The 55,709-nt window shown below is 50.0% G+C and carries 41 protein-coding genes and 1 tRNA gene; 17 read left to right on the forward strand and 25 right to left on the reverse strand.

Annotation, left to right across the window (positions count from 1 at the left end; genetic code table 11):
• The first annotated feature begins 263 nt into the window (after window positions 1–263).
• Complete coding sequence (locus tag DEF47_RS20175) at window positions 264–998, forward strand: SIR2 family NAD-dependent protein deacylase (protein ID WP_012191612.1); 735 nt, start codon at window positions 264–266, stop codon at window positions 996–998.
• On the opposite strand, the gene DEF47_RS20180 is transcribed toward DEF47_RS20175, so the two are convergent.
• From DEF47_RS20180 to DEF47_RS20190, 3 genes are read right to left on the reverse strand one after another with little or no spacing between them, the layout of a single operon-like run.
• The gene (locus DEF47_RS20180) at window positions 984–1,508 is read right to left on the reverse strand and encodes a hypothetical protein (RefSeq protein ID WP_012191611.1); all 525 of its coding nucleotides are present in this window, start codon (window positions 1,506–1,508) and stop codon (window positions 984–986) included. The two genes, DEF47_RS20175 and DEF47_RS20180, sit on opposite strands and share 15 nt — an antisense overlap.
• Window positions 1,509–2,141 carry a hypothetical protein gene (locus DEF47_RS20185; RefSeq protein ID WP_012191610.1) on the reverse strand — a complete coding sequence of 211 codons (633 nt, stop codon included), beginning with the start codon at window positions 2,139–2,141 and terminating at the stop codon, window positions 1,509–1,511. It abuts the gene before it with no gap.
• 9 nt (window positions 2,142–2,150) lie between these two features.
• Window positions 2,151–2,531 (reverse strand): VOC family protein, encoded by a 381-nt coding sequence (locus DEF47_RS20190; protein WP_012191609.1) that lies wholly within the window; start codon window positions 2,529–2,531, stop codon window positions 2,151–2,153.
• 339 nt (window positions 2,532–2,870) lie between these two features.
• Here DEF47_RS20190 and DEF47_RS20195 point away from each other — a divergent pair, with 339 nt between their 5' ends.
• From DEF47_RS20195 to DEF47_RS20235, 9 genes are all read left to right on the forward strand, one after another.
• On the forward strand, window positions 2,871–4,259 hold the full coding sequence (locus tag DEF47_RS20195) for a hypothetical protein (RefSeq protein ID WP_012191608.1): 1,389 nt from the start codon (window positions 2,871–2,873) through the stop codon (window positions 4,257–4,259).
• A gap of 130 nt (window positions 4,260–4,389) precedes the next feature.
• A complete protein-coding gene (locus tag DEF47_RS20200; RefSeq protein ID WP_012191607.1) occupies window positions 4,390–5,589 on the forward strand; it encodes a glycosyltransferase family 4 protein in 1,200 nt (399 codons plus the stop codon).
• Window positions 5,590–5,594: 5 nt separating this feature from the next.
• Window positions 5,595–7,073, forward strand: a complete 1,479-nt coding sequence (locus tag DEF47_RS20205) for a tetratricopeptide repeat protein (protein ID WP_012191606.1) — start codon at window positions 5,595–5,597, stop codon at window positions 7,071–7,073.
• A gap of 33 nt (window positions 7,074–7,106) precedes the next feature.
• The gene (gene aroC, locus DEF47_RS20210) at window positions 7,107–8,177 is read left to right on the forward strand and encodes a chorismate synthase (protein WP_012191605.1); all 1,071 of its coding nucleotides are present in this window, start codon (window positions 7,107–7,109) and stop codon (window positions 8,175–8,177) included.
• Between the two features lie 6 nt (window positions 8,178–8,183).
• Window positions 8,184–9,200: a hypothetical protein gene (locus DEF47_RS20215; RefSeq protein ID WP_012191604.1), complete on the forward strand. Its 1,017-nt coding sequence runs from the start codon at window positions 8,184–8,186 to the stop codon at window positions 9,198–9,200.
• A gap of 31 nt (window positions 9,201–9,231) precedes the next feature.
• Window positions 9,232–10,224 carry a prephenate dehydrogenase gene (locus DEF47_RS20220; RefSeq protein WP_012191603.1) on the forward strand — a complete coding sequence of 331 codons (993 nt, stop codon included), beginning with the start codon at window positions 9,232–9,234 and terminating at the stop codon, window positions 10,222–10,224.
• Between the two features lie 81 nt (window positions 10,225–10,305).
• Window positions 10,306–10,380: transfer RNA gene (locus DEF47_RS20225), tRNA-Trp, on the forward strand.
• 146 nt (window positions 10,381–10,526) lie between these two features.
• Window positions 10,527–13,313: a DNA mismatch repair protein MutS gene (gene mutS / locus DEF47_RS20230; RefSeq protein ID WP_012191602.1), complete on the forward strand. Its 2,787-nt coding sequence runs from the start codon at window positions 10,527–10,529 to the stop codon at window positions 13,311–13,313.
• A gap of 294 nt (window positions 13,314–13,607) precedes the next feature.
• A complete protein-coding gene (locus DEF47_RS20235; RefSeq protein ID WP_012191601.1) occupies window positions 13,608–17,504 on the forward strand; it encodes a tetratricopeptide repeat protein in 3,897 nt (1,298 codons plus the stop codon).
• Between the two features lie 180 nt (window positions 17,505–17,684).
• Here the strand turns inward: DEF47_RS20235 and pckA are convergent, their stop codons facing one another.
• From pckA to atpB, 11 genes are all read right to left on the reverse strand, one after another.
• The gene (gene pckA, locus DEF47_RS20240) at window positions 17,685–19,265 is read right to left on the reverse strand and encodes a phosphoenolpyruvate carboxykinase (ATP) (protein WP_012191600.1); all 1,581 of its coding nucleotides are present in this window, start codon (window positions 19,263–19,265) and stop codon (window positions 17,685–17,687) included.
• 105 nt (window positions 19,266–19,370) lie between these two features.
• A complete protein-coding gene (locus DEF47_RS20245) occupies window positions 19,371–20,243 on the reverse strand; it encodes an HD domain-containing protein (RefSeq protein ID WP_012191599.1) in 873 nt (290 codons plus the stop codon).
• 310 nt (window positions 20,244–20,553) lie between these two features.
• Window positions 20,554–21,555 carry a rod shape-determining protein gene (locus DEF47_RS20250; protein WP_012191598.1) on the reverse strand — a complete coding sequence of 334 codons (1,002 nt, stop codon included), beginning with the start codon at window positions 21,553–21,555 and terminating at the stop codon, window positions 20,554–20,556.
• Window positions 21,556–21,652: 97 nt separating this feature from the next.
• Complete coding sequence (locus DEF47_RS20255; RefSeq protein ID WP_012191597.1) at window positions 21,653–22,063, reverse strand: F0F1 ATP synthase subunit epsilon; 411 nt, start codon at window positions 22,061–22,063, stop codon at window positions 21,653–21,655.
• Window positions 22,064–22,157: 94 nt separating this feature from the next.
• Window positions 22,158–23,573, reverse strand: coding sequence for a F0F1 ATP synthase subunit beta (gene atpD, locus DEF47_RS20260; RefSeq protein WP_012191596.1), 1,416 nt, complete (start codon window positions 23,571–23,573; stop codon window positions 22,158–22,160).
• 44 nt (window positions 23,574–23,617) lie between these two features.
• A complete protein-coding gene (locus tag DEF47_RS20265; protein ID WP_012191595.1) occupies window positions 23,618–24,505 on the reverse strand; it encodes a F0F1 ATP synthase subunit gamma in 888 nt (295 codons plus the stop codon).
• Between the two features lie 80 nt (window positions 24,506–24,585).
• Entirely contained in the window at window positions 24,586–26,139 is a 1,554-nt protein-coding gene (gene atpA, locus DEF47_RS20270; protein WP_012191594.1) for a F0F1 ATP synthase subunit alpha, read from the reverse strand.
• Between the two features lie 59 nt (window positions 26,140–26,198).
• Window positions 26,199–26,555, reverse strand: coding sequence for an ATP synthase F1 subunit delta (atpH, locus tag DEF47_RS20275; RefSeq protein WP_012191593.1), 357 nt, complete (start codon window positions 26,553–26,555; stop codon window positions 26,199–26,201).
• Window positions 26,555–27,049, reverse strand: coding sequence for a F0F1 ATP synthase subunit B (locus DEF47_RS20280; protein ID WP_012191592.1), 495 nt, complete (start codon window positions 27,047–27,049; stop codon window positions 26,555–26,557). Before DEF47_RS20280 ends, atpH begins: the two co-directional genes overlap by 1 nt.
• A 79-nt stretch (window positions 27,050–27,128) precedes the next feature.
• Window positions 27,129–27,362, reverse strand: a complete 234-nt coding sequence (atpE, locus tag DEF47_RS20285; RefSeq protein WP_012191591.1) for an ATP synthase F0 subunit C — start codon at window positions 27,360–27,362, stop codon at window positions 27,129–27,131.
• A 72-nt stretch (window positions 27,363–27,434) separates the two neighbouring features.
• On the reverse strand, window positions 27,435–28,691 hold the full coding sequence (gene atpB / locus DEF47_RS20290) for a F0F1 ATP synthase subunit A (protein WP_287045320.1): 1,257 nt from the start codon (window positions 28,689–28,691) through the stop codon (window positions 27,435–27,437).
• 652 nt (window positions 28,692–29,343) lie between these two features.
• Between atpB and DEF47_RS20295 the strand changes: the two genes are divergently transcribed.
• Complete coding sequence (locus DEF47_RS20295) at window positions 29,344–31,134, forward strand: carbohydrate-binding module family 20 domain-containing protein (protein WP_012191589.1); 1,791 nt, start codon at window positions 29,344–29,346, stop codon at window positions 31,132–31,134.
• A 127-nt stretch (window positions 31,135–31,261) separates the two neighbouring features.
• On the opposite strand, the gene DEF47_RS20300 is transcribed toward DEF47_RS20295, so the two are convergent.
• The 7 genes from DEF47_RS20300 to DEF47_RS20330 all read right to left on the reverse strand — a co-directional run bounded on the left by DEF47_RS20300 (window position 31,262) and on the right by DEF47_RS20330 (window position 40,089).
• Window positions 31,262–32,107, reverse strand: a complete 846-nt coding sequence (locus tag DEF47_RS20300; protein ID WP_012191588.1) for a DNA-methyltransferase — start codon at window positions 32,105–32,107, stop codon at window positions 31,262–31,264.
• The gene (locus DEF47_RS20305; RefSeq protein WP_012191587.1) at window positions 32,100–32,306 is read right to left on the reverse strand and encodes a helix-turn-helix domain-containing protein; all 207 of its coding nucleotides are present in this window, start codon (window positions 32,304–32,306) and stop codon (window positions 32,100–32,102) included. The genes DEF47_RS20300 and DEF47_RS20305 overlap by 8 nt, the downstream gene beginning before the upstream one ends.
• Window positions 32,306–32,842, reverse strand: a complete 537-nt coding sequence (locus tag DEF47_RS20310; RefSeq protein WP_012191586.1) for a Uma2 family endonuclease — start codon at window positions 32,840–32,842, stop codon at window positions 32,306–32,308. Before DEF47_RS20310 ends, DEF47_RS20305 begins: the two co-directional genes overlap by 1 nt.
• An 11-nt stretch (window positions 32,843–32,853) precedes the next feature.
• Entirely contained in the window at window positions 32,854–35,511 is a 2,658-nt protein-coding gene (locus DEF47_RS20315) for an ATP-binding protein (protein ID WP_012191585.1), read from the reverse strand.
• A gap of 126 nt (window positions 35,512–35,637) precedes the next feature.
• Window positions 35,638–36,852, reverse strand: coding sequence for an AI-2E family transporter (locus DEF47_RS20320; protein ID WP_012191584.1), 1,215 nt, complete (start codon window positions 36,850–36,852; stop codon window positions 35,638–35,640).
• A 9-nt stretch (window positions 36,853–36,861) separates the two neighbouring features.
• The gene (locus DEF47_RS20325) at window positions 36,862–38,790 is read right to left on the reverse strand and encodes a VanW family protein (protein WP_012191583.1); all 1,929 of its coding nucleotides are present in this window, start codon (window positions 38,788–38,790) and stop codon (window positions 36,862–36,864) included.
• Window positions 38,791–38,976: 186 nt separating this feature from the next.
• Window positions 38,977–40,089 carry an STAS domain-containing protein gene (locus DEF47_RS20330; protein ID WP_012191582.1) on the reverse strand — a complete coding sequence of 371 codons (1,113 nt, stop codon included), beginning with the start codon at window positions 40,087–40,089 and terminating at the stop codon, window positions 38,977–38,979.
• Between the two features lie 116 nt (window positions 40,090–40,205).
• Between DEF47_RS20330 and DEF47_RS20335 the strand changes: the two genes are divergently transcribed.
• Complete coding sequence (locus DEF47_RS20335) at window positions 40,206–41,963, forward strand: alkaline phosphatase D family protein (protein WP_012191581.1); 1,758 nt, start codon at window positions 40,206–40,208, stop codon at window positions 41,961–41,963.
• A 212-nt stretch (window positions 41,964–42,175) separates the two neighbouring features.
• On the opposite strand, the gene DEF47_RS20340 is transcribed toward DEF47_RS20335, so the two are convergent.
• Window positions 42,176–45,580, reverse strand: coding sequence for a DUF11 domain-containing protein (locus tag DEF47_RS20340; protein WP_012191580.1), 3,405 nt, complete (start codon window positions 45,578–45,580; stop codon window positions 42,176–42,178).
• 415 nt (window positions 45,581–45,995) lie between these two features.
• Between DEF47_RS20340 and DEF47_RS20345 the strand changes: the two genes are divergently transcribed.
• Entirely contained in the window at window positions 45,996–46,754 is a 759-nt protein-coding gene (locus DEF47_RS20345) for a response regulator transcription factor (protein WP_012191579.1), read from the forward strand.
• An 8-nt stretch (window positions 46,755–46,762) separates the two neighbouring features.
• Window positions 46,763–50,122 (forward strand): sensor histidine kinase, encoded by a 3,360-nt coding sequence (locus tag DEF47_RS20350; protein ID WP_041304797.1) that lies wholly within the window; start codon window positions 46,763–46,765, stop codon window positions 50,120–50,122.
• 5 nt (window positions 50,123–50,127) lie between these two features.
• Here DEF47_RS20350 and folK read toward each other — a convergent pair whose 3' ends face one another.
• From folK to DEF47_RS20365, 3 genes are all read right to left on the reverse strand, one after another.
• Entirely contained in the window at window positions 50,128–50,610 is a 483-nt protein-coding gene (gene folK / locus DEF47_RS20355; RefSeq protein ID WP_012191577.1) for a 2-amino-4-hydroxy-6-hydroxymethyldihydropteridine diphosphokinase, read from the reverse strand.
• On the reverse strand, window positions 50,607–51,734 hold the full coding sequence (locus tag DEF47_RS20360) for a patatin-like phospholipase family protein (RefSeq protein ID WP_012191576.1): 1,128 nt from the start codon (window positions 51,732–51,734) through the stop codon (window positions 50,607–50,609). Before DEF47_RS20360 ends, folK begins: the two co-directional genes overlap by 4 nt.
• Before the next feature lie 91 nt (window positions 51,735–51,825).
• Window positions 51,826–53,028: a leucine-rich repeat domain-containing protein gene (locus DEF47_RS20365; RefSeq protein ID WP_012191575.1), complete on the reverse strand. Its 1,203-nt coding sequence runs from the start codon at window positions 53,026–53,028 to the stop codon at window positions 51,826–51,828.
• Between the two features lie 273 nt (window positions 53,029–53,301).
• On the opposite strand from DEF47_RS20365, the gene DEF47_RS20370 reads away from it, so the two are divergent.
• Genes DEF47_RS20370 through DEF47_RS20380 form a run of 3 tightly spaced genes read left to right on the forward strand, consistent with a single transcriptional unit; the run spans window position 53,302 to window position 55,564 of the window.
• Entirely contained in the window at window positions 53,302–53,754 is a 453-nt protein-coding gene (locus DEF47_RS20370) for an AAA family ATPase (protein WP_012191574.1), read from the forward strand.
• The gene (locus DEF47_RS20375; RefSeq protein WP_012191573.1) at window positions 53,751–54,509 is read left to right on the forward strand and encodes a tRNA(His) guanylyltransferase Thg1 family protein; all 759 of its coding nucleotides are present in this window, start codon (window positions 53,751–53,753) and stop codon (window positions 54,507–54,509) included. The genes DEF47_RS20370 and DEF47_RS20375 overlap by 4 nt, the downstream gene beginning before the upstream one ends.
• A gap of 14 nt (window positions 54,510–54,523) precedes the next feature.
• Window positions 54,524–55,564: an oxidoreductase gene (locus tag DEF47_RS20380; RefSeq protein WP_012191572.1), complete on the forward strand. Its 1,041-nt coding sequence runs from the start codon at window positions 54,524–54,526 to the stop codon at window positions 55,562–55,564.
• Window positions 55,565–55,709: the final 145 nt, after the last annotated feature.

Genomic DNA, 55,709 nt, shown 5'->3' on the forward strand with positions numbered 1-55,709 from the left:
ATACTCGGCATACGACCTCGGTTGGTTAACGGATAGGGTTGCACCATCCAGTATACCACCCGAGGTCGTTCTGTGGACCCTCATGCGGCACACCTGTCCGCCCTTAAACCGCAGTGGGAGAGGGGTTGGGGTGAGGGCATGCAAAATCCCACTCACTAGTTGATCGGTACAGAACGCGGTACAATAGAGTTGAAGGTGTCGTGATGATATCTGGATGTTAACCCGCACCATGCTGGTGCTAACTTCACTGCGGAAGAATAATCATGGTGTTATCACTTGATCTACGGCGCTATCGCAATATCGTCGTATTGACGGGGGCGGGAATTTCGGTCGCTTCAGGGGTGCGACCGTTTCGCGGCCCGAATGGAGTCTGGAACGAGTGGGATATTGAACGCTGCGCCACCCGCACAGCACTGGAGCAATCTCCCCAGTTGGTTTGGCAAGCTTTTGGGCCACTACGCAGCCAGCTACAAACGACTCAGCCCAACGCCGCCCATCGAGCTTTGGCTCGCTTTGAACAATCGTTGGGTAAGCATCAACGTTTTACCCTCATCACCCAAAATATTGATGGCTTGCACCAACTCGCTGGCAGCCGCAATTTGGTCGAGTTTCATGGTAGCCTGCGCCAAAGCCGCTGTAGTGACGAGCAATGTGACCAGCCAAGTTTTGTTGATCAGCGGGCGCACACCCAAACGCTGCCGCTCTGCCCAACCTGTGGCAAGCCTTTACGCCCAGATATTGTGCTGTTTGAAGAGGCGATTCCAGTTTGGGCCGAAACCCAAGCCAAACGCAGCCTGCGCGAATGCGATTTCTTTTTGGCGGTGGGCACGTCGGGTACGGTGTTTCCTGCGGCAGCCTTTGCGCGTACTGCTCAAATGTTGGGTGCACGCACAATGTTGGTCAATTTGGAGCCACATGCTGCCGACGATTCAGCCTTTGAAGAACAGCAGATCGGGCGAGCTGAAGAGCTATTGCCCACGCTGCTAGGAGTTGCTTAGCTGAATTGTGACTGGCAATTGTTCGACCGACGAGGTACAGTAACCTTTGCTGCTACAGAGCATAAACGTCAGCAAAATTTGCTGATTTGGCTGTTGCAAATCAAGTTCAACTGGCATGCGTAAGGTTACTGGCCCCGCTGGGTAAATCAACAATTTGGCAGTTTCAATTGTTGGATCGGGCGCGGCAATCGCATCGGCCACAATTGGCCCAATTGAGCGTATTTGACCAGCCTGACTTAGCTCAAGCAGGGTTGGCCGACCCAAGCCATCCACCCCATTGCGCGGCAAATCTTTGGAATACAAGTGCAAATGTGGTTCTTTGGGTTGATAGGTTGCGGCCAAAATCATTTGGTTGGTGCTATCACGTTCCAGGCGCAGCTCGACCTGGGCATGCTGGCTATCGACCGTTTGCAACACCTCGATCACCTGATATGGTGCTTGCGGAGTAATAATCTCCGCACCACAACTGGCTAATATCAAGATCAACACCAACCAAATTGATTTTTGCATTTAGACAATCTCCGCTTTGAGCGTTTTAATCGCATCCCAGACATGCCAAACAACGCTATGCTCAGGGTATTGGCGGCGGTTAGCGGCGCTTATCGGCTGGCCGAGGCGGGTCATTTTACCTTGGCGATCAACTGGGCGGCGGCCAACTACGGGCGCTGCTTCCGAGCGTGGTGCAGGAAAATAGCTCTGGCCAATTGGCACTGGCGTATGAAACTGCCAGTTGCCCAGCGCACCATAATCAACATTCAATATGTACAAACTATAATAATCGTTTTCGAGGCCTTCGCGTTGGCATTTAGCGCAACCACCGGAAAGTTCTGCATATTCAGCGGGCGATAGGTTGGCTCGGCGAGCTTGATTACGGCAATTCTCACAGAGCCAAATTCGCGTTTTAGGCGTTGGGCCTTCGAGAATACCCAAACTAACCGAGGGCGATTCGCTGAGATACAGCGTTTGAATCGCCCGTTCTTTGAGCAAATAGAGGGATTGCGCCCGATCAAAGGCGCTGAGGTCTTCACGGCTAGGCGTGCGTTCGGATTTGGGGTCAGTTTCGTAAAACGTAGCCCATTCATCAAGCAATTTCAACCAACGACACAAACCGACAATCGGCGGTTCTTCAATGACAGTACTCAACGAGCCTCCTCAATCGAGCGGCGCAAACAAATCAATCAAATTTCCATCGGGATCAAGCACCACGGCATAACGCTGACCCCAAAAGGCATCCCATGGCTCTTTTGAACCACGATAACCTGCTGCTAAAATCTTAGCATAGAGTTGGTCAACTGCCGCAGGGCTAGCACATTTGAAGGCGAGACCCATACGATGGCCGCGTGGTTCCTGCCAATCGCTCTGCAATTGCTTCATCAAGGTTTGGCTATCCCAAGCGAGGCGCATGCCATTGGGCAAGGTTGTTTCAACATGATCTTCGCCGCCAGGATCGCTGGGTAAATCCAAATCGAACAACCGATAAAAATCCAAGGCCTTGGCCATATCGGCAACCACAATCCCAATCATATCAAACATGAGCGTCCTCCGTTGAATTGCAAACATTTGTGCTATTATACACCCTAATCTCCTGCTACTCCAAACGATGCTTTCGATTAATTGATCGTTAGTACTTTGGCTGTGAGCTAATAGCCTAGTTGGCATTTCAAATTGGTGCTAAATCAGCTATAGCATTTATCAATTAATTAAATAATCAACTAAAATAACTCCCAATGGTCATAGCATTATTCCAGTACCACCAGATTAGATATTGTATTGAGAGAATAAAGTACTAGCAAATTAATTGTATATCATTCTTGATCAGCGCATAATTCCTTCGGATTATTAATTTCTGTTCTTTTTTGAAGGATTATGCCCATGCTTCGAGTGAAGATTTTACTACTTGCAATTATTTTTCTGCCAATTCAATCAATCAATCAGGTAAACGCCCAAAAAATAGCTGAAATTTCACGAAATACCACAAATGAGCAACTTGATAGTGATAGCGATAGTTTGACCAATAGCTGGGAAACCAACCATCAACTTAATCCCTATAGCGCACTTGGCGACGATGGCGCGGCGGGCGACCCTGATCACGATGGCTTGAGTAATGCCAATGAGCAAATTCACGCGACCAATCCGCGTAACCCTGATAGCGATGCTGATGGGCTGAATGATGGCTGGGAAGTGCGCTATTGGCTGAATCCAACCAGCGCAATCGGCGATCATGGAGCCACTGGCGATGCTGATCGCGATGGCTTGACCAATCAAGAGGAATTATTTAGTAATACTTACCCGAACAATCCTGATACAGATGGCGATGGGTTACGTGATGGCTGGGAAGTTGATCATCAATTTTCGCCGATTAATACCACTGGTTATCACGGCAGCGCAGGCGATGTTGATACTGATAATCTGAATAATTTTCAAGAGCAAGCAGCAGATACTAACCCCCGTCACCCCGATAGCGATGGCGATGGCTTGCCCGATGGCTTGGAAATTGAGCATGGTTCGAATCCCTTAGATTGTGATTTGGATGCTGACGCAGATGGTTTGGAGAATCAGCCAGAACTGGCTTTGGCAACCAATCCATTTAATTCTGATAGTGATGGTGATGGTTTGCCCGATGGCTGGGAAGTGGCGCAGCAGCTCAATCCCTTGAGTGTTGCTGGCATTCATGGAGCCAATGGCGATGGCGATGCAGATGGTTTGGGCCAATTGCAAGAATATCTGCATCAAACCAACCCACATCAGGCCGATAGTGATGACGATGGCTTACTCGATGGTTGGGAAGTGCAGCATCATTTGAACCCGCTCAGTAGTTTGGCCGCTGATGGAGCCAACGCCGACCCCGATAGCGATTCGCTGAGTAACCTTGCCGAACAAGGCTTTGCCACCAACCCACGCAACGCCGATAGTGATAATGATCAATTGCCCGATGCTTGGGAATTGCAACAGCAACTTGATCCGTTGCTGGCAAGTGGCGAAGTTGGCACACATGGCGATCCTGATGCTGATCGATTAACCAATCTAGCTGAATATCGCAATAGCACCCGACCGTTGCTGGCGGATAGCGACGGCGATGGCTTAGACGATGGTTGGGAAGTGCAGTATACGCTTGATCCACTTGATGGATTTGGGGTAAACGGAGCCAATGGCGACCCTGATAGCGATGGCATGAATAATTTGATTGAATTGCAACGCCAAACCCACCCGTTGCAGGCCACGTACCTCGTTATGCTGCCACTCGCTCAACATTCCTACTAACCCGCTTGATGCTGAGGCACACTATGGCTGTAGGCCTAGCGAAATTGCTAGGTTTATCGCCATTTAAACTTGGTATAATGGCCCAACAACGTTGTTTGAGACCTAACTCAATCATAGGAGTAGAGCATCCATGCGCGTCTTGATGTTGGCTTGGGAATATCCACCGCATATTGTTGGCGGGATGGGCAAGCATATTGCTGAGTTGGTTCCAGTGCTTGATGCGGCTGGAATCGAAGTGCATGTGCTTACGCCATGGTTGCGTGGCGGCCCCCAACATGAGCGTTTTGGCATGCACAGCCATATTTGGCGGGTTCAGCCACCAGCCATGCCCGATTATGGCTTTGTTTCGTTTACCCAAGAAACCAACCGCTATCTTGAGCGCTTCGCCCACGATTTGGGCAAAACCCATGGCCCATTTGATCTGATTCATGGCCATGATTGGCTGACCAGCTATTGTAGCGTCGCTTTGAAATATGCTTGGCATACTCCCTTGATTACAACGATTCATGCAACTGAACGCGGGCGTGGACGTGGCTCGCTGGGCGGCGATCATGCCAAAACGATTAATGGCTTGGAATGGTGGTTGGCCCACGAAAGTTGGCGGGTAATTGTGTGCAGCGATTTTATGGCCGACCAGTTGCATCAATTTTTTGGCACGCCCTTTGATAAACTCGATGTGATTGCCAACGGCGTGAATGTGCCAACGATTGAATGGCCGAGCCAAGAGCGCCAGCAATTTCGCCAAAAATATGCCGCTGATAACGAAAAAGTAGTGTTTAGCATTGCCCGCATGGTCTACGAAAAAGGCATTCAAGTGTTGGTTGAGGCAATTCCACATGTCTTGGCGCAACGCCGCGATATCAAATTTGTGATTGCGGGCATGGGGCCGTTAGCCGAACAATTGCGCAACCGCAGCCGTGAGCTTGGCATCGATGCACATGTTTATTGGACGGGCTTCGTGACCGATCAAGATCGCAATTATCTCTACAATGTTGCTGATGTGGCAGTATTTCCCAGCATCTACGAGCCATTTGGGATTGTAGCCTTGGAAGCGATGGCGGCACATTGCCCGGTCATTGTTTCGGATACTGGTGGTTTGCGTGAGGTGGTGCAAATTCACGAAACAGGCTTAACGGTTTACCCTGATAACCCTGAATCGTTGGCTTGGGGCATTTTGCATACGCTGTCCCACCCCGAATGGACCCAGCAACGAGTTGAAAATGCCTTCAAAACGGTGGTTGAGATTTATAATTGGCCATTAATTGCCTGCCAGACCCAAGCCGTCTATCAACGGGTTTGCGACGAGCGTGCAACTAGTATGTGGGGATGAATTGTATGAGCACTGAGGCATTTCAGGCTGGGGTTGCGGCGCTGAAAAGTGGCAATAAAGCCTTGGCCCGCGAACATCTGATGAAGGTTGTTGAGCAAGACGAAACCAACGAACAAGCCTGGCTCTATCTGGCGGGGGCATTGGAAGATCCGGCTGAGATGCGAATTAGTTTAGAAAATGCGCTGCACATTAATCCGCAAAGTAAGCGAGCGCAACAGGGCTTAGAATGGCTGCGCAAGCAACATCCAGCGATTTTTGTTGAGCCAACACCAGCCTTGCCAGCAGCCACAGCACCTGCTTATACTGGGGCAACTGTGGCTTTGGCTGATTTGCCATTAGCTGACAACCCACTACCAGACCAACCGATCACGCCAACGCCTTTTCCGGCGACCCAGCCGCTGGGTCAAGCCTCGTTACCAGCGACCCAGCCGCTTGGGAACGGACCGTTGCCTGCAACCCAGCCATTGGCTCCCCCAGCCGTAGGCGAAGTGCCCGATGTGTTGCCCTGCCCGCGCTGTGGTGCACCAACCCGCTATGTCGAGCAGCGTTGTCGCAAATGTGGGATGAACTTGACGATCAAAACCGAGCGCCAAACCCAATCTAAAATACCAATCCTGATTCCTGGCTTATTAAGCCTTCTACCAGCATTATTATGGATATTTCTTGCTGGAAACATTTTTGTAAGAGCATTTGAGGAATATAGCGATTTTCAAGCCCAAGTTAGGGTGATTGCACCAATGAATAAAATTGTATCCGAGGAAGAAAAAAAGATTCAAGATGAAAAAATTGCTGAGTTAGAAGAAGTATTGTTCGATTTTATTACGCCACCACTTAATATAGCTGTTAGCCTGTTATTAATTGGTATTTTTGGCATAATTATGGCAATCGCTTTAATGCGTCGTAAAAAATATGGTTTTTGGGGCACGTTAATATACAATGGTATCTTCTTATTTATATTTATTGCCCTTATAGTGACCCTGAAGAGATTAGAGCTTTTGGATGAAGAATCCTCGCAACAAACCTTGCTCGATATATTACCATGGGCCATGGAAAATCCAATCTTAGCAACCTATCTCATTTTTCTATTGGCTTGGGCCTATATTAATATTAATTTGCTCTTTATTGCAGTAGGTTTGTATACGTTGATTGTGCTTATGCTTGGTTTTGCGTGGCGCACGATCTCGCAGAAGGCTGTGCGTTTTGTGCCCCAATTCGAGGAGTTGGCCGAAGCCGATGGCCATTTCAATCGTGGAGTTGTCTATCAAAAGCGTGGGATGTGGTATCTTTCTATGCTAGAGTGGGAACGAGCAGTTAAGCTTAACCCACGCGATTCGACCTATCGCCATGCCCTAGGCTTGATTTATGAGCAGCTGAAGCGGCCTGCTGATGCCTTGCAGCAATTTGAGCAAGCCCTCACTGAAGATCCCAATAATCTGCGGATTAGCCAAGATCGTGATCGTTTGGTGCAAACATTGCAAGCCTAGTCTGAGCCATGGCTTTCAATAAGCGAGGCATGCATGCCTGGAAATAGTTTTGGTCGGTTGTTCCGAATTTCAACATGGGGCGAATCCCATGGAGTTGGCTTGGGCGTGGTGATCGATGGTTGCCCCGCAGGTTTGGAGCTTGATTTGGCTGCCATCCAAGCCCAATTGGATCGCCGTCGGGTTGGACAAAGCCGCATGACTTCGGCTCGGCGGGAGCCTGATGAAGTTGAGATTTTATCGGGCATGTTTGAGGGTCGCACGACTGGTACAGCCTTGGCAATGCTGATTCGCAATACCAACGCCCGATCCAGCGATTACGATGCAATCAAACATTTATATCGACCTGGCCATGCTGACCATAGTTACGATGCTAAATATGGCTTCCGTGATTATCGTGGTGGTGGTCGTTCGAGCGCACGCGAAACCGCCGCGCGGGTTGCGGCTGGCGCAGTCGCCCGCCAAATCTTGGCCACAATGGGCATTAGCTTGGTGGCCTATACGCTGAGTTTAGGCCATCTCAAAGCCCAAATCATCGACGAAAACGAAATTGAAAATAACATTATGCGCTGCCCAGACCCCGCTGTGGCCGAGCAGATGATCGCCTATGTCGATCAAGCCCGCCGCGATTTGGATTCGCTGGGTGGCGTGGTTGAGGTGCGGGCACGTGGAGTTCCGGCTGGGCTAGGCGAGCCAGTGTTTGATAAACTTGATGCTTTGATTGGTCATGCCATGTTTAGTATTCCCGCAGTCAAAGCAGTCGAAATTGGCTCAGGCATCGAGGCAGGCAATGCCCGTGGTTCGCAAAATAACGATCCATTTATCCAGCGAGCAGATGGTAGCATTGGCACAAGCAGCAACCATGCTGGCGGGATTTTGGGTGGCATCAGCAGCAGCGAGGAGATTGTGGTGCGCCTGACGGCCAAACCACCAGCTTCAATCGCCCAAGAACAAACCACGGTCGATCAAGCGGGCGAACCTGCCACAATTGTGGTCAAAGGCCGCCACGACCCAACCGTCTTGCCGCGTTTAGTGCCAGTTGCCGAGGCGATGTTGGCCTTGGTGCTGGTCGATTGTGTCTTGCAACAACGTGCCGCCCGATTGTAGGCCTGAATGACAGACGATCCGTTAACCTCAAACCAAGCAGAATTAGCAGAGGCCGAGCCACGTCGGAGTAGCTCGGCCCCACCTCAATTACGTGCGGCGATCAGTCGGGCATTATCACGGCGCAAAGCTGAATTGCAAAGCCAAAGCGTTGCTGAGGAAACGGTAGCTGTTGAAATTGCGCCAACTATCGTTGCCGAGCCAGAGCCGCCGATGCCGCTACGGCAAGAGCGTTATCGGGTGGCGGCAAGTCGCGCATTAAGTCGTTTGCGGCCAAGCAGTGAAACTCCACAGATTGCTAATTCAACCAGCAACCGAGGCCGTGATCGCACTCGTACTCGGTTGCGCCCGCCAACCTTGCCTAACCAACCTTTGCCCAAACTGCCAACCGATCAACCGGTGCGGCGCGAATTGCCAGCCGCAGTTGTCGCAGCCTTGCAGCCCGATAGCCTGCCCGCACCAGAAATTCAGCGCCCGCCATTGTGGGTGGCCTTCGTGGCAGGCTTAGGTTGGACAGCGATGTTGCTATGGGTCTTTTTTGGCGGGCTTTCGCCGCAATCGGGCTTTGGAGTGCGTAGTTTGTTTGGCCTGGCAACTGTGGCGTTGGGCTTAACCACGTGGCTGCCAATGCAATGGGCCTTGCGTTTGCCAGCATTAACGTGGCGTGGCACGGTTGGTTGGGCCATCATTTTCTGGATCTTGGCTTTTGTGCCCGCACCAACTACCACGATTGCCGCAGGATTGCCCGATTTGCCGATCTACTTGATCTTTCTGAGTGGGGTATTTTTGGCTAGCAATGCCATGGTTTTGCCAATCGTCTATGTCTGGGGCATTCGGCGTTATCATAATCGGGCGCAGCGCTTTGATGTGCGGCGTTCGCATCGCCAAGCAGCCGAGGCTGGAATTTTTTGCAGTTTGTGTGTGCTTTTGGCAGCAATGAACATTTTCGAGCCAGTTACAGTGTTATTGTTAATCGCCATTTTGGTATTGAGCGAAATGGTGATTTTATCGTTACAGGCCAAATAGTCGGCTTGCATGGACGGATGGGAGTTGTTCTATGGCATATACCGTTGCAATTCTTGGAACTGGGCTGATTGGCGCGTCGCTGGGCTTAGCGTTGGGCACGGCTGATCCTGAGAGCGCTCCCTTGGGGCGGTGTAAGGTGATTGGCTACGATGGCAGTAGTCAACAATTGCGGATTGCTCGTGGTCGTTTGGCGATCGATGCTGAGGCCAAAACGGCTGCTGAAGCGGTCAAAGAGGCCGATATTGTGGTCTTGGCAACTCCGGTGCAAACCCTACCAGCCTTGATGCGCGAAATTGCCCCACATCTACGCTATAAAGCTTTAGTAACTGATGTTTGTAGTACCAAAGCCAGCGTTTTGCAGTGGGCCAGAGAATTATTGCCAACGACGGTGAGTTTTGTTGGTGGTCACCCCATGGCTGGCCGCGAAAAAAATGGCGCTGAGGCAGCTGAATTAGATTTGTTCAAAGGCGCAGTCTATTGTTTATGTCCGGCCTTGAATGCCACTGCCGAGGCCACCGATTTAGCGACAGCCTTTGTCGAAACAATTGGAGCCAAGCCTTACTATATCGACCCTGAAGAACACGATATTTATGTGGCTGGGATTAGCCATTTGCCATTTTTATTAGCCACCGCCCAAACCGAGGTGGTTACCCGTTCGCCCTCGTGGCGTGAGATGCAGATGGTCGCAGCCAGCGGCTTTCGCGATATCACGCGCTTGGCATCGGGCGATCCTGTGATGCATCGCGATATTTGTAGCACCAATCGGACAGCCCTCAAACATTGGGTCAACGAGTCAATTCGGGTTTTGGTCGAGATGCGGACAGCGCTTGAAGATGATCAGATCGACGAATTGCAACGCATGTTTGAACATGCCAAAACCATGCGTGACCAATGGCTGACCTTGCCGCAAAATCAACGCCCAGGCGAAGGTGATCAGCTCAATGATACTGATTTGGGTACAAGTTTAGGTCAACGCTTGTTTGGCAACCCCAGTGCTCTGTTGCGGGGTGGCAAGAAAAAATAGGTCGCAAGCCCTAGATCAAAAACTTGCTCAATTCAGCAAACTATGCTATACTCCGCCAAGTCTGATAAAGACAACCAGCGAAGGGGTGTAGGCTCAATGGTAAACCGCTGGTCTCCAAAACCGGATTTCAGGGTTCGAATCCCTGCGCCCCTGCCAAACGCTCCATCACGGAGCGTTTTTTGTTGCCAGATAGCTAGCCCCAAATCACCTAAATGGCCTATAGCACAGATGTTCAAATTCTGGTTGACATGCTATACTTTGCTGGTTGAACCGAGTTTTTGCAGCATGTTTGAGGGTCTACTATGTCAAAAATGACGATGTGGCAGCAATATCTGTCGATTAAGCAAAAATATGCCGATGTGATTCTGTTTTTCCGGCTAGGCGATTTTTACGAAACTTTCGGCGATGATGCCAAGTTGATTGCCGAGGTGCTTGATATTACCCTGACGGTGCGTGGCCTCAGCAGCGATGAAAATACGCCGATGGCGGGTGTGCCCTATCACGCCGCCGATAATTATATTGAGCAACTGGTCAGTCGGGGCTATCGCGTGGCAATCTGCGAACAAATGGATGAGATGGTGCACAAAACCTTGCAAAAACGTGAGGTTGTGCGGATTGTCACGCCAGGCACTCTGACCGAGCCAACCATGCTCCAAGCTGAACGCAATAGCTACCTTGCGGCAATTTTGGTTGATCGTGGCAATGTTGGTTTGGCGTATGCCGACCTAACCACCGGCGAGTTTTGTGCCACCGAATTGCGCGGCAACGAGGCTTTGAAGCAACTTGAAGGCGAATTAGCGCGTTTGGGTGCGGCTGAACTCTTGGTTTCCGATGCTCCTGAGTTGCGTCCAGCCGGCATGGAAATTGCCAAAAAGCAGTTAGCCCAAGATCTTGCACCAATGCGCAAGGCTGAACGCGAACGCTTGCTACCCCACGAACGCACCGCCAAAAAAGTTGAAGGTAATAACGAAAGCACGTGGGTTCAAGGCAATGTCACCCAATGGCCTAATTGGCATTGGGATGCCCGCACCGCTCGCGATGCCTTGCTCAATCAATTTAAAAGCCAATCGCTTGATGGCTTTGGCTTGGGCAATAAAGCCCTCGCAACCCGCGCCGCAGGAGCATTAATTCAATATTTGCATGAAACGCAGCGCGATAGTGTGGCCCAAGTTCGCAGCTTGCGGGTCTATGATACAACTCGTTTTATGTTTCTCGACCCCCAAACGCGGCGTAATTTGGAGCTAACCGAAGGTGCTGGTGGCCAACGCAAAGGCTCGTTGATTGCGGTGCTCGACCAAACCCGCACGCCGATGGGTGCACGCCTGTTACGCCAATGGATCTCACAACCGCTGATTGAGCTTGGCCCACTGACCGAGCGCCAACAAGCCGTCAGTTGTTTTGTTGAAGAAACCTTGGTCCGCGGCGAGTTACGGGCCTTATTCAAAGGGGTTGGCGATATCGAACGCACAATCAATCGGGTGGTGCAAGGCATTGCCACCCCGCGTGATTTAGTGCGATTGCGCGAAGCGCTGCGCCTAACTCCCGATATTTTGAGCCAAATCGAGCGTACAGGTTTGCGCTCAACCAGCCCAACCGAGGCTGCGCCAAGTGATGATGATCTGTTTGATGACGAGCCAACAAGCAATCAAATCGATGCTTGTGCCGATATTTGCGAATTACTCGAACAGGCGATTGCCGATGATCCGCCCGCCTTGCTTGGCACATGGGATAACGCCCGCAGCGACGAAAATGTGATTCGCAAGGGTCATGCTGCCGAAATTGATGCAATTGTTGAGGCTACTCGCGATGCCGCCCGTTGGATCAACGAACTTGAAGCCAAGGAACAGCAACGCACTGGCATCAAAACGCTCAAAGTCAGCTATAACAAAGTCTTTGGCTATTACATCGAGGTAACCAAGGCCAGCGGCGAAACCCGCATTCCCGATGATTACATTCGCAAACAAACCTTGGTCAATGCCGAGCGCTATATCACGCCAGAACTCAAAGAATATGAATCGCTGATTTTGAATGCCTCAGAAGCCTTGAACGAAAAAGAGCGCCAAGCATTTCGCCTGATTTTGCGCCATTTGGCCAACGCTGGCAATCGTTTGCTCGATTTAGCGCGAGCAATCGCCGAGTTTGATGTCTATAGCACCTTGGCCGAGGTGGCGGTGCGTCAGCGTTTTGTGCGGCCAACCTTGCGCCTCGACGATGTATTTGTGATTCAAGGCGGGCGACATCCTGTGGTTGAGCACAATTTGAACGAGCCATTTACCCCGAATGATGCTCATTTTGATGCTGACCATCAGATTATTGTGCTGACTGGACCAAACATGTCGGGCAAAAGCACCTTTTTGCGCCAAGTGGCTTTGATTGGCTTAATGGCCCAAATCGGCTCGTTTGTGCCCGCTGATTATGCCGAAATTGGCCTACTCGACCGAATTTTCACGCGGATTGGGGCACAAGACGATATTGCTACCGGCCAATCGACCTTTATGGTTGAAATGATCGAGACCGCCAATATTTTACATAATGGGTCACCACGATCGCTGATTATTCTCGATGAAATTGGCCGTGGCACCAGCACCTACGACGGGCTTTCGATTGCCCGCGCTGTGGTCGAATATATTCATAATCAGCCGCGCTTACGAGCCAAAACCCTGTTTGCAACCCACTACCACGAACTGACCGAGCTGGCTAACATCTTGCCACGGGTGCATAATTGGACGTTGGCGGTGGCCGAAGAAGGCGATCATGTAGTGTTTTTGCGCAAAGTGATCGAGGGTGCGGCTGATCGCTCATATGGAATTCATGTGGCTCAAATGGCGGGCTTGCCCCCAGCCGTGATTAAACGTGCTACCGAAGTGCTGAGCGAGCTTGAAGGTAAGGGTGATCGGGAGCAGCGCCGCGAGGCCATGCGTCGCATGAACGCAGCAGGCAGTTCGGCTGTGCCCCAAATGTCGCTATTTGCGAGCAACGAGCCAAATCCAGCGGTTGAGCTATTGCGCGAAATGGATGTAACCCAACTAACCCCAATCGAAGCCCTAACCAAACTTTACGAATTACAACGTTTGGCTAAAGTGGAGTGAGGCTATAGGCGATTGGCTGATCAGTAAATGGCATGCCCTCACCCCCTCTCCCGCACGCGAGGCGGGGGGGAACCATCCCATCATGAAAATTGGAATGCCCCTCGCCCCGCCGTAGTAGGAGAGAGGTCGGGGAGTATCTTGCGAACCACGAAACCAGCCTTAGCGCTCTTCGCGTTCTTCGTGGTTACAACTCTTCGTGCTCTTCGTGGATCAAAACTTGTGCTGCTCGTAGGCTACCATTCACAGTTAGGCCATGATAGGATAAGCCTGTGTTGCTAGCCGAGGAGCCGCCCCATGAGCCAACCAAACATCCTCACCCTCGAATGTACCGCTGCCGCCGCTGATTCGCCCGATCTAGCCCAATGGACGTTGCGACTCAATCAATTGACTGCCAGTGGCCTGTTGCCTGCGCTGCCAACCAAAGAGCAACGCGCCGATTTTCAATGGTATTTTGAGCGCTATTTAGATTGGCCGTTTTTGGAGTTTCGCGAACGCGCCATGCGGGTTGAAGCCGAGTTAGCGACAGTTGGCAAGGCACTCTTTGCCGCAATTTTTGAATCAAGCGCCAACGCTGCCAAAATCTATGCTGAATGGATGCAGGTTGATGCTGGTGTGCCAACCTTGCAAATTTTAAGCCTGATTCCCGCCGTGCTGAGCGTGCCATGGGAGTTGCTGCACGATGATTTTGGCTTTTTGAACCAACGGCGGATCAATCCAGTCGCGATCTATCGCACCGTTTCCAGCGTTCGCTCAAAAATTGTAGCCCAGCAATTTGCCATGCCGTTGCGGGTGCTGGTGGTTGTGGCACGGCCTGATGATCAAAATTTTCTCGATCCGCGCAGCTCAGCCCAAACCATTTTTGGCCAGTTACAGCAATTAGAAAACGATCAAAAACTCAAGCCTGGCATGATCGAGCTGGAGTTTTTGCGCCCGCCAACCTACGATCAATTGGCGCGTCGCCTGCAAGATGCCACAAAACCTGTACATATATTGCATTTCGATGGCCACGGCGGCTTTCCCAAAATCCAGCCAACCAGCACGCTCTATAAATCGGCCAACGTGCCACAAGGGGTTTTATCGTTCGAAAAAGCCGATTATCAGGTTGATACGGTTGAGGCTCGCCGCTTTGCCGAATTGTTGAACGGCGCTGGCGTGCGTTTGGTCTTGTTGGATGCCTGCCAAACCAGCGTGATGGATACCAGCGCCAGCGACGATGCCGAGTATCAACGCCAACAGGCTTTGAGCAGCGTGGCAACCCAGTTGTTGACAGCGGGCGTGCCTGCGGTGGTAGCGATGAGCGCCAGCGTGATTGTGCCGACCACGGCGCTCTTTTTTGGCGAATTGTATGGCCTGATCGCCGAGGGCCAATCTGTGCCCGTGGCGTTGGAGCGAGCACGCCAAGCCTTGCAAAGCCAGCCCGTGCGCCTATACCTCGCCCGTAACGCCGAACAAGAACCTGATCCAATTAGCTTGGCCGATTGGTGGTTGCCGCATTTTTATCAGCAAGCAGCGATCAATCTCACCCCAACCGGCAAGCCAGCGCGATCCAAGCCGACCAAGCTTTCGGGCTTCATCGAAAACCCACATCAACGCCCATTTGTTGGCCGCGCCAAGGAGCTATTGCAGCTTGAACGGGCTTTGCTCAAGGGCAAAATTGCCCTGCTGCATGGCTTTGGTGGCATTGGCAAAACCCGCCTTGCCAGCGAAGCCGCCGCCTGGCTGACCCAAACCAAGCTCTATCAAGGCGCATTGCTGCTCTCGTTTGAACATGGCGGCAACCAAATTGCCCTGCTCAGTGCAATTGCCCGCCATTATGAGTTGCCCGAAACCGATTCGCACGATTTGCAGGCAGCATTAAAGCGCTTCAAGCCACACCTACACAACAAGCCATTGCTAATTATCGCTGATAATTTGGAGAGCATTTTGCCCAACGCGGGTAATGTTGAGCTGAATGTGTTGGAAGCCCAAGAACGCCAAGCCTTGTGGGATTGTGTGCTAGGCTTGCGGCAAGCAGGCGCAGGCATCATTTTGACCTGCCGCGATTATGATTTGCGTGATAGCCGCTTGCAGCAAGGCCAATACACCAGCGTGATTGCCATGCGCGGCTTGGATACCCCCTCGGCTTACAGCTTTGCCACAGCCTTGCTCGATGATTTGGCGATTGATCGGCGGCGTGCGCCAAAATTACAACTAAGCAGCCTGTTGGCGCGGCTCGATCATCACCCCTTGGCCATGGGCTTGACTCTACGCGCCTTGCGCGACCCAGCCTTGAGTATCGAGCAACTGCTGAGCGACTATAGCAGTGCCTTGCTGCAATACACTGATGAAACCAGCCCCAACCAACGCCATAGCTCACTCGAAGCCTCGCTTAACTACTCGCTGCAACGCCTCAGCCCTGAACAGCGCGAGTGGCTGGCTAAGCTCGCACCATTTGAAGGCGGTGCAAGTGAAGATGATCTTTTGGTGATCACCGAGATTCCTGCCGAGCAATGGGCGCAACTCCGTGCCTCCTTAGAGCATGCGGCATTAATTGTGCCTGTAGCAATTCCAGGTTTCGAAGCACCATTTTTGCGTTTTCACCCTACCCTCACACCCTATTTACGCCAGCAGCACCCCGCTAGCACCGAGCTAGAGCAACGCTTTGCCGTGCGTTATTATGGGTTATCAGGCTATTGTTATCAGCAAGATCGCCAAAACCCGCAAGCAGTTCGCGCCTTGGTACGCTATGAACTGCCCAACCTACAACGGGCAATCCAAGGCTTATTGCGCTTCAAGGAGATTCCTGCGGCGGTGAATATGTCTGATAACCTAAATAAGTTTTACAATAATTTTGGCATGCAACGCGAGCGCAATCTGCTTAATCGGCAAATTGCTCCGTATATTTCTTCTAGTGAACAGCTTTCGGAAGCCGAATATTTGTATGAAAGTGAGCTTGGTGAGGTTGAATATAGCCAAGGTCATTATGAGTTAGCACTTAAACGTTTTCAGCAGTTACTAGCACGGATTGAGCAACAATTACCCGATCAACTGCTTAACTTTCAGCATTGCATAACCCTTACCCACATTGGGCGATGTTTGCAGCGAATGGGGCAATCTACTCAATCGCAGCGAACTTATGAACAAGCCTTAGCGGTGATTGAGCAATTGCTCAATCACCGCTTGGATGATCGAGACTACCTCAAACAACAAGCGCTGCTAATAACAGCGCTTGCTGATTGCCACACCGATCAAGGCCAATTTGCCCAAGCCAAAAGCTCCTATGAGCAAGCGCTAGAAATCAAAAAAACCATTGACGATCGGAGGGGTCAAGCGGTAAGTTTAGGCCAACTTGGGCTGTTAGCGCTACGCCAACGTCAGTATGCTGAGGCCACTCAAAAATACAATGCAGCGCTAGCAATCTATCAGCAGTTGAACGAGCCTAGTATCGTAGCTTCTATCTATCATCAACTTGGCAGAGTTGCCGAAAAGCAAAAGAACTGGACTATAGCAGAGAATTACTATCGCCAGAGTCTTACAATCAAAGAAGGTTTACACAATAACATTGGAGTCGCAGAAACATGTAATCAACTAGCACTTTTGGCAAAAAGTGCTGGTAGATCTATTGAGGCAGAGGGCTGGTTTAAACGGGCTTTACAAAATCCTGATTTACCAGTGTTAAATCGCGCCAAATGGCTCAATAATCTTGCCGATCTCCTTGCCGACCAAATTCAAGCGGGGACTTGGTCGCAGAGCCGCTTGGCTGAAGCTCAAAACTATGCAGAACAAGCACTAAATATTCTTAAAGGGGTTGATCCCGCACAAGCTTCTTTATGGTTACCGCTTAATATTCTTGCCAACTTAGCCGATCCAGCAGGCCAAGCAGCAGAGTATTGCCAGCAAGCCCGCATTGCCTATGCCGCCCATGCCGCCAATCGCTGGCATATCGATCAACAATTTGGAGATTTGATCGCGGCGATTGTCACTGCAACTCAAGGCAATCAAGAAGTACGCACAGCAGTCGAGCAAACCTTACCGCAATTAGAAGCAAATGGTTGGAAGATCAGCAAGGCTATTCAGCGCATCTGGGCAGGCGAGCGCGATTGGCATGGGTTGTGTGCCGAGCTTGATAATCAAGATTCATTGTTGATCTTACGGGTGCTTGAGGAGCTTGAAGCCAATTCAGAAGGCAAAAGTCAAAAGGATAAGGGGTAATTTAACCGCGAAGAACGCTAAGGACGCGAATGTTAGGTTTCGTGGTTCGCAAAAAACTACATGCCCTCACCCCCGACCCCTCTCCCACTGCGGCGGGCGAGGGGCGTTCCAATTTTCATGGTGGGCTGGTTCCCCCTCGCCTCGCCTGCGGGAGAGGGGGTTAGGGGGTGAGGGCATGACCTACGCTTGTGGGCCGGCGTTTACCACGGTTTCGCCAGCGCGTTCGGCGTATTGCTCGAAGTTCTTGCGGAAGCGGGCGGCCAAGTCATCGGCAACCCGATCGTATTCGCTGGCATCGGCCCAAGTTTGGCGGGGTTGCAGCACACTGTTATCAACGCCTTCGATTGCCACAGGCACATCGAGATTGAAACGCTCATCGTGCCACATTTCCACAGCATCGAGTTTGCCAGCCAAGGCGGCATGCACCATCGTGCGGGTATCGCGCAAACTCATGCGCTTGCCAACCCCGAACGAACCACCAGTCCAGCCAGTGTTGACCAAAAATACACGGACTTTGTGTTCGCGCATTTTTTGGCCAAGCAAATCGGCATACACAGTTGGGTGCAAAGGCATAAACGGTGCGCCAAAGCAGGTGCTAAACGTTGCTTGTGGCTCTGAGCCAACGCCCGTTTCGGTGCCAGCCAGCTTGGCGGTATAGCCCGACAAGAAGTGATACATCGCTTGTTCAGGGCTGAGTTTGGCGATTGGCGGCAAAACTCCAAAGGCATCAGCGGTCAAGAAGATGATCGTTTCTGGTTGGCCGCCCATACCCGTTTCGCTGACGTTGGGAATGTATTCCAAGGGATAGGCAGCGCGGGTGTTTTCGGTCAACGACGCATCATCATAATTGGGATCGCGGCTATCGCTGAGCACCACGTTTTCGAGCACCGCCCCATAGCGAATTGCGTCGAAAATTTCTGGCTCCGATTCGCGGCGCAAGCGAATACACTTGGCATAGCAGCCGCCTTCAAAGTTGAACACGCCGTTGGCGCTCCAACCATGCTCATCATCGCCAATCAAAATCCGTTCGGGGTCGGCTGAGAGCGTGGTTTTGCCCGTGCCCGAAAGCCCGAAGAACAAGGCTACATCGCCCTTGCTGCCAATGTTGGCTGAACAGTGCATTGGCATCACGCCTTGGCTTGGCAGCACCATGTTCAATACCGTAAAGATCGATTTCTTGATCTCGCCAGCGTATTCAGTACCGACAATCAAAATCAATTTTTCATCGAGATTGATCATGGCGGCAACTTCTGAGCGCGAGCCATCAACCGCTGGATCAAGCTTCAAACTTGGCAAGTTGAGCACCGTCCATTGCGGTTGTTGATCGCTGCTGATCGCATCGCGGAACAATTGCTTAGCGAACAAGTTATGCCAAGCATACTCGGTCACCACGCGAATTGGCAACGCATACGCTGGATCAGCCCCAGCGCTAGCATCTAAAACAAACATCTCACGTTCGGCCATGTGTGCCAACGCCTTGGCCTTGATCGTGGCATAGGTTTCGGGCTTCATAGCTTTATGGAATTTCGTCCAGTGCATTGACGCGGCTGCTGGTGTTTCCACCACAAACTTATCATCTGCAGAACGACCCGTGCGTGCGCCCGTGGTGGCAACGACAGCCCCAGTAGCCGATAAAACGGCTTCGCCCCGTTTGAGAGCAGCTTCCACCAATTGCGGCACCGTTAAGTTGCGATAGGCTTGCTTGACATGTAAATTAGCGCCTACAGTGTCGCCTTCACTTAATACGGCTCGTTCGGTCATGAGATGGCTCCTTTAGATAAAGAGAAATAAAAATAAGCTGCCGTAGCGGCTACAACCAGCACAAGCGCGTTCAACTTGCGCTTGGTGAGCCAGCTAGCGTAGCAGCTACAACACCGATACATCGTTAATCGAGAGGCCAAAGCGGCTACCAAGAAACTCAGCAGCACGGCGGCACATTACCATTCGTGAAAGAAAAATCTCAAAATAATCCATCACCGAGGCCATCTCGGTGTCGATGGTTAATTGCAGTGTAACACGGCGTTGCTCAGTATCAACCCGTAAAAATGATTTGGTCGCGGCGTAATTAACTCGATCATGAATATCAAAGGTGGTGGGATCGCTGTTTTGCACCCGCGAACGATGCACATCAGATTTATCGGCCAAAATCAGTGCCGCTGCCACGGTTGAAACCGCATGGCCGCGTTCTTCCTCGTGATTACCAATCGCGCCCATAATCGTGATGATCTCGTCGATTGGCATATCGAGGCTGCTCAAAATATCTTTGGCCAAAATCGCCCCAGTTTGGCCATGATCATTGCGATTGATGCTATTGCCAATGTCGTGCAACACGCCCGCAATTTCGGCCAGCTCAATCTCGCGAGCCGAAAACTTTAGGCGGCGCAACACATTTGCCCCAATATGGCCAACTAAAGATGCATGGCGACGGCCATGCTCAGTATAGCCAATCAACTTAAGCTGATTATTGGCAGCATCAAGGTAGGCATAGGTATGGGGATGATTGCGCACTTGGGTAATTGTCACACGGCGGGGATCAGCCTTGGCTAATTCGCTGGCTGGAGCCTGGACAGGTTGGCTAGTTAATTCGGCGACCATTGCCTCACGTTGGGCAACCGCAGCCTCAATTTTAGGAGCAACAACATCGCGCATACGGTCTTTCGTATCAAGCGAAAGCGTATCCGCTGTATGGCTTAGCTTCTCGACTTCATCGGCGAGCCGCGCATCATCGCGCATTTCCATAGAGAACCTCGCTGAAGCAACAACAGTAGCTCAGGGCTAATCAGTTCATTACTTCAATGAATGGGCCAGCAATCACTGCCAGCTTGCATAAACGTCAATTGCCAATGTGATCATTCAACGTTGAATAATCATTAGTCCCCCTCATCCCAACCCCTCTCCCACTGCGGCGAGCGAGGGGCGTTTGGCTTGGTGGTTCCCCCTCGCCTCGCATGCGGGCGAAGGGCTTTTGGTTGGTGGTTCCCCCTCGCCTGCTCGGCGGGAGAGGGGGTGAGGGCATGAGACACGCATCCCCAACCCCAACAACCGACCCCTAATTTATATCACTCCCCGACAAACTTTCGCGGAGAATTTCGAGATTTTCTAGGGCAAGACCTGTGCCGATGGCCACGCAGTTGGCGGGCTGGTCGGCAACGTAACAGGGTACACCCGTAACCTCAGTCAACAATTCGTTGATCCGGCGCAGCATCGAGCCACCGCCAGTCATCACCATCCCCTTATCAATAATATCCGATGATAATTCGGGGGGCGTTTCGACCAAGACCGAGCGCACCGCACTGATAATCGCCTCAAGTGGCTCTTGGATAGCATCGGTAATTTCGTTGGAATCGACCTCGATCGTGCGTGGCAAGCCAGCAACTTGGTCGCGACCGCGCACTTGCATGGTCAATGGACGATCGAGCGGCAAGGCTGAACCAATTTCAATTTTAATACTTTCAGCCGTGCGTTCGCCGATCATCATATTATATTTACGTTTGATATAGGCGGCGATGGCTTCATCGAACTTATTGCCACCAACCCGTACCGAATTGCTCACCACAATATCGTTGAGCGAAATCACGGCAACTTCAGTTGTACCACCACCAATATCAATAATCAAGTTGCCAGATGGTTGAGCCACCGGAATATTCGCGCCAATCGCAGCAGCAAGTGGCTCACGAATCAAATAGGCGCGGCGTGCGCCAGCTTTACGAGCGGCATCACGTACAGCCCGCATCTCGACGGTGGTTACCCCAGCCGGAATACAAATCATCACATCGGGCTTGCCAAAGCCACGGGTTTTATCGATAAAGTGCTCCAACATCGCCTTGGTGGTTTCATAATCGGCGATCACCCCGTTGAGCATTGGGCGAATCACCTCAACGCTTTCGGGTTCACGGCCAAGCATCGCCAGGGCATCAGTGCCAACTGCGCGAATCTTATTGGTTTTGCGCGAGAGCGCCACCACTGACGGCTCGGACAAGACAATTCCTTTGCCCTTGATGTAGACAAGCACATTTGCCGTGCCTAGGTCAATCCCAATTTTTCGTGCCATACCTTAATTATTCCAAACGCATAAAGAACACCAACCGATCATCACAGGTTTAAAGGCCATGGATAATAGCTGATGTTCTTTACACTCATGCTACCTACTATTGACGGTTGCGGCGCAATTTCGCAACTTGCAAACGAACTGTGGCGCGGCGCAAGGCAATCTCGGCCCGAGCAAGATCCTCGGTGCTTTGACGATCGCGCATAGCTTGTTCGGCTTGCAAGCGAGCTTGTTCGGCGCGGGTTTCATCGATTTCATCAGCGCGTTCAGCGGTATCGGCCAAAATCGTCACGCGATTTGGCAAGACTTCCATGAAGCCACCGCTGATAGCGTAGGGCATGCTAACACCATTTTTCACATAGTGCAATTCGCCTGGTTGCAACACCGTCAGCAATGGCTCGTGGCGAGGCAAAATCCCCACCCGACCCTCGACTGAAGGCGCACTGACCATATCGACTTCTTCGGAAAGAACCACGCGCTCAGCGGTGACGATTTCCAATTGGATTGGCATACACATCCTCACAGCGATTATAGACAATGCGCCGGAATGGGGCGGGGACTAATGCCCGTTCCAGCCGGCGCAGGGTCAGATAATCATTGATCGATTATTGCTTTGACGCATCGTAAGCGGCTACCACATCGTCGATGCCACCCTTCATAAAGAAGAAGCTTTCGGGAATGTGGTCGAACTCGCCTGCTAAGACGCGGGCAAAGCTCTTGACGGTATCGCCAACCGCGACATACTTGCCTGGAATGTTGGTAAACACTTCAGCCACGCCGAATGGTTGTGAGAAGAAGCGTTCGAGCTTGCGGGCGCGTGAAACTGTCAATTTGTCGTCGTCTGACAATTCTTCGACACCCAAAATTGCAATAATATCTTGCAAGTCTTTGTAGCGTTGCAACATCCGTTGAACTTCGGTCGCGACGCGGTAGTGTTCTTCGCCCACAATGTTGGGGTCGAGAATCCGGCTGGTTGAAGCCAGTGGGTCCACCGCAGGATAGATACCTTTTTCTGAGATCGAGCGTTCCAGCGAAATCGTTGCATCCAAGTGAGCAAAGGTTGTCGCTGGAGCTGGGTCGGTGTAGTCGTCAGCAGGCACGTAGACGGCTTGCAACGAGGTAATCGAGCCAGTCTTGGTCGAAGTGATGCGTTCTTGCAATTCACCCATCTCGGTACCCAAGGTTGGTTGGTAACCCACCTGTGAAGGCATCCGGCCCAAGAGCGCCGATACTTCCGAACCTGCTTGGGTAAAGCGGAAGATGTTATCGACGAACAAGAGTACGTCGCGGCCTTCTTCGCGGAAGTATTCAGCCATGGTCAAGGCTGAAAGCGCCACCCGCAAGCGTGCTCCTGGTGGTTCGTTCATTTGACCGAACACCATCACCGTTTTATCGAACACGGTTTGGTCGGTGCCAGGAATCTTTGAATCCTTCATTTCGTGGATCAAGTCGTTACCTTCGCGTGAGCGCTCGCCTACGCCTGCGAACACCGAGTAACCGGATTGTTCTTTAGCGATATTCGAGATCAACTCTTGGATAATAACGGTCTTGCCCACACCTGCGCCACCGAACACCCCAGTTTTACCACCCTTGGTGAAGGGCGCGATCAAGTCGATAACCTTGATGCCGGTTTCGAACAACTCGGCGCGGTTTGACTGTTCTTCAAAGGTTGGGGCTGGGCGGTGAATTGGCATGGTTTTGGTAGTACCAACCGCGCCTTCACCGTCGATTGGCCGACCTTGAACGTCGAACACCCGACCCAAGGTTTCGGGGCCGACTGGCACGCTGATTGGTGCGCCAGTGTCGATTACGTCCATCCCACGGACAAGGCCGTCGGTGGTGGACATAGCGACCGCGCGAACCACGCTATCACCCAACTGCTGTTGGACTTCGCAGATCAGCGATGAGCGGCCTTCGCCCAAGGGAATTTCCAACGCGTTATAAATTTGTGGCAGGCCATCGGCAGGAAATTCTGCGTCGATAACCACGCCAGTAATTTGTAAAATTTTTCCAGTTGCCATGGAATTCTCCAAATGGTCAACAATCACTAGCAAATACTAGCTGATTATTGGTTGAGCGCTGTTGCACCAGCGGCGATTTCGCTAATCTCAGTGGTGATAGCTGCTTGACGGGCCTTGTTATAGGTCAAGGTCAGGTCGCGCACCAACTCTTTGGCATTGTCATTGGCATTGCGCATAGCCATCATCCGAGCCGAATGTTCACTTGCAATTGATTCAAGGATGGCTTGGTAAAGCTGCACTTCAATAAAGCGTGGCAATAATTGGTCAAGCACATCTTCTTGGCTTGGTTCGTATGAGTAATCGACTTTGGTTGCGCCAGCGTTGCCTGGGGCTTCAACTGGCAAGAAACGGCGCAATTTTGGCCGTTGCACCAACGTGTTTACGAACTCGGCACAAAGCAAGTAGACTTCATCATAATCGTAGTTGCCACTTGCATCGGGGCTGTAGCCATTGATGGCGGTCGTGGCTGCGGGCAAAACATCCACCAGTGGAGGAGCATCGCCCAAGCCAATGATTTCAGAATCGAGTTTTTGACCAACCCGTAAAATGAAATCGCGACCTTTTTTGCCGATAGCAATGACTGAAACACTACGACCTTGGCTTTTTTGATCTGTGATAAAGCGAGCCGCTGCACGCGTCAAGTTTGAATTAAGCGCACCGCACAGCCCACGGTCGGGCGTGATCAAAATCAACGCAACACGAGTTACTGTGGGATGCGGCTGCAACAACGGGTGTTTCGTGCCGCCACCCATCGACCGTAACGTCAACTCGCCCATTACATCGTAAAGGCGGTCGGCATAGGGACGGGTTGCAAGCACGTTTCGTTGAGCGCGACGCATCTTCGAGGCCGACACTAGCTCCATCGCTTTGGTGATTTTGCCAGTGTTCTTAACACTCTTGATCCGCCGCCGAATTTCTCGTGCTGAAGCCATAAAATCCTCGTAAAGAAAGAGATTGAGGCGAGGGTGGGATCAAGGTAACTGACCCCTGACCCCCAGCCCCCAACCTCTATCTATTTATAACTCGCCGTTTGCTTGAATTCGGTCACGGCCTTGCGCAAGCTGGCGATGGTTGCTTCACTCAAGACTTTTTCGCTAGCGATCGCGCGGCCAACCTCAGCATAGCTGCTGTGGATAAACTGCCAGAAATCGCGCTTGAAGTCGTTGATCCGAGCAACTGGAACATCATCCAAGAAGCCGTTGCCAGCAACCCACAGAATAATCACTTGGTCTTCCAAAGCGATTGGTTGGTATTGTGGTTGCTTGAGCAATTCTGAAAGGCGTTGACCGCGTTCGATTTGGGCCTTGGTGCCTGCATCCAAATCAGAAGCAAACATCGCAAAGGCTGCCAATTCGCGGAACTGCGCCAATTCGAGCTTCATCTTACCAGCAACGGTCTTCATGGCTTTGGTTTGGGCCGATGAACCTACGCGGCTCACCGAGATACCAACGTTCAAAGCTGGGCGTTGGCCAGCATAGAACAAGTCCGATTCCAAGAAGATTTGACCGTCGGTGATCGAAATCACGTTGGTCGGAATGTAGGCTGAAACGTCGTTAGCTTGGGTTTCGATGATTGGCAAGGCCGTAATCGAACCACCGCCATTGACTTCGCTCAAACGGGCAGCGCGTTCCAACAAGCGTGAGTGCAAGTAGAACACGTCGCCAGGGTAGGCTTCGCGGCCTGGAGGGCGGCGCAGCAACAACGACACTTGGCGATAAGCCACAGCGTGCTTCGACAAATCGTCATAGATGATCAAGGCATCTTTGACCAAGTTGCCATCGACCGTTACGCCGACTTCCATCACTTCTTCAGCGATGGCACAGCCTGAGTACGGTGCGATATATTGCAATGCTGCTGATTCTGAAGCTGAAGCATTGACCACGATGGTGTAATCCATCGCGCCATTTTGCTCAAGCGTAGTGATGGTTTGAGCCACTTTCGAGCGCTTTTGGCCGATTGCGACATACACACAAACCATACCTTGACCGCGTTGGTTGATGATCGTATCGATCGCGATCGCGGTCTTACCAGTTTGGCGGTCGCCGATGATCAACTCACGTTGACCACGCCCGATTGGAATCAGTGCGTCGATCGCCAAGATCCCAGTTTGCACTGGTTGGCTCACCGATTTACGCTCGATCACACCCGGGGCGATCCGTTCGACTTCGCGGGTTTTGCTGGCGCTGATTGGGCCTTTGCCATCGAGTGGGCGGCCCAGTGGGTCAACGACACGGCCAAGCAACTCTTGACCAACTGGCACTGAAATAATCTTGCCAGTTGAGCGTACCAAGTCGCCTTCTTCAATTTCGAGATAATCGCCCAAAATAACGGCAGCGACGTTATCTTTTTCCAAGTTCAGCGCGATGCCCATGACGGTTTCGCCTGACTTCGTTTGCTTGAATTCAAGCAACTCCGAAGCCATAACATCGCGCAGACCTGAGATCCGCGCCACGCCGTCGCCAACACTGGCAACCGTCCCGACGTTGACCGCAGTTGGGTCTCCGCCGACAGGTTGCTGGATGCTGGCTTTAAGACGACTAAGAATATCTTCTGCTGTTACAGCCATTGTTTGCCTCTATGATCGAAGTATGAAGGATGAAGCGGCAGCCTCATCACTCCTCACAGTTATCCGGCCATCATATTGCGTTGGACTGCGTTGAGGCGTTGGCGGAGAGTTGAATCAAGCACCTTATCGCCGACACGCACCAACAAGCCGCCCAGAATTTCTGGATCGACTTTGTAGGCGATATCAAGCAATGCGCCATAACGAGCCTTGAGATCTTTTTCGATCTTAGTTCGTTGTTCAGCGCTAAGTTCAACGGCGCTTGTAACTTCTGCCGCGGTTGGGCCGCCCGAACGCGCCAACTGCACCAACTCATCCAGCACGGCGGGCAAGAGTTGCTCTTGGCCTTCGGCTGTGAGCGCTGCAACTAATGAATCATAGACAGCGCGGGCGTAGCTTGCGGGTTCGCGGCTGCTCATTAGTTCAGCCTCCCAAGTTGGTCAATTGATTTATTGATCAACTCGTCATGACCTTTGGTTTGCAGTTCGCGGCCAAGCACATTGCTGGCGGTTTCGGTCACCAAAGAAGCCAATTGGCCTTGCAAGCCGCGCAACACTTGTTGGCGTTCTTGCTCGACTTTACCACGAGCTTCTTCTTCGATCTTGGCAGCGTTATTGCGAGCAACAACCAACAACTCGGCTTCTTGGGCACGAGCGCGTTCTTGGGCTTGGCTGATGATGGTTTGACCTTCGCGGCGAGCTTCTTGCAGCTTCGCTTCGTAGTCGGCATCAACCCGAGCCAATTGTTGCTTGACTTTTTCGGCGTTATCTAAGCTCTCGCGAATCCGCTCTGAGCGGGCTTGCAAGGCATTCAAAACTGGTTTGTAAAGAAATGTATTGAGCAAGAATGCCAACAAGCAGAAGTTGACAATTTGCGAGATAAGGAGCGGGAGATCAACCCCAAGCTTATCCATGTAAGTCCCCCTTGGGAGATGGCGCTGCGCAGCGGCGAAACGCCATCAACGAATGTCAGCGGTAGCGTTTGTGTGGTGCTTAGAGCACGCCGAACCCGATTAGCAGCGAGATAACCAAACCGAAGATTGCCAAACCTTCAGTCAAGGCGATACCAACGAACATGTTGGTACGAATCGAGCCTTCAGTTTCTGGGTTGCGGGCAATAGCTTGCAATGCACCAGCAACCAACAAACCTACGCCGATACCAGGGCCAATTGCTGCTAAACCGATTGCGAGAGCCGCAGCCAACAAACGTGCACCTGTATCCGTCATGAGCGTTATCCTCCAAAAGAACTTAATCTGTATCAAAGAACGTTTTTATGCGATCAAATGGCGATCAAGCGATTAGTGGGCGTGTTCTTCGTGGCCATGATCGCCGTGCGATTCAGCAGCCATATCGATAAACGCCATGGTCAGCATTGCAAACACGAAGGCTTGAACCAAGCCCACGAACAATTCCAAGCCATAGAATGGCAATGAAAGCAAGGCTGGGAACAGGAACGCCATCACCAAGAGCACCACTTCGCCGGCAAAGATGTTGCCGAAAAGCCGGAAGGTAAACGAGATGATGCGAGCGAATTCTGAAACGAGTTCGATAATCCCGACGAAGAACTGAATTGGTCCTTGGTTGAAGATAAAGAACTTGCCCAAGTAGCCAAAGCCTTGCTTGCGGAAGCCCCAGAATTCGGTGACGACGAATGAGATCAAGGCCAAAGCCAAGGTCATATTCAAGTCAGCGCTCCCTGGGCGCAAGAAGGGGTGGAACAAAGGCGTGATTTTGCCAGCGTGGTCGAGTTCGGCTGAGACTGCCTTGTATTGGGCAATTTGCTCAGGCGTTTCCAAGGTTGCTGGCAAGACGATGCCTTGGGCTGAAGCTTCAGCCCGCACCAAGGTATCAGCAGTTCCAGCACACTTGTTGGTGTAATCTGACCAAACTTTTTGAGCACCGATGACTTTTTCGCTTGGGCCAGCACCAGCTACCGGAGTATGGCCGTGCATCACTTCTAATTCTGATTCAGCAAAACAAACCCCAAGTGAACCAACACCGGGGACCAAGCCGAACCAGTTTGAAGGCAAGACCAAGAAGAAGATGGTTGCAACCACGACAAAGAAGCGGGCTACATATTTCGGGCTAACCCCTTGCATGGTGTTGTATAGAACTTCAACACCATATTCCAAGGCATTTTGCAAGCCCTTGGGGTGCTTCAAGGCTTCGTCGTTGCCACTGCGCAATTTTGCAGTAGCTGCCAACGAGAGCACAACAAGCAAAATCATCACAACCCATGTTAACAACAAGGAGTTTGTGACGTTGTATGATCCTATGTGGAAAACTTCCTCAGCGCGAACCGACACCAGTGGCTTCCCCACAGGCAGGAATATGCGCAGTAGAATCCCCACAACGAGGACAATACCGACAGGAATCCATATGTTTCGTTTAGTGGACAAGGCGATCCCTCCGCGTTTATAGCCCAACCATGCGGCATTCTGTCGGTCATGCACAACGGTGGGCAACGAAATCTTTAGACGACTGTGGGATTTTGTGCTTTTTTGCACATTCTCAAGTATAAAGGATGCATATGCTCTTGTCAAACTTGTTAACATTAGTCAAGAATGGCCTGAATCCCTTTGCAACGGGCAGAAATCATTGCAATGCCATGGTTGCAAGCATGAATTTTTGATCAATTTGCCATGAATTTGGCTGGCTTTGTGCTGATTGTCACAAAAACCTCTCAACAATCTTGCTGGGGTTTGGCAAGGATGGATTAGCACATTGATCCACGAAGGACCCGCAGAGCACGAAGGTTGTAACCACGAAGATCGCGAAGATCGCGAAGGTTTCTTAGTCCAAAACCAATAGCTTAGTGCCAGGCCTTTCATCCTTCATCCCTTCAAAGGCTTGCTATTTGTTACAAATTATTAAAAAGCTAAAATTTCCTAAAGATTTTTGCTTGACAAGCCTAAATCGCTTGTGTATACTTCGTCCAACAAACGAACGAACCAAAAGTACCAGCCCAAATCGGGACATTTGCCTAATCGTACTCAACAACGCTCCACAACATCACAACTTAGTACGACGGTATTTTTCTAGGGCTAAAACTTTGTTCGATCTATAAACAAATTGATAGTGGCTCGATGAATCATCGTTGATTCATTCCCCGTAGGTGCTGTGTCGTTTCAACAATCCTAGGCCTGAAGCTGGCACGGCAGATTTAACATATCGATCAACCGTTCACGCCCCAAAGGAGGGACGTTTATGTCACGGACCACTCGCGCAATGGCGCGGCTGACACTGTTCGTCTTGGTTGTGATCATCTTCTCGGTTGGCTTTTTTGGAACCGCTCCACGGGCAACGCAAGCCCAAACTACTCCACGCACGGCCTTCGTCCATTTATTCGAATGGAAATGGACTGACATCGCCAAAGAATGCGAAAATTGGCTCGGCCCCAAGGGCTTCGCTGCTGTTCAAGTCTCGCCACCCCAAGAGCATATCCAAGGCTCGCAATGGTGGACGCGCTATCAACCAGTTAGCTATCAGATTCAAAGCCGCTCGGGCACTCGCGCCGAGTTCGCCAACATGGTTTCACGCTGTAAAGCTGTTGGGGTTGATATTTATGTCGATGCCGTGATCAACCACATGACCGGCGTGGGCAGTGGCACGGGCGTAGCTGGCTCAAGCTACACCAGCTACAATTACCCCGGTAATTATCAAACTCAAGATTTCCACCACTGTGGCCGCAATGGCAACGACGATATCAGCAACTACCAAGATCGCTGGGAAGTTCAAAATTGTGAGTTGGTTAACCTCGCCGATCTCAAAACTGAATCAGATTATGTTCGCGGCAAATTAGCTGCCTATTTGAATGATCTGCGCAGTTTGGGCGTAGCTGGCTTCCGCATTGATGCTGCCAAGCATATGCCCGCCGCTGATATTGCCAACATCATGAGCCGCGCCAGCAATCCTTACATCTATCAAGAAGTGATTGACCAAGGCGGCGAGCCAATTACCTCAGGCGAATATACGGGCAACGGCGATGTGACTGAGTTCAAATACAGCACCAACATTGGCCGCATGTTCAAAACCGACAAGCTTGCCAACATGAGCAACTTCGGCACAGCTTGGGGCTTTATCGCCAGCGATAGTGCGGTGGTTTTCACCGATAACCACGACAACCAACGCGGCCATGGCGGCGCTGGCAATGTCGTTACCTTCAAAGATGGCAAACTCTACGAACTTGCCAACGTCTTCGCTCTAGCTTGGCCCTATGGCTATCCCCAAGTCATGTCGAGCTACAACTTCAGCAACGGCGACCAAGGCCCACCCAGCAGCAATGTCTACAATGGCAACACCGCCGATTGCGGTGGCAGCAACTGGGTTTGTGAACATCGCTGGCGCGGCATCGCCAATATGGTTGGCTTCCGCAACTACACTAGCACAGCCTTCAGCACCAGCAACTGGTGGTCGAATGGCAATAATCAAATTTCGTTCAGCCGTGGCAGCTTGGGCTTCGTAGCAATCAACCGCGAAGGCAGCAGCTTGAGCCGCACCTTTGCTACGGGCTTGCCCGCCGGAACCTACTGCGATGTAATTCACGGCGATTTCAACAATGGCTCGTGCTCTGGCCCAACCATCAGCGTCAACAGCAGTGGCCAAGCAACAATCACGGTCGCCGCAATGGATTCAGTGGCAATTCATGGTGGCGCAAAAATCAATGGCACTAACCCAACGCCAGTGCCAACCACCCCACCAAGCGGCAGCATCGCTGTCACCTTCAACGAAAATGCCACCACGGTTTGGGGCCAAAATGTCTATGTGATTGGCAATGTCTCGGCACTTGGTAGCTGGAACACCGCCAATGCTGTGTTGCTCTCATCAGCAAGCTACCCAGTTTGGAGCAAGACAATCAACTTGCCAGCCAGCACCGCCATCGAATACAAATACATCAAGAAAGATGGTTCGGGCAATGTGACCTGGGAAAGCGGTAGTAACCGTACATTTACCACGCCAAGCAGCGGCACGGTCACCCGCAACGATACCTGGAAATAGCTGTTGAGTTTTTAACCACGAAGGACACGAAGAGCACGAATGTTAGGCTCGTTGGAAACCTGAGTTTTGTACAAGACATCAGAGAACCAATAACCCAAACCTTAGTGAAACTTCGTGTCCTTCGTGGTTAAATTATATCCTTGGGTATTTCGTAAAATTCTGGCTCAGCGAAGGCCAAACGTTGGCGCATCACCTCAATTGCTTGGGGATTTTGGTCGATCAAGGTGAAATTACGGCCATTCCGCGCAGCCGCCTCACCAAACGAGCCGCTGCCAGCAAAGAAATCGAGCAGTTGATCGTTGGGGTTGGAGTGGACGCGCACAATCCGGTTGAGAATTGCTAGTGGTTTTTGGGTCGGATAGCCAGTTTTTTCCTTGCCATTGGGGCTAACAATCGTGTTCCACCAAACATCGGTCGGCGTTTTGCCACGGGCAGCCTTTTCGGGGCCAACCAAACCTGGAGCCATATAGGGAATGCGATCAATCTGATCATAATTAAAGGTATAGTTTTCGGGATCTTTGGCATACCACAAGATGGTATCGTGCTTGGTTGACCATTTTTTGCGCGACCGAGCGCCATAATCGTAGGCCCAAATAATTTCGTTGATAAACGAATCACGGCCAAAAATTTGGTCGATCAATACCTTGCAATAATGGACTTCACGATAATCGATGTGAAAAAAGAAGCTGCCTTGGGGTTTCAGCAAACGGTAAGCTTCAAGCAAACGCGGCTCAATAAATGCCAGAAAATCGTCAAAGCTATCGCCATAGGCTCGCTCGCCAATTTTGATGCTGCTATAACGATGACCACCAAAGCCAACCCGATCACCTTGCTCGGAGCGAACCGTGCGCAGTTGGGTGCGACTTTGGATTTTGCCAGTGTTGAAGGGCGGGTCAATATAAATTAAATCATAGCTGGCCGCTGGCAGGGTTGCCAAAACAGCCAAATTATCGCCAAAATAAAGTTTATTCATGGTGTGATGTTAATGCTTCCTCAATCGCTAAGCGTTCGGCTTCACTCAATGAACGCTTGCCTTCCAACCAAGCCCGTAAAATTGCCGAATCACAGCCACTTGCCGCCGCTAGTTGGGCTAATGTCCAGCCACGTTGAGCCAGCCACAATAATACCTCGCGGCGTTGCTCGTTCAAAGGTTGTGGTTTGCGCCGCCGCACTAGCTTAGCAACTCCCGAATCGGCACAACAAACTGCGGCAAAATTCGCGCGTGCTCCAAACAATCGTTGAGGCCTAAAATTCGGCGTGGTTGGGTTGGCTCAATCTGATGTACGCTGCCTAAACGCGGATAGATAATCCACATTAATTGCAGATTGGCTGCCAAATAATCATTAATTTTTTCTTCAACATCAATCGCCCGCTCATTGGGCGAGATAACTTCGACCGCCAAACTTGGTGCACCCTGCCAATATCGATCGCCGCTTTGTTGTTGTCCTAGCTGATTCGAATTAATAAAAAATACATCGGCAGCACGCAAAGTGTTGGGGCCAAGAATAAAGCCCAATTCTGTGCCAACCAGCCCTGGTTGGGTTTGGGTTTGATTCCATAAGCTGAGGCTAACCAGCAATTTGGTAACAATCAGGCTATGTTGTAGTTGGACTGGACTCACAGGCTGCACAACTCCCTGCACTAACTCAGCATGCTGAAAATCGGCTTGCAAAAAATGTTCAAGATCAATCAACCGTTGGGTTGGCATTGCAAGCTCCTTTACACTCCTTCAAGCCATGAAGCGGGAGTCCAGTCGGAATCGCCGCCGACCGGCAGTTGGACATTAAAGGTTGTGCCGCGACCTTCTTCGCTATCAAACCAGATTTTGCCACCGTGCAGCTCAACCAGCGATTTGGTGATGTTCAAGCCCAAGCCCGTGCCACCAGCCTGCTCCTTGAGCGGGTTTTCCGAGCGGAAGAAGCGCGTAAAAATATGCTTTTGATCATCAGCAGCGATGCCCACGCCGCTATCTTTGACCGCTAAGGTCACCGAATCGCCGCCATTGCTGACTACAACATCAATTCTGCCGCCGTCGCGGGTATATTTGTAGGCATTTGAGATCAAATTGGTGACGATCTGGCGCATGCGTTCGGGGTCGGCAATCATTGGCGGCAAATCATCGGGCACATCGAGCGCCAAGGAAATTTGCTTGCCACTCCATTGTTGATGAATTGACATCACTGTTGATTGAATCAGTTCATCAAGGTTAATTGGCTTGCGTTGCAACCGCACTTTGCCCGATTCGATGCGTGAAACATCGAGCAAATCGTTGAGAATCGCATTCAAACGTTCGATGTTGTTCTTGACCACGCTCAAAAATTGGCGTTGTTGCTCGGTCAAGGGACCAAGCGTGTTTAACATCAGCAAATCAATGTAGCCGCTAATTGAGGTCAATGGGGTACGCAATTCGTGCGAGGCCGTCGCCACAAACTCAGTTTTCATGCGATCAGCCAATTCTGACGCTGTAATATCGTGATAGACCACCACACTGCCCAGCCATTCGCTTTGCGAAGTAAAGACTGGCGTGCTCGAAGCGCGAATCATGCGCCCGCTTAGCTCAAATTGCTGGTAGGTTTGCTTTTCGGTCAGGCGTGGCTCACTCTCGGGCGCACCAGGCAGGCTCATCAAGGGCTTGCCCAACCATTCAGCAGCTTCGATATTCAGCAATTGCTCGGCAGCCGGATTAATCAAGCGAATCCGACCAACCCGATCGCCAACCACTACACCATCGCCAATCGAACGTACAATTGCCAAACTACGGCTAACTTCTTCTTCACGTTGTTCAAGAGCTTGGCTCAAACGGCGAGCTTGCTCGGTCGTGGCACGATACAGCTGCACATTGCTGAGCATTGTCATCACTTGATCGCCAATGACCTGCACAAATTGAATATGCTCTTGGGTAAAGTGATTGATGCGGCTGTTGATCAGCACAATCACCCCAGCGACTCGCCCATCTTGCTCCATCGGCACGGCCAGCGCTGAACGACCTTTTTTGTCGTAATCGGTGCGCACCATCCAACGGCTATCTTCGGCAGTATTGGGAATAATCACGGGTGCACGATGCTCAACAACCCAGCCTGCCAAGCCTTGGCCACGCTCCAAGGAAATCGCCTCGGTACGGGTGATATTACGATCAAGGTTGGTGCTGAAAGCCAAACGCCCATTTTTATGATCGATCAACATAATCCCGCCGCGCTCGGCTTGGGTAGCTTGGGCAATCAACAACAGGGCTTGATCAAGCAATGGCTGCGGTTCGAGCGTGCCGCTGAGTGCCCGCACAATCTGATACATGCTTTCGGCCCGAGTGCGTGCCCGCATTGCATCTTCGGCGGTGCGGCCCATTTCGGCGGTTGTGGCTTCGATTCGTTGGGCAAGCGTGTTTTGGAGCGCCGCGTTTTCGAGCACAGCGGCGGCTTGCGAAGCCAATAATTCAAGCAATGGCGCAGTTTCAGTCAGGCGCTTGCGGGCTTTGGGGTCATCATCGCCAACCGTCAGCAAACCACAAATCTCGCCAGTCGCAGTGCGGACTGGCACCAGCATATAGTGTTCGCCAGCAATATCGCGGAAGGGCAGCGAATCGGCAAGATAGGCATTATCGCCAATGCGCCGATCATCGCGCAGCAACACCGTAATTTCATCCCATGGAATTGAGAGCATTTCGGTTGCGCCGAGGGTGCGGCCACTACCCCCAATCGCCACAGCCATACGCAGCACTCGTGCCCGCCAATCGACGGTTGAGGCGCTGGCGAAAATAAACGGGCCGCACGCTTTGGCGGCGCTGGCTAATTCTTCGAGAGTTTCTTCGGGGCTAAGCGAGCCACGCAAGCGCTCAGCAGCGCGTGTAGCACGACGAATTGGCGCTTCGGGCAGCATGGCCGGATAATCAAAACGTGGTCGAGCCGCCAACCACACCGCAATCGCCACCAGCACAAAGCCCAAACTTCGCAAGCCAACTTCAATCGCCACAGTTTCGACCGCGACAGCTGGAACTAACACATTGCTGACCGCCCAAGCAATCACCATCAAGGCAATTGCGCTAAAAGCCCAACGCGGCGGCAACATTTGCGGAATCGCAATCGCTGGAATCAAGAGCACCGACCAGAGCGCCGTATTATAGCCCTCGCTGAGAATCGCCACGCTCAAGGGCAAGGCCAAAATTCCCAGCGTGCGCAACTCGCGCCAATCGCCCTCAGGATTAAACAACCATGGCAAGGCTAGCGCCGCTACCCCCAAAATACTCGCAATCACCGTCAGGCGATCCGTCGGAATCGTGGTGGTAAAGGTGTAGCCGAAGAGCACGAGCGCAAAGCAAGCTAAGGCCCAAGCTAGAGGACGAATACGAGTTAGCCAAATGCGAAAAGACGAGTTGCGGCCCATGGATCGGTCTCCCCAAGTCCAAGATGGCGCTATTATACTACGATGAGTGGTGTTATGCAGTGACCTTCGGCGATCAGCTTAAGCAACTGCCCCTTGGCGTTTGAACAAACCAAGGGGCAGCATCCATCAGGCTTTATTTTGCAAAGCCAACATCGGCGGCATCGGCGTTTCAGGTTCTTCTTTATGTTCCCACGGCAACTCGCCAGCTCGCAAATAGCGTGGATCGTTGGGTTGGCGCAAGCGACCAGTGATATATTGGTAGCTATCGCGGGCCACTGCCGCCATCGGGGCGAAAATAATTACCCCAAGCAAGCCCGAAACTGTACCAGCAATCACCAACAGCAGCATCAAAACTGCTTCATGAATTTCCACAATTGCCCCGATAATCCGTGGCACAAGGAAATTATTTTCAATTTGCTGAATCACAATATACAAGCCAGCGACGACTAAGCCCATTGGCAACGAGGTGGTTAAGCCAACAATTACCGCCGGAATTGCCCCAATAATCGGCCCAATCACCGGAATTAATTCGGTGAAGCCTGCAACCAAGGCCAACAGCAATTTATAGGGAATTTCGCCAGGCATCACCAAATCAACAATCCACAAGCCAATGTACGACATAATTGCGATAATCAAGCCAAGCGTTAATTGGCCCCGAATATAAGCCGAAAACACCCGATCAAAAATCGATAGCACGGTCAATACATCGGTTCGCACCGCTTTGGGAATCATGCGAATCAGGGCTGCCTTGCCTTTGCGTTCATCAAGCAGCACATAAAACAGCCAAAATGGAATAATCAAAAAGCCTGCGAGGAAGATAATTGTTTGAAAAATCACCCCCAAGCCATTCAAAATTCCATTCACGCCTGTTTCAACATAATTAGTAGCATTTTCTTTGAGTGTAGTGATGCCTTTACTCACTTGCTTATCAATATCTTCTTGAATCTCGTCGGGCACTTCGCTCCGATACCACTTTAGACCTTCATTGATTTTGGGTTCGAGGGTGTTTTTATAAAATTCAGGCAATGATTTACCAAACCCATTCACTTGGTCGATTGCAGGCGGCACAATATAGAGAATCGAGCCTGTTACAATTCCCAAGCCAACTATATAGACCACCAAAATCGCGGCCCAGCGCGGAATCCAGCGCTCTAACTTGTTGACCAAGGGCAAGAGCAAATAGGCAAACACCAAACCAACTACAAACGGCAAGAGCTGATTTCCCGTGCGCCAAAGCAACCACGCCACCAGCCAAATCGCAAATGCGGTGATTGTCCAACGGGCTAAATCGCGCCAAGATGGGATTGTTTTGATGATTGGTTCTGGTGTTTTTGGCTCCACAAAGCCTCCCTACTGCGTATAATAGCTATCCCAACGATCGCTGCGGCTTATGCCATCGCGCTCAGTAATAGTACGAAAAATTTGGAAGAAATTCCAGCCATTGCCGGTTGCTTCCATCGTCACCGTGCGGCCTGTGTCGCTGCCATATAAGGTAAAAGTTTGGTTTTTCTTAACCAGATCGGTTTCAACATCAATCAAAATATAGCCATTGGTATCGTTGCGAAATTTGAGATCTGGCCCGCCCAAGGCGATCGTCGCATCCATGCCTGCGGGCGCATCAACTTCGTACCAAGCCAAACGCCAGCTATGGTTGTGGCGCTCCTCAATTGGCAAACCCGCCCAAAATACCGCGCGAAATAGCGTCGTTGAAACTTGGCAAATGCCACCGCCAATGCTTGGCACAGCCACGCCATTTTCAATCATCTCGCCAATTTGGTAGCCTTTTTCCAGCGAAATATCGCCAACCGTACCACCAAACGATACCACTTCACCAGGAGCAATCAATAGACCATCAAATTCCTTGCCACCAACGTCAACATTGCGATCACGGTTGTAATCGGGGTAGGAGCTAAAATCTGATGCGCCAACCCCAATCACTTGATAAATCCCCAAGGCTTCAAGCTCACCAGCAGGTGGCACAGTTTCATGCAACGAGAAATCCAAGGCTGCATTATTGGCGGTGTTCAGGGCTTGGCCAATTTGAGTTTGCAGTTGCGCTTGATCAAGCGTGTAGCCAATTTGACCAAATTGCCATTCAATCGCGCGATTGCCGTTGCGCACCAGCCGCGAGGCTTGGGCGGGTTGATCATAGTTTTGAGCTAATTCCTGCACAATTGCTTTGATTGCAGCATCATTATTGCCAAAACGTTGGCCTGCTTGCGGTAATCTATGTAAATCGAGCAAGCTCGTGCGATCAAACTGATGCTCGTTACCCTTGATCGTAATGATCAACGGAGCAGCAGTTTGCTGATTGAGGGTTGGCAACAGCGCATTAAGCTCAGTGGCTTTTTGCTGCGGTTGTAAGGCCTGTTGCACGACCACCACTTCATAATCATGCGGCGCAGCTGCCCAATCAATGCTGTCCCATGCGGCTTGGAAAGCCGCTTTGGTTTGATCACGATCAAGTTTGAGGCCAATCACATCGTTGCTGACCGCCCAAGCACCATTGGCATTGTGCTGAAATTGTGCATCGACGGCAGAACGATCGCTAGCTTCAGCCAAGGTTTGGATGGCCTGATCAAGTGAGGCTTGATTGAGCAATAAGCCATCGGCCTTAATCGTCCCGACAATTCCTAAACTTTGGTTGCTCAAGCGCTGCGACCACGAATCTTCGCGGCCAATTTGCAACGCTCGCTCAGCAATCACTTGAGGGTCAAAGCTCGTCAAGGCATTAAATGGCACAATCGCGGTTTGATCGCCCAATTGCACTTTAAAATGATGATTGTTCCAAGCTTGCAAGGTTGGCAAAATCGCTTGGGCGGCTTCGTTGCTGGTCAAGCCACTCAGCGATTGACCAAAAGCCTGAATGCCAGGATAAACCCGATTGGCGTAGGCCGCCTGAAAACCACCAAAACCAAGCAAGGCGGCTAGGGCAGCGGCGCTCGACCAACGGGCAACTTTGCGCCAATTGCCTCGGCGTTGCGGTTTGGCTTTGCTGCGAACTGGCGCTATAGGTGCCGCGACGACGCTCGGCAAGCGCGGAATGGTGGCACTCGGCAATGATCGTTGTGCCCAACGCAAACAATAGGCTTGACGTTGCCCGCTATGCAGTGCGCCCAACCAGCGCCAAGCCTCGCCCAACATTGGGTCAAGCTTAACTGCGCGAGTCAATAAAGCAGCACTATCACGATAACGCCCATATTTGATTGCCAACAAACCAGCCCTCGCCCAAGCCAGCGCTTGAGGGTTCGGCGCAACTGCGGCCATACTACTCATCATAACTGCCCCCATTATGTTTAGATGCTCTTATCATAGGGCGTGGCAGATTCTAGCGTCAATCAAACCTTGCTCGTTGGCTGCTGATAAATCGCTGATATGGCATGTTCCAGCCCATGCAGCCACCAAAGGTACTATTCAGCCTAAATCCTGTCGTTGGGTTGGGGAATTGCCAAATTGTAGCATGAATTAGCCAAGGCCTAAACGTTTAATCGCCATTGCAACGCCATCTTGCAAGCTGGCAACAGTGGTCACGCTGCTAAAATCAATCCCCAAACTCACCAAGGTTTGGGCAACCTCAGGCCGAATTCCGGCGATAATCGTCTGAACTCCAAGCAAACGCGCCGCCGCCGTGGCTTGAATTAAGCGCCGCCCAAGCTCGGTATCAATCGTAGGAACCCCGGTTACATCTAAAATGGCAATTTTGGCGCGATGCTGGCTAATCCCATTCAGCAAGGTTTCTTCAATCCCCTCGCTGGAGTTGGCTAATTGCTCACCGATTAATGGCATCACCACAGTTTGTTTGAGTACTGGAATCACAGGCAAACTCAGTTGACGCAATTGGTCGCGCAAAGCCGCCTGAGCCGCTTGTTCGGCTTGAATTTGGCTATCGCGCTGGCTAATTTCAGCCAGGCTTTGGCTTAATTGGGCATTCAGTTGCTCACGTTGCAGCGCCAATTCACGCTCGTTGGCTAATTGCTGGGCCAACTTGGCCTCAGTTTTGGCCACCACGGCAAACGCACGTTTGGCCCGCCCAACCAATAAATGCACGGTCGTGGCAATAATTCCCAGTACAAGCAATTGGCAAAAGAAGTTGATCAATAAGGCCGATTTAGGCACCAAAAATTTAATTGGAATAAAACCAGCTAACTCTCCACCAATAATAATCGAAAGAATAATTGATGATGCAACGCAAATAACAGTGGTTGCCCGCGAAGTGTTTAACACAATTGTGGCAATTAATGGTGGAACTTGAAACAAAACCCAGACCGAGCCATCAACTTCGCCAATAATTGGCCCAGTTAACGAAAGCATCAAGGTAATCGAGGCTAGATTAACGTAAATCAGCCATTCGACATAGCGCGAACGCCGCAAGGCAAAGGTAACGGCCAACATCGTGCCCACAATCGCACAAATGCTCAAGCCAATTTGCACTTGTTGGCCGTTGCCAGCAACCAGCAAAATCAGCATAACGGCCAACAATGCTAAACCTTCAACCAAACTAAACAACTTAATCCGTTGCTCATTCGAGGTTTGCAGCATATCTTCAATCTGACGGGGCGGTGCGATGGTTTCTGCCATAAATTGCCTCGGGTGCAAGATGTTGTTGCTGCATCCTACCATTATTTAATCAATTTGTGGATTGACAACGCCGCTAGACTAGGGGGGATTTTTCCACTATCAACAAGGAGCTAACTATGCGCCGCTTATTTGGGCTATGTTGTTTATGTTGCTTGCTAGCTGGAAGTTGGTCAGGCAGTTCAAGCGTTGGCCGGACAAATCTGCTCTTTCCGCCCGCCGATTTGCCGCAAGGCGTGGCTGTGGGCGATGTAACTGCTACCAGCGCGGTGCTTTGGGCACGTTCCGCCAGCCTTGGCTCGGTTAGCTTTGAATATAGTCTCAACGCCAATTTTAATCCAGTGGCTGGCTCGGCCACAGTTAGCATCACCGACACGATGCAACCAGCCAAAACCAGCATCAGCAATTTACAACCGGCTACTAGTTATTTTTATCGTGCTACAACGCTCAGCAATACTTCATTTGCTGGTAGATTTCGCACCGCCCCAACCAGTGGAACCTATAGCAATTTACGCTTTGGCGCAAGCGGCGATCAACAAGGGGCACTCGCGCCGTTTCCAGCTTTAGCCAACGCCGATCAGCGCGATCTTGATCTGTTTATTCATCTTGGCGATTCAATTTATGCTGATATTGGCTCGCCTGTGTTGGGCACAACCGCCAAAACTTTAGCCGAATTTCGCTTGAAACAGACCGAAAGTTATAGCACGCGGCTGAATTTGAACACGCTGGCCGATTTACGCGCGACCACCGCATGGCTAGCGACAACTGATGATCATGAAGTTGCCAACGATCACGCTGGTGGGGCAGCACCGAGCAGTGATCCACGTTTTTTGCCGACCAATGCCAGCTACATCAATGATACTGATTATTTTGAAGCGGGCTATCAAGCTTTCGTCGAATATAACCCAGTTAATGCGCTGTTTTATGGCGCGACTGGCGATCTGCGGACTGCCAACGAGCGTAAACTTTACCGCTACCAACCATATGGTAATACGGCAGCCTTTTTTGTGCTCGATGGCCGTTCATTTCGCGACCAAAAATTACCAGCACCCAACAACACGCCCTCAGAAATTGTGGCCTTTTTGACTGCCGTATTTAGCCCAACCCGCACCTTGCTTGGTCAAGCTCAACTCAGCCAACTCGAAAACGATTTGCTCGCCGCTGATCAAGCCAATATCACCTGGAAATTTGTGATTGTGCCTGAGCCAATTCAAAACCTTGGCACAGCAGCGGCCAACGATCGCTTTGAGGGCTATGCCGCCGAACGCAGCCGCATTTTGAGCTTTATCAACGATCATGCAATTGAAAATGTGGTGTTTATCGCCGCCGATATTCATGGTACGGTTGTCAATAATTTAAGCTACCAAACCGCCGCAGGCCAGCCGCAAATCCCCACCAATGCCTGGGAAATTTCGGTTGGTTCGGTCGCCACGACCTCGCCATTTGGCATGCGAGTAGCAGCAGGAGCCTTATCAACCGGAATTATTAGCTCAACCACTTACAATAATTATTTACAACTACCCAACGATCAACAAGACGCGGCGGCGGAAGGTTGGCTCAACACCGTATTAAATGTATTCGGCTACACGCCCGTGGGCTTGCAGGATGCGCCGTTCGCTGAACGCACCACGCTCTTGCAAGGGCGCTATTTTGCTGGCCACTACTTTGGCTGGACTGAATTTGAAATTAGCCAGCCTGACCAAACCTTGCGCGTTTCGACCTATGGTATCGATACTTATGGAACCAGCGAACTGGCCAACAATCCAGGCGAGGTGGTGAGCCGTATGCCAGTGATTGTGCAGCAATTCGAGGTTGATCCCATCGTCAGCATCTCGCCAACGCTGATACTCAATTATTTGCCAGCAGTAACGAAGTAACGAGATAACAGGGATGAGGGCAACGAAACCGCGAAGGACACGAAGAACACAAAGTTCTGGTTGATTGGTAGGCTGAAATATCTGCAATATTCAGGATTCCAACCCAACTAAAACATTCGTGCTCTTCGTGTCCTTCGCGGTTAACTATTCGTGCTCTTTGTGTCCTTCGCGGTTAATTATTCGTGCTCTTCGTGTGCTTCGTGGATCAAAACCTATTTAATGGTCATTGGCAGATATACATCGTGAATGCCAACGGTGAATGTGCCCATCACATCTGGCCCTTGTACCCCGCCATGATCATCGGTGGCATACAACTCGATGTTATAGCGACGACCAGCGGCACTTGGTTTGAAGCGAATGCTGAAATTGACTTGCATGCTAAAGCCTGTCGGCCCGCTGCCAGCAAAGTTGCTATCCGCCAAATCGAGGATGGCGCTATCGCTCTCCAATGGATCGCTGCTGCCAGCCGTGGCATAACCAAGCACATCGCCATTGGCATCGAGCAGGCTAAATGTGCCCGAAACGCCTTCGGTAAAGCGTGCCCATAAAGCCACACCATCGCTATCGACCAAGCGCAAATCGAGGTGCTCGATAATTCGCCATGGATCGGTGGTATGCGTCCAGCTTACATTGAAGGTTGTTTGTAGATCGACATCAGTGCCACCAAGGTTGGGCGTGATGCTGCTCAAGCCAACGATGCCAACCGAAACCCCCAAGGTTACGCTGTTGGAATCGCCGCCGCCTGGCGTGGGGTTGCGCACCAAAACCGAGTATGTGCCTTGGCTGGTGGTTGCGGCCATACTAAATTCCAGCCGATTGCTATTGATAAAGGTTGTCGTGCGCTCAACCCCAGCTACCACAACCTTGGAATTGGCCACAAAGCCCGTGCCATTGACTGTAATCCGCACTGCTGGCGGCGGTGGAAAGCCAATCGGCTGGCGAATAAAGCGATCAGGCGTGATGTTGCTGATGCTTGGCACTGGATTACCAGGCACAATCACTTGAGTTGCAACGCTACGACTATTGTTGCTTGGAAAAGCCTCATTCGCAGGCGATGAAGCCGTGCCCGTGCTACTAATTGTGCCAACTTGGCTGGGCGTAGCATTAATTGTGATATTGGCACTAGCATTGGCCGCTAGCGTACCTAAATTACAACGTAAGGTCGTAGAATTGGGGAAACTACATGAGCCTTGCGAGGTTGTAACTTGACCAAAAACTAATGTATTGGCAAAGGTTTGTTCGTACACGACGCTGCTGGCGCTGATCGTGCCCAAATTGCTGACGGTGGCTTTATAGCTCATAGGATTGCCAATCGTCACCGGATCAGGCGATTCGCTCAGTTTGAGGCTGAGATCAACTTCGGGTTGTCGCCATTCAGCAAAGCGATGCGAAACTTTATCGCCAGCCCGATCAAAACGTCCACCAACATACAGATTATCGCCATTGACCGCTAAGGCTCCAACTTCGCTATTTTGCAGGTTGCCACCCGCAACCCCACTACCCAAGGCATTCCAAGTTGTGCCATTCCACCGCGCCACATGATTGACCGTCAAGCCATCCATGCGGCTGAACAAACCACCAGCATACAAATCGTCACCGCGCACGACGAGGCTGGTTACATAGCCATCAGTGCCAGTGCCAAGCGCCGTCCATGCCAAACTACTGTGGTTAAGCAGAGCAACTGCGCGGGTGTTGGCAACCCCACCAGCACTGGTAAACCGCCCACCAACTGCCACAGTCGTGCTATTAACATCGGCCAAAGCTAACACTTCGGCATCAGTGCCCACCCCGATTGCTTGCCATGTTGTGCCGTTCCAGCGGGCAAGATTGCTGGCAGGCGCACCACCAGCGTTGGCAAACAAGCCGCCAGCATAGAGTTGGTTCGATTTGAACAACAAACTATTGACAGGGCCATCAGTGCCAGCGCCGACAGCTTGCCATGAACCACCACTCAAACGGGCAATCCGATTGGCAGGCACACCATCAATCAGCGTAAATTCGCCGCCAATATAAATATCGCTGCCACTGATCGCAACCGCGTTGACCCGACCATTGATGCTGGTTGCGAGGGCAGTCCAGGTTGTGCCATTCCAACTAGCTACGCCTGCGGCATCAATGCCACCAGCCTTGCTAAACTCACCCACAACAATCAAATCGGTGTTGCGCAACGCAAGATCACGCACATCATCGTTGACTCCACTATCACTGGAGCCAGTCAACGGCGACCAGACTCGATCAACAGGATCAAAGCGAGCGATATTATTGAGCAAGCGATTACTGCCCAGATCGAAGCGCCCAGCAGCAATAATTTCGCCAGAACGTGGCTGAATGGCAAAAACTTTGGCGTTGGAGCCTTCGAGGCCACCAGCCAAGGGGAAAAAGCGATCAGTTGCGCCAGGCAAGAAGCCCTGTTGTGGCACAACCATGCCCACAAAATTCAATTCCATGCCATGGGCTGTGCCAAACGCCCCAGCAATAAAGAAGGTATCGCTGCCGCTGCCCAAGCGTTCAGCCCGTAAAATTGCCCCATTTGTGCCAAAGGCATTGGTGGCATTCGGTACAGGCGACCAGATATTACCATCCCAACGGGCGATATTGGGCGAGAAAACACTATTGCCATTGGGGTTGATACCGCTGCCAAAATTGCCCATCACATAGGTAAAATTGGCGTTCTCGACAATCCCACGCACATCGCCAGTCACCCCACGTCCGGCCATGGCTGCCCAGGTATTGCCACCAGTCCAAACCGCTGCACCACCAACATTGGTAACAGTGCCAGCATTGCTAAAACTCCCACCAACGACCACCATATTTGTGCCACGGAAATCAACAAAACGCACAGCACCGTTGACCCCATTGCTGCTACCCGTACCAAGGCTCTGCCAAGCTGAGCCTGTCCAGATCGCTACATTGTTGGCAGTGCTACCACCAGCCGAGCTAAACGTGCCCCCAGCCACAAGTTGGTTGACATTGGCCGGATTGATCGCTAAATCGAGCACTTGGGGAGCAGTGCCACCGCCGATCCCACTGCTTAATGCCGACCATGAGCCATTGCTGAATTTAGCGATACGGTTGGCACTCACCCCATCAATTGAGCTAAACGTTCCACCAACATACACCACATCACTGCCAGCGACCTGTTGCACCAAAACGGCGGTAACAGCTCCATTGACGTTGGTCGCCAAGGCCGACCATTGGCCTGTGCCAGAATTCCAACGAGCAATGCCATCGGCGGCAATTCCACCAGCACTGCTGAAGGAGCCAACCACATAAACTGAACCGCCAGTTGAAGCATCGAGATCATCGACTGGGCCGTTAACCCCACTGCCCATCGTATTCCAATGATCGCCATCCCAAAAAGCCACCCGATTGGCACTGATGCCAGCGATGCGATCGAACAAACCACCAACAAATAAATCGCCTGATTGCGAACTGATGGCGCGAATCGTGTTATTTGCCCCAGCAATCAAGCCTGTATTATTCCAAAATTGATCATCGGCGACAGCCTGTAATTCTTCAGGAGCGACAAAAGCTTGAGGTTGCGCTTGCGCGGCGGGGAGATTAAAACGAACGATAAGTGCGGCGAGCAAAGCGAGTTGAAGCACCAACCGTGGCATGGAACCCTCCTTAGCGACACATACTACGCTAAGCAGGATATTGATTAACTATCACGCAACTATCACGCGAAGATCACGCCATACCTCGTATTGGCCAAACTATTGTGACAAATTACAAGCATGCGGGTCGAAGATTCAGGTTTAACACAGTCAACCTATAAATTACGCGAGAGTCAGGAAAATAAACAACTATTTACCTAACACCATATTGATACTAGAACCCATCCATCAACCCACAGAAAAATAGCCCAAAAAAGTATCCTAGATTTAGGGTACTTTTGATTCGTGCCGCCATCTACAATATGACCATTGATTAATTTGTTGGGTATTATTCTGAAATGAGAAACCAAAAGAGCAGAATATGCCTGCTATAATAGCCGATTAAGCAACCCTAATTGGCTTAAATGAGGTACGTATGTCAATACCAACAGTATTTATCGCCGATGATGATGAGATTTTCTTGGCTGGAACGATTGATCTATTTCAACGAATGGGATATGCGATAGATTCAGCCCGCTCGGTGAATGAGGCGCTTGCCAAACTTGATACTCATCAAAATGATTGGAGTTTAGCCGTAGTTGATTTACTGATGCCAATGGAATATCGCGAGCAGGTATATCGCGACCAAGTGCGTTATGAAAATGATGCCGCCAACGGCCTCAAGGTTATTCAGCAGATCAAGCAAAAAATGCCATGGCTCGGCATTATCGTCGTTACCTCATATCGCTGGCTCTTTGAGCACATCGTTGAATTGTGGGCACAAGGCTTTGGACGAATTGTTGGAGTTGAAAAAGGCGCATCAATTGCGATTTACCGTGAAGCCCTCGAAACCCTGCGGATTGGTGAGAGTCGTTTATTTTGCAAAGATCGTCAAATTCCCTTGGTTGGGGCCACCAAAATTTTCTTATCAATGATCGATACGAGCCTGATCGAGCAAGTTAAAGCGATTGCTCCTCAACTGCCAACTATGCCAAATCATCTTCAACGGATTGTGCCTCTGATTGCTTGGAAGCCAAAATTTATTGCTGAAGCCTTATCACTTTCAATCCATGCCGTTCAAACTTATAAAGATGATATTTACGAATATTTAGATTTACGCAAACGCGAAGAACACCGTGATACCCTGATTTTCCTAGCCTCGATTTATGCCTATTTATCCGAGAATGATCGATGAAATACATAATGCGTGTAATTAGCATCTTTTTTGGATGTTTTGTTGTCATCTCAATGGCAATTTCCGTTCGAACTAGCTTAAACACGATTGATGATCCAGCGCTTGAATTAATTACCTATTGGTCTGCAATAAACAATTGTAATGAAATTCATGCTATAACCCCAGCTGAATGGATGCCCATTGCCCAAGAAATTGTTGCACCAGGCGATTGTATTCTCAGTGTTTCAGGTTATGGTTATAATTCGCCAGAAATGATTGATCATCTGAAGAAGAAACTAGAGCTAGATTATGCTAATCGCTTTGTACCGGTAGAAATTAGACGCGATCAATCTCAGTTTACCGTTTATCTACCAATCACAAAAATTAGTATTCATCATATTTTACAAATCTATTTAGCAATCATCCTTACCGCAGCATTACTATGGATTCTAGGTATTATTGTATTAATTTCAAACCCAGATAAGGAAAATAATATTGTATTTGGTTATATTCTTTGGTTTCTTGCTTTAGCTATTACAAGTATTCGGCATAGAGTACCAGATTTTGGCGAATATCTTACCCTTGTTGCAACTGTAGTGCCATTAGCACTACTTGGTGGAAGTTTCTTTCATTTAGGGTATATCTTTCCAGTAAAGATTGAGCGTTATCATGGGTTTAAATATGTGCTGTATATCCCTTCGCTCTTTAGTATTGCTTTATATACCTATGTTATTATTAATATTGCCTCAGGTAAAAGTAATATTCCTACAATTTCCAATCAAGCCAACTATATCATTGCGACCATATTTATCATCGGATTTAGCTTTACATTAATTCGTTGGGCATATCTCTGGATCACCTATCGCCATCAAACTAAATCGAAAATTATTTTGCAAGCTAAAATTGCGTTTACCACTTGGTTAATAGGTGGATTATTCAACGTTATATTGATGATTGTGTATCAGGAATTTAATTTAAAATTACCAATAATCGGGAAATCAATATTTTTTGGCTTATTTCTATTAGTCATTCCGGCAGCTGGGACTGCATTTACGCTATTACGTTATGAATCAGTTCATGCAAAACGTTCATTTAGCTTAGATTTATTAATGATAATTTTGATTAGTGCGGTTATTGTGGATATTTCAATCCTTATTAATAGTTATATTGAAATTAATGGAATTATATTTATCAATATCTTCTTTGTTGCAGTAATTACCTCAATTTTCTGGTATATCGACAACCCATTTCGTAGAATATTTGAAAAATATTTCCTGCGCCATCAAAATGATGCTGAAATATTGTTTGGCTTGTTAAACCATCTTGATATCACTAAAGATATTCATTCAGCAATCTACTCATCAATTGATTATTTGACTAAGCAATTAGAGATAGAATCTTTGCGTTTTGTGATCGAAAAGAATATTATCAAAACATCTGAACATTTTTATATTATGGAAAACGAGCCAATTGATTTATTTTTTGAGCACAATTCTGAAGCAGGATCGTTTTCAAACTCGCTCAGTAAGTTCTATAAACATCGAGAAATTGTGTATGACAATAACAACAATCAAATTGGATACTTATACCTTGGGCCAAAAATTACCAATGAAGATTTTGATACCAAAGACTATGAGCTTATTCGATTAATCACTCAATATTTGAGTTGGTTTGTGCTGGCGAAAAATCAGTTAATCTTAATCAACCAAATTATCCAAAGGATTATCAAGGCGCGTGATAGTATTTTTGGTGATATCAATCATGTTATTCACGACGATATTTTAGGCAAACTAAACTCGGTTACGCTTGGCATTGATATGATCTGTGAGTTTGATCAGATTACACCTGATACAAAAGCTCGACTTGTTCAATACAAAGCTTCGACCGACCAAACAGTAGAAATCCTGAAACGCTTTATCATTCAAAAACAAATTGCAATTCCAGGTGTAAAAAAGAATTTCTTACCAGAAATTCATCGGCTAATTCGTGAGCTTATTCAACATCAACAAATCGAACTTCATTGGGAAATGCCACCAAGAGATGATTTGAATCTTTGGAATAATCTATCAATTGACAAAAAACGTGATATTTTTCGGATTATTCATTCAGCAGTTGCAAATACCCTTGCTTATGCTCAAGCAAGAAATATTAATATTACATTTAGTAAAAATAATGCTATGTTATCCTTGTCAATCATTGATGATGGTGTTGGTTTTGAGATTGATAAAGATATTAAACAAAATAGCACTGGCTTGATGACGATGTATGAGCGCACAAAAAATATTGATGGTATCATCGAAATACGTTCGATTATCGATCAAGGTACAACAATCGAGTTATCAATTCCAATGGAAATAGCTATTCCGACTCTGATCCATGAACAATCAACTGAGCAAGCAACTCCATTAATTAAAAAGCCCAAGCTAGAAATGCTCCATTCAGATATTCAAGTCAAAGAACAATCCAAGAAATATAATTTAGCATTAATCTGTATGGCATTTATGCTTGGCATTGGCATAACATTTATTTTAAAAACCGATTTATTATCGCTAGAAAAAGTAGCCTCACAACCAAAAGTCTGGTTTGATGTTGATGTTCGTTTAGTTAATCAACAAGCTGAGAATGGTGAATTTTGGCGAACTCGTTTATTTGATGGTAGTCGTTTTATCCAAAATTATGATACTATCGCCGTCGGGACAAGAGTAACAATGACATTTAGTTTAAGAAACCATAAGGCTAAACCAGCTTTACTCCGAAACTTAGTCGCAGGGGCACGTGGTCCTAACGTCTTAGAACAAGGCTGGAGTGCCTCCACAATGGATTTTCCTTCAGTTCAGAATATTCTGATAGAACCATACAAAACCTATACATTTACGGCTAGCCGAATTTATGATCAGCCAGGTAATTATTTTCTAGAGCCAATGTTTGAAGATGAGGCTGGTGATTGGCGAGCTATTGCTGACTTTACAAGAATTACGTTTTTTGTGGCCGATTTAACTAATCCAATTGTTAGTGAAGTCGTTGAGGTTGCTGCTGATCGTGATTGGAAATATACGCCAATCTATGTTCAACCTGGCGATACAATCGAATTTATAGCTCAAAAAGGTTCTTGGACAACTGATATGAATAGTCTACCATTCGTTAATGCTGATGGGTATCAAAACCAGCATTACGATTGGACAACACTGCCAGCTGCAAATTATGGGCAATTAATTGGCTCAATTGGCGATTGGAAGTTTGCAATTGGCAAAGAATCGAGCATTCAAGCCCCGAACTATCAGGGAATCTTACGACTTGGAATTAATGATGCGCATTGTGCCGATGTCTGTTTGAGCGATAATCGTGGCTCGATGATGGTTGCTATTGTGGTCAGACGCGCTAAAAAATAATTTTTTCATCTGCCCTGTAATTGCTTGGCTGAGTAGACAACAGCTAAAACGCTGCCTTGGGTTGCTTGGGCAAGTTGCTCAGCATTGACCTGGTTGGGGGCGATTTCGGCCAAGGGTCGCAACACAAAATCACGCTCGAACATCCGCAAATGTGGAATAATCAAGTCATTGGTTTGCAATTCAAGCTCGCCATACAACAAAATATCAAGATCAAGCGGGCGCGGGCCGTAACGCAAGCCAGGTCGGCGGCCACAATCGTGCTCTATCTGCTTGAGCAAGGCTAACAGCGCATGTGGCGCTAATTCGGTTGTGCCAGCAACCACCGCATTCAAAAACGGCGGTTGATCTTCAACGTAGGCCGCTGCGGTTTCATAAACGCTTGAGTAGTTGGTTAGTTGCACAGCGGGAGCTAAAGCGGCTAAGCCCGCTTGTAAGTTGGCTAAACGATCGCCTTGGTTGCTGCCGATGGCTAAATAAACGATGGTCACGCTTGCTCCTGGCGTTGATCGAAAGCACGGAGGGCATCACGATAGCCCATTTCAAACAAAGCTTGATGATTTTTGCCCTCGTAATCGACAATCCATTCTAAGGGCATGAGTTTTTGCGGCGCAATCACTAATGGCTCGGCTACGCGATAAGGCATCGTGCCCGGCCAGCGCAGTGATTGATCGCCAGTTTTTTCGGCGGCGGCGGTCAGGCGTTGGGCCGCCTCAGCAATTTGGTTATATACCTTGAGCAGTTTAAATGATGCACGATAGGAGGCCAACAATGCCCAATCTAGCGTTAGCCACAACGACTGCGCCAAATCGCTGGGCATGGCCTCAAGATGTTGATCGCCATCGTTGGGGTCGGCATCCCACGGGGTCATCATCACCACAATAATTTCAACATCACCGCCTGCATGCTCAATGACTGGACCGAGCGGCGTATTGGCCAAAACCGCGCCATCCCAATACATATCTTCGCCAACTTGAGTCCATGGATAGACCGCTGGAATGCTCGACGAAGCCATAATATGCTCGATGTTGAGCTGATCTTGGGCTTGGCCATCAAGTTTATGGTTGCAAAATACCCGCAATGTGCCGCGCCGAACATCGGTGGCGGTCAACAGCAGGGTTGGCGCAGCGGGGCTATTGATGCGCTCGAAGTTCATCCAAGCGCTGAGGGTGTGTCGCCATGGCGTGGTATCAAGCAAACTTTTAAACGGTGTGGTGCTGAAAATGCTGCGAAATTTGTGCCAAATGCTGGGGCTATGCAAATTGCGATCGGCCTCTGGCGTTTCAGCCTCAATCTGATCATCGCCGCCATGCTCGTCAGAGGTCAAAATCGAGCGCAGCAAAAAGCGCATCAGTGGTCGGCTAATCGACGGCAGATCGCTTGAAAGCTGCTGAACATCTTCGGAGTGCATATGCAGCCAGCGTTGGCGCAATTGAGCCACAGTCATGCCTGAGGCCAAAGCCGCCCCGTTGACCGCGCCGATCGAAGTGCCAGCAATAATATCTGGCCCTTGCCCATCGGTCATCCAGCCGCGTTCGACCAAAGCTTGCATTACCCCAACGTGATAAGCTCCACGGCCACCGCCGCCGGAAAGCACCAAAGCTTTTTTTGCCATAACAACCTCGCAGCTTGAAAACCAACAGCAAATAACAGCATTGCTCAATGTTCAGCAATGCTGATCGATCTGTCAGTTGAGGCCAAGCGATTTAGAAGATATCGTCCTCGTCTTCGTCGTCGCTGATGCCTAAATCGAGCAGCACCAAATTATTCAGCGTTGGCGATTGACTAAAGGCTTCTTGGCTGCTACGGGTTAGCTGATTGCCCCATAAATCAAGCTCTTGCAATTGGCCCAAGTTGGTTGTGTTGGCCAAACTGGTTGCGCCAGCATCACCAATTGCGTTATCGGCGAGATACAACACCGCCAAATTGCCAAGACTGGTGCTGGTGGTCAAGGCTTGCACTCCAGCATCGCCAATCGCATTATCGTTGAGCAACAAGGCCTTGAGATTAGTGACATGACTCGATTGAGCTAGGGCACTCAACCCAGCATCGCCAATTGCATTCGAGCGCAAATCAAGGCGTTCGGTGTTGGCAAGCACTGGCGAATTGGCAAGGGCGCTAATGCCAGCAGCATCGATATTGGTTGAGGCCAAATTGAGCGTCACAATGCTGCGCAGATAGGGCGATTCGGCTAAGGCTTTGGCTCCAGCAAACCCCACATCATTATCGCTGAGATCAAGCTGGGTTACGTTGCCCAATTGTTCATCTTCGGCCAGCGCCTTCACCCCTGCTGGCCCAATATTGTTGTTGCTTAAATTGAGCGAGGTGAGTTGGGTCAAATGTTGGGCGGCGGCCAAAGCACTAATTCCAGCATCGCCCAAATCGTTGTGATCAATATCGAGCAACTGGAGATTAACCAAGGCTTGACCTTCGACCAAGGCCGCGCCGCCAGCTGCGCCCAGTTGATTGCGATAAAGCCGTAGTTTGGTTAATTGGGTTAGGCTGGTCGAATGGCTGAGTGCTTGAGCACCCGCCGCGCCAATTGCATTTTGATACAGCTCTAATTCGTTGAGGTTGCTCAGGTAGGGCGATTGCGCCAAGGCAATCAAGCCAGCATCGCCAATTTGGTTGCGTTGCAAGCGCAGCGTGCGCAATTGGCTTAAGTGGGGCGATTGCGCCAAGGCAATCACAGCTTCATCGGTTAATTGATTTTCGCTGAGGTCAAGCACGCGCACGGTGGCCATATGCGGTGAGCGAGCCAAGCTATGCGCGACAGCATCACCCCAATTGCGCCCATTGAGGGTTAGTTGGGTCACGCCAACCAAACGCCGTTCACGCAAGGCGGCCTTGAGTTCTTCGACGGTGGACACATCATCCAAGGAGACTACGTAATTTTTAAGCTTTGCCATCGTAACGACCTCTGTGTCGGGTTATTTCATTGTTGGTTCATTGTAGCACACTGCCCTTGGCGATTGATTCCCCCCAATGGCTAGCTAAGAGGGGAATCCTCGTTTAGTCAGCCTAGTAGTAAAGGCTAGCATAAACGCTAGAGGCAATTTGTGAAGTATTCGTTGATCAAATCAGCCGATTTGTTGATGTATGCTTTGCCAAGCCCTGCGAATATTATTCATCACTGAAAGAGATAAGCCAAACGCCCATCCGAAGCCGATTGAGAGTTCAATATGCAGCCTCAGGCAACCCTACTAATTGGTCTACAAGCAAGCGGAAAATCGACCTTTTATGTGCAGCAATTTCTGCATAGTCATGTGCGCATCAATCTCGATATGCTGCGTACTCAGCATCGCGAACAAACATTAATAGCATGCTGTTTAGAGCTTAGGCAATCGTTTGTAATTGATAGGATGAATCTTGAGCGAAACCGCCGATCCGGCTATATTCAAGCCGCGCAGGCCGCAGGCTTTAGGATTGAAGGCTATCTGCTTGAATCAAATTTGGCAGCATGTTTAGAACGCAATCGCCAACGCACTGGCAAACAGCATATTCCGGAGCTTGCGATCCGTGGATCATTCAAAAAACTTGAATTACCAAGTTTAGCCGAAGGCTTTGAGCGCTTGTGGTATGTTCGCCAATTACCAGCCCACCAATTTCAAGTAACACCCTGGGAGGAGCAATGAATTTTGATCAACTTGATCAGTTAATGCGGGTGTATGAGACAAGCAACGATTTAGCGGTATTACCCAATATTTGGATGGTAGTGCGGATTGATGGACGTTCATTTACCCGACTCACCAAAGATGTTATGAACTATCAACGTCCATTTGATCAACGCTTTCGTGATGCAATGATCAGCACGGTCAAACATCTGATGGAATGTGGCTTTCCAGTGCTTTATGGCTATACCCAAAGTGATGAGATTTCACTGCTACTGAGTTATGGTTGTGATGTATTTGGCCGCAAGTTACGCAAATATTGCTCGATTTTGGCGGGCGAATCCAGTGGTCATTTTAGTTTAGCGATTCAGCAACAGGCGAGCTTTGATTGCCGAATTTGCCAATTGCCGACCGATCAACTGGTACACGATTATTTTCGCTGGCGCATGGAAGATGCGCATCGGAATGCCCTGAATGCCTATTGCTATTGGAGCCTGCGTGATCAAGCGCTTGATCCACAAACTGCCCATATGCAAATAGCTAATCTTTCGGTTGCCCAAAAAAATGAGCTGCTCTTTCAACATGGCATCAATTTTAACGATCTGGTTGCCTGGCAAAAACGCGGCATTGGGTTCTATTGGCAAACCGTCGATCTCCAAGGCTATAATCCACAAACTCAAATGCCAACGCTCACCAAACGACGTAAAATTCATGTTGAGTTTGAATTACCGCAACGCGAAGCCTATAGCAATTTGCTCGCAAGCCACTTTGATCGTTAATCTTGGAGGTATCGATGCCAATTAATCTGGCTTTGGTGGGTTTTGGGATGGCCAGTCAAGTGTTTCATGCTCCACTGATTATGGCCGAACCACAATTAACCTTACATACGATTGTTCAACGCAGTAGCCAAAGCGCCCGCGAAACGTATCCCCATGTGCAGATTGTCAGCGATCTGGCTGAAGCGCTCGCGAACCCAGCGATAGAGTTGGTAGTGATTGCCACACCCAACCAAACCCACGCCGATTTGGCAGCCCAAGCCTTGCGGGCAGGCAAACATGTGGTGGTCGATAAGCCGTTTACGCTCAATAGTCAACAGGCTGATCAATTAATTGCCCTAGCCCAAGAGCAACAACGTGTGTTAAGCGTCTTTCACAATCGACGTTGGGACGGCGATTTTTTGACTGCTCAAGCTGTGATTCAGGCTGGCTGGTTGGGGCGTTTAGTCAGCTACGAATGCCATTACGATCGCTATCGACCGCAACTAAAACAAGCGGCTTGGCGTGAACAAGCTGGCCTTGGCAGCGGGATTTTGTACGATCTCGGCGCACATTTGATTGATCAAGCCTTGGTGTTATTTGGCATGCCCCAATCGATCACAGCTCAGCTTGCCAAGCAACGTGAGGGTGCGCAAACGGTCGATTATTTTGATTTGTGTTTGGGTTATGCTGAGTTGCAAGTCACGCTCAAAGCAGGTATGTTGGTGCGCGAATTGGGGCCGCGCTTCAGTCTCCATGGCACAAACGGCTCATGGATCAAATATGGCATTGATCCCCAAGAAGCGGCCTTGAAAGCAGGCCAAGCGCCAAACAGCCCAAATTGGGGCCAAGAACCTGCAACTGATTGGGGTATGATCAACACGGAGCTGAATGGTTTAGCGTTGCGTGGCACAGTCGAAACCATCGCTGGCAAGTATCCGGCCTATTATTGCAATGTAGCACAAGCCATTCAAGGTAAGGCTGAGATCATCGTTCAGGCCAACCAAGCTCGAAGCGTGATTCGGCTGATTGAGTTGGCCGAGCAAAGTGCAGCTGAACAACGCACAATGACAATTTAAGCAACTCAACTCCTTTACCCACCCAGCAGGTAAGGGAATGTTGAAAAGAGTAGATTAGATTTCTGCTGCGAACCACCAAATCTCTGGTTCATCAGTAGATTTCTGCTAGACCTTGATTGCCTTTGAGGGGGTGCAGGGGGATTAA

This window comes from Herpetosiphon sp. (assembly GCF_003512625.1).
GTDB classification, from domain to species: domain Bacteria; phylum Chloroflexota; class Chloroflexia; order Chloroflexales; family Herpetosiphonaceae; genus Herpetosiphon; species Herpetosiphon aurantiacus.

Coding starts and splice junctions, on each gene's coding strand:
- DEF47_RS20205 (WP_012191606.1), top strand. CDS start 5,595: ATGAGCACTGAGGCATTTCAGGCTGGGGTTGCGGCGCTGAAAAGTGGC.
- DEF47_RS20375 (WP_012191573.1), top strand. CDS start 53,751: ATGAATTTTGATCAACTTGATCAGTTAATGCGGGTGTATGAGACAAGC.
- DEF47_RS20220 (WP_012191603.1), top strand. CDS start 9,232: ATGGCATATACCGTTGCAATTCTTGGAACTGGGCTGATTGGCGCGTCG.
- DEF47_RS20325 (WP_012191583.1), bottom strand. CDS start 38,790: ATGATGAGTAGTATGGCCGCAGTTGCGCCGAACCCTCAAGCGCTGGCT.
- DEF47_RS20180 (WP_012191611.1), bottom strand. CDS start 1,508: ATGCAAAAATCAATTTGGTTGGTGTTGATCTTGATATTAGCCAGTTGT.
- DEF47_RS20265 (WP_012191595.1), bottom strand. CDS start 24,505: ATGGCTTCAGCACGAGAAATTCGGCGGCGGATCAAGAGTGTTAAGAAC.
- DEF47_RS20295 (WP_012191589.1), top strand. CDS start 29,344: ATGTCACGGACCACTCGCGCAATGGCGCGGCTGACACTGTTCGTCTTG.
- pckA (WP_012191600.1), bottom strand. CDS start 19,265: ATGACCGAACGAGCCGTATTAAGTGAAGGCGACACTGTAGGCGCTAAT.
- DEF47_RS20200 (WP_012191607.1), top strand. CDS start 4,390: ATGCGCGTCTTGATGTTGGCTTGGGAATATCCACCGCATATTGTTGGC.
- DEF47_RS20330 (WP_012191582.1), bottom strand. CDS start 40,089: ATGGCAGAAACCATCGCACCGCCCCGTCAGATTGAAGATATGCTGCAA.
- DEF47_RS20255 (WP_012191597.1), bottom strand. CDS start 22,063: ATGCCAATCCAATTGGAAATCGTCACCGCTGAGCGCGTGGTTCTTTCC.
- mutS (WP_012191602.1), top strand. CDS start 10,527: ATGTCAAAAATGACGATGTGGCAGCAATATCTGTCGATTAAGCAAAAA.
- DEF47_RS20310 (WP_012191586.1), bottom strand. CDS start 32,842: ATGCCAACCCAACGGTTGATTGATCTTGAACATTTTTTGCAAGCCGAT.
- DEF47_RS20250 (WP_012191598.1), bottom strand. CDS start 21,555: ATGGCACGAAAAATTGGGATTGACCTAGGCACGGCAAATGTGCTTGTC.
- DEF47_RS20175 (WP_012191612.1), top strand. CDS start 264: ATGGTGTTATCACTTGATCTACGGCGCTATCGCAATATCGTCGTATTG.
- DEF47_RS20335 (WP_012191581.1), top strand. CDS start 40,206: ATGCGCCGCTTATTTGGGCTATGTTGTTTATGTTGCTTGCTAGCTGGA.
- aroC (WP_012191605.1), top strand. CDS start 7,107: ATGCCTGGAAATAGTTTTGGTCGGTTGTTCCGAATTTCAACATGGGGC.
- atpD (WP_012191596.1), bottom strand. CDS start 23,573: ATGGCAACTGGAAAAATTTTACAAATTACTGGCGTGGTTATCGACGCA.
- atpE (WP_012191591.1), bottom strand. CDS start 27,362: ATGACGGATACAGGTGCACGTTTGTTGGCTGCGGCTCTCGCAATCGGT.
- atpB (WP_287045320.1), bottom strand. CDS start 28,691: ATGTTAACAAGTTTGACAAGAGCATATGCATCCTTTATACTTGAGAAT.
- DEF47_RS20350 (WP_041304797.1), top strand. CDS start 46,763: ATGCGTGTAATTAGCATCTTTTTTGGATGTTTTGTTGTCATCTCAATG.
- DEF47_RS20215 (WP_012191604.1), top strand. CDS start 8,184: ATGACAGACGATCCGTTAACCTCAAACCAAGCAGAATTAGCAGAGGCC.
- DEF47_RS20245 (WP_012191599.1), bottom strand. CDS start 20,243: ATGGAAATGCGCGATGATGCGCGGCTCGCCGATGAAGTCGAGAAGCTA.
- DEF47_RS20190 (WP_012191609.1), bottom strand. CDS start 2,531: ATGTTTGATATGATTGGGATTGTGGTTGCCGATATGGCCAAGGCCTTG.
- DEF47_RS20380 (WP_012191572.1), top strand. CDS start 54,524: ATGCCAATTAATCTGGCTTTGGTGGGTTTTGGGATGGCCAGTCAAGTG.
- DEF47_RS20365 (WP_012191575.1), bottom strand. CDS start 53,028: ATGGCAAAGCTTAAAAATTACGTAGTCTCCTTGGATGATGTGTCCACC.
- DEF47_RS20315 (WP_012191585.1), bottom strand. CDS start 35,511: ATGGGCCGCAACTCGTCTTTTCGCATTTGGCTAACTCGTATTCGTCCT.
- atpA (WP_012191594.1), bottom strand. CDS start 26,139: ATGGCTGTAACAGCAGAAGATATTCTTAGTCGTCTTAAAGCCAGCATC.
- atpH (WP_012191593.1), bottom strand. CDS start 26,555: ATGAGCAGCCGCGAACCCGCAAGCTACGCCCGCGCTGTCTATGATTCA.
- DEF47_RS20345 (WP_012191579.1), top strand. CDS start 45,996: ATGTCAATACCAACAGTATTTATCGCCGATGATGATGAGATTTTCTTG.
- DEF47_RS20280 (WP_012191592.1), bottom strand. CDS start 27,049: ATGGATAAGCTTGGGGTTGATCTCCCGCTCCTTATCTCGCAAATTGTC.
- DEF47_RS20300 (WP_012191588.1), bottom strand. CDS start 32,107: ATGAATAAACTTTATTTTGGCGATAATTTGGCTGTTTTGGCAACCCTG.
- DEF47_RS20235 (WP_012191601.1), top strand. CDS start 13,608: ATGAGCCAACCAAACATCCTCACCCTCGAATGTACCGCTGCCGCCGCT.
- DEF47_RS20370 (WP_012191574.1), top strand. CDS start 53,302: ATGCAGCCTCAGGCAACCCTACTAATTGGTCTACAAGCAAGCGGAAAA.
- DEF47_RS20340 (WP_012191580.1), bottom strand. CDS start 45,580: ATGCCACGGTTGGTGCTTCAACTCGCTTTGCTCGCCGCACTTATCGTT.
- DEF47_RS20195 (WP_012191608.1), top strand. CDS start 2,871: ATGCTTCGAGTGAAGATTTTACTACTTGCAATTATTTTTCTGCCAATT.
- DEF47_RS20360 (WP_012191576.1), bottom strand. CDS start 51,734: ATGGCAAAAAAAGCTTTGGTGCTTTCCGGCGGCGGTGGCCGTGGAGCT.